This window comes from Phyllobacterium ifriqiyense (assembly GCF_030817885.1).
GTDB lineage: Bacteria > Pseudomonadota > Alphaproteobacteria > Rhizobiales > Rhizobiaceae > Phyllobacterium > Phyllobacterium ifriqiyense.
This window is the reverse complement of record NZ_JAUSZT010000001.1, coordinates 115,344-173,014: the sequence shown is the minus strand read 5'-3', so window position 1 is coordinate 173,014 and position 57,671 is coordinate 115,344. Positions and strand designations below refer to the sequence as shown.

General features: G+C 52.9%; 50 protein-coding genes and 2 pseudogenes (2 of these 52 cut by a window edge). 21 read left to right on the top strand and 31 right to left on the bottom strand.

The genetic code is table 11. The features are described 5' to 3' along the window. Nucleotides 1-1,058 carry the 3' portion of a Fe(3+)-hydroxamate ABC transporter permease FhuB gene (fhuB, locus tag QFZ34_RS00770; protein WP_307275546.1) on the top strand. The gene continues 925 nt to the left of window position 1, outside the view, so only the last 1,058 of its 1,983 coding nucleotides appear in the window; its start codon lies off the left edge, out of view; the stop codon is at nucleotides 1,056-1,058. Here fhuB and QFZ34_RS00765 read toward each other — a convergent pair whose 3' ends face one another. Genes QFZ34_RS00765 through QFZ34_RS00740 form a run of 6 tightly spaced genes read right to left on the bottom strand, consistent with a single transcriptional unit; the run spans nucleotide 1,059 to nucleotide 7,257 of the window. Further along, entirely contained in the window at nucleotides 1,059-2,651 is a 1,593-nt protein-coding gene (locus QFZ34_RS00765; protein ID WP_307275544.1) for a GMC family oxidoreductase, read from the bottom strand. It lies immediately after the preceding gene. A 2-nt stretch (nucleotides 2,652-2,653) separates the two neighbouring features. Continuing rightward, entirely contained in the window at nucleotides 2,654-3,634 is a 981-nt protein-coding gene (locus tag QFZ34_RS00760; RefSeq protein WP_115053378.1) for a branched-chain amino acid ABC transporter permease, read from the bottom strand. A 1-nt stretch (nucleotide 3,635) separates the two neighbouring features. Further along, nucleotides 3,636-4,523 (bottom strand): branched-chain amino acid ABC transporter permease, encoded by an 888-nt coding sequence (locus tag QFZ34_RS00755; RefSeq protein WP_115053379.1) that lies wholly within the window; start codon nucleotides 4,521-4,523, stop codon nucleotides 3,636-3,638. A 1-nt stretch (nucleotide 4,524) separates the two neighbouring features. Then, nucleotides 4,525-5,235 carry an ABC transporter ATP-binding protein gene (locus tag QFZ34_RS00750; protein ID WP_115053380.1) on the bottom strand — a complete coding sequence of 237 codons (711 nt, stop codon included), beginning with the start codon at nucleotides 5,233-5,235 and terminating at the stop codon, nucleotides 4,525-4,527. Next, nucleotides 5,228-6,046: an ABC transporter ATP-binding protein gene (locus tag QFZ34_RS00745; protein WP_307275531.1), complete on the bottom strand. Its 819-nt coding sequence runs from the start codon at nucleotides 6,044-6,046 to the stop codon at nucleotides 5,228-5,230. Before QFZ34_RS00745 ends, QFZ34_RS00750 begins: the two co-directional genes overlap by 8 nt. Nucleotides 6,047-6,051: 5 nt before the next feature. After that, nucleotides 6,052-7,257 carry an ABC transporter substrate-binding protein gene (locus QFZ34_RS00740; RefSeq protein ID WP_115053809.1) on the bottom strand — a complete coding sequence of 402 codons (1,206 nt, stop codon included), beginning with the start codon at nucleotides 7,255-7,257 and terminating at the stop codon, nucleotides 6,052-6,054. Between the two features lie 298 nt (nucleotides 7,258-7,555). Here QFZ34_RS00740 and QFZ34_RS00735 point away from each other — a divergent pair, with 298 nt between their 5' ends. Beyond that, nucleotides 7,556-8,473, top strand: coding sequence for a LysR family transcriptional regulator (locus QFZ34_RS00735; protein ID WP_115053382.1), 918 nt, complete (start codon nucleotides 7,556-7,558; stop codon nucleotides 8,471-8,473). On the opposite strand, the gene QFZ34_RS00730 is transcribed toward QFZ34_RS00735, so the two are convergent. Next, nucleotides 8,457-9,578 (bottom strand): NAD(P)/FAD-dependent oxidoreductase, encoded by a 1,122-nt coding sequence (locus QFZ34_RS00730; RefSeq protein WP_307275526.1) that lies wholly within the window; start codon nucleotides 9,576-9,578, stop codon nucleotides 8,457-8,459. The genes QFZ34_RS00735 and QFZ34_RS00730 overlap by 17 nt on opposite strands. 9 nt (nucleotides 9,579-9,587) lie before the next feature. After that, nucleotides 9,588-10,652 carry an agmatinase gene (gene speB, locus QFZ34_RS00725; protein WP_307275523.1) on the bottom strand — a complete coding sequence of 355 codons (1,065 nt, stop codon included), beginning with the start codon at nucleotides 10,650-10,652 and terminating at the stop codon, nucleotides 9,588-9,590. A 175-nt stretch (nucleotides 10,653-10,827) separates the two neighbouring features. Between speB and QFZ34_RS00720 the strand changes: the two genes are divergently transcribed. Then, a complete protein-coding gene (locus QFZ34_RS00720; RefSeq protein WP_307275979.1) occupies nucleotides 10,828-12,003 on the top strand; it encodes an aminotransferase in 1,176 nt (391 codons plus the stop codon). Here QFZ34_RS00720 and ggt read toward each other — a convergent pair. The 6 genes from ggt to QFZ34_RS00690 form a co-directional block, all read right to left on the bottom strand. Then, complete coding sequence (gene ggt, locus QFZ34_RS00715; RefSeq protein ID WP_307275976.1) at nucleotides 12,000-13,730, bottom strand: gamma-glutamyltransferase; 1,731 nt, start codon at nucleotides 13,728-13,730, stop codon at nucleotides 12,000-12,002. The genes QFZ34_RS00720 and ggt overlap by 4 nt on opposite strands. 107 nt (nucleotides 13,731-13,837) lie before the next feature. Further along, entirely contained in the window at nucleotides 13,838-14,569 is a 732-nt protein-coding gene (locus tag QFZ34_RS00710) for a glutathione S-transferase (protein WP_307275520.1), read from the bottom strand. A 59-nt stretch (nucleotides 14,570-14,628) separates the two neighbouring features. Continuing rightward, nucleotides 14,629-15,597, bottom strand: coding sequence for an ABC transporter permease (locus QFZ34_RS00705; protein ID WP_115053385.1), 969 nt, complete (start codon nucleotides 15,595-15,597; stop codon nucleotides 14,629-14,631). Nucleotides 15,598-15,599: 2 nt separating this feature from the next. After that, nucleotides 15,600-17,120, bottom strand: a complete 1,521-nt coding sequence (locus QFZ34_RS00700; RefSeq protein ID WP_307275972.1) for a sugar ABC transporter ATP-binding protein — start codon at nucleotides 17,118-17,120, stop codon at nucleotides 15,600-15,602. Nucleotides 17,121-17,213: 93 nt separating this feature from the next. Next, entirely contained in the window at nucleotides 17,214-18,143 is a 930-nt protein-coding gene (locus QFZ34_RS00695) for an ABC transporter substrate-binding protein (RefSeq protein WP_307275967.1), read from the bottom strand. A 142-nt stretch (nucleotides 18,144-18,285) separates the two neighbouring features. Then, nucleotides 18,286-19,272, bottom strand: coding sequence for an aldo/keto reductase (locus QFZ34_RS00690; protein WP_307275516.1), 987 nt, complete (start codon nucleotides 19,270-19,272; stop codon nucleotides 18,286-18,288). 122 nt (nucleotides 19,273-19,394) lie between these two features. On the opposite strand from QFZ34_RS00690, the gene QFZ34_RS00685 reads away from it, so the two are divergent. Beyond that, nucleotides 19,395-20,300 carry a GntR family transcriptional regulator gene (locus QFZ34_RS00685; protein WP_115053388.1) on the top strand — a complete coding sequence of 302 codons (906 nt, stop codon included), beginning with the start codon at nucleotides 19,395-19,397 and terminating at the stop codon, nucleotides 20,298-20,300. On the opposite strand, the gene QFZ34_RS00680 is transcribed toward QFZ34_RS00685, so the two are convergent. From QFZ34_RS00680 to QFZ34_RS00650, 7 genes and pseudogenes are all read right to left on the bottom strand, one after another. Continuing rightward, nucleotides 20,301-22,607, bottom strand: coding sequence for a Tex family protein (locus tag QFZ34_RS00680; RefSeq protein ID WP_307275513.1), 2,307 nt, complete (start codon nucleotides 22,605-22,607; stop codon nucleotides 20,301-20,303). A gap of 78 nt (nucleotides 22,608-22,685) precedes the next feature. Continuing rightward, a complete protein-coding gene (locus tag QFZ34_RS00675; RefSeq protein ID WP_307275510.1) occupies nucleotides 22,686-23,825 on the bottom strand; it encodes a Gfo/Idh/MocA family protein in 1,140 nt (379 codons plus the stop codon). Between the two features lie 31 nt (nucleotides 23,826-23,856). Further along, nucleotides 23,857-24,603, bottom strand: a complete 747-nt coding sequence (locus QFZ34_RS00670) for a sugar phosphate isomerase/epimerase family protein (RefSeq protein WP_307275507.1) — start codon at nucleotides 24,601-24,603, stop codon at nucleotides 23,857-23,859. Between the two features lie 45 nt (nucleotides 24,604-24,648). Next, nucleotides 24,649-25,747, bottom strand: a pseudogene (locus QFZ34_RS00665) (ABC transporter ATP-binding protein). Continuing rightward, nucleotides 25,744-26,646, bottom strand: a complete 903-nt coding sequence (locus QFZ34_RS00660; protein WP_115053392.1) for a carbohydrate ABC transporter permease — start codon at nucleotides 26,644-26,646, stop codon at nucleotides 25,744-25,746. The pseudogene QFZ34_RS00665 and the gene QFZ34_RS00660 overlap by 4 nt, the downstream one beginning before the upstream one ends. Next, entirely contained in the window at nucleotides 26,643-27,536 is an 894-nt protein-coding gene (locus QFZ34_RS00655) for a carbohydrate ABC transporter permease (RefSeq protein WP_307275504.1), read from the bottom strand. Before QFZ34_RS00655 ends, QFZ34_RS00660 begins: the two co-directional genes overlap by 4 nt. 70 nt (nucleotides 27,537-27,606) lie before the next feature. Continuing rightward, nucleotides 27,607-28,851 carry an ABC transporter substrate-binding protein gene (locus tag QFZ34_RS00650; protein ID WP_307275501.1) on the bottom strand — a complete coding sequence of 415 codons (1,245 nt, stop codon included), beginning with the start codon at nucleotides 28,849-28,851 and terminating at the stop codon, nucleotides 27,607-27,609. Nucleotides 28,852-29,144: 293 nt separating this feature from the next. On the opposite strand from QFZ34_RS00650, the gene QFZ34_RS00645 reads away from it, so the two are divergent. Continuing rightward, nucleotides 29,145-30,188 carry a LacI family transcriptional regulator gene (locus QFZ34_RS00645; RefSeq protein WP_307275499.1) on the top strand — a complete coding sequence of 348 codons (1,044 nt, stop codon included), beginning with the start codon at nucleotides 29,145-29,147 and terminating at the stop codon, nucleotides 30,186-30,188. 63 nt (nucleotides 30,189-30,251) lie between these two features. Here the strand turns inward: QFZ34_RS00645 and QFZ34_RS00640 are convergent, their stop codons facing one another. Both QFZ34_RS00640 and ftsZ read right to left on the bottom strand, forming a co-directional pair. After that, the gene (locus tag QFZ34_RS00640; protein ID WP_307275964.1) at nucleotides 30,252-32,564 is read right to left on the bottom strand and encodes a DNA translocase FtsK; all 2,313 of its coding nucleotides are present in this window, start codon (nucleotides 32,562-32,564) and stop codon (nucleotides 30,252-30,254) included. A 406-nt stretch (nucleotides 32,565-32,970) separates the two neighbouring features. Then, a pseudogene (ftsZ, locus tag QFZ34_RS00635) lies at nucleotides 32,971-33,936 on the bottom strand (cell division protein FtsZ); the annotation flags it as partial. Between the two features lie 325 nt (nucleotides 33,937-34,261). On the opposite strand from ftsZ, the gene QFZ34_RS00630 reads away from it, so the two are divergent. Both QFZ34_RS00630 and QFZ34_RS00625 read left to right on the top strand, forming a co-directional pair. Beyond that, the gene (locus tag QFZ34_RS00630) at nucleotides 34,262-36,250 is read left to right on the top strand and encodes a bifunctional 2',3'-cyclic-nucleotide 2'-phosphodiesterase/3'-nucleotidase (protein WP_307275497.1); all 1,989 of its coding nucleotides are present in this window, start codon (nucleotides 34,262-34,264) and stop codon (nucleotides 36,248-36,250) included. 83 nt (nucleotides 36,251-36,333) lie between these two features. Beyond that, a complete protein-coding gene (locus tag QFZ34_RS00625; RefSeq protein ID WP_115053397.1) occupies nucleotides 36,334-37,623 on the top strand; it encodes an MFS transporter in 1,290 nt (429 codons plus the stop codon). On the opposite strand, the gene QFZ34_RS00620 is transcribed toward QFZ34_RS00625, so the two are convergent. Continuing rightward, entirely contained in the window at nucleotides 37,620-38,105 is a 486-nt protein-coding gene (locus tag QFZ34_RS00620; protein ID WP_115053398.1) for a MarR family winged helix-turn-helix transcriptional regulator, read from the bottom strand. The genes QFZ34_RS00625 and QFZ34_RS00620 overlap by 4 nt on opposite strands. Nucleotides 38,106-38,181: 76 nt before the next feature. On the opposite strand from QFZ34_RS00620, the gene hmgA reads away from it, so the two are divergent. From hmgA to maiA, 3 genes are read left to right on the top strand one after another with little or no spacing between them, the layout of a single operon-like run. Next, a complete protein-coding gene (gene hmgA, locus QFZ34_RS00615; RefSeq protein WP_307275492.1) occupies nucleotides 38,182-39,498 on the top strand; it encodes a homogentisate 1,2-dioxygenase in 1,317 nt (438 codons plus the stop codon). Next, nucleotides 39,495-40,508 carry a fumarylacetoacetate hydrolase family protein gene (locus tag QFZ34_RS00610; protein WP_307275489.1) on the top strand — a complete coding sequence of 338 codons (1,014 nt, stop codon included), beginning with the start codon at nucleotides 39,495-39,497 and terminating at the stop codon, nucleotides 40,506-40,508. Before hmgA ends, QFZ34_RS00610 begins: the two co-directional genes overlap by 4 nt. Continuing rightward, nucleotides 40,498-41,136: a maleylacetoacetate isomerase gene (gene maiA, locus QFZ34_RS00605; RefSeq protein ID WP_307275486.1), complete on the top strand. Its 639-nt coding sequence runs from the start codon at nucleotides 40,498-40,500 to the stop codon at nucleotides 41,134-41,136. Before QFZ34_RS00610 ends, maiA begins: the two co-directional genes overlap by 11 nt. 6 nt (nucleotides 41,137-41,142) lie before the next feature. Here maiA and hppD read toward each other — a convergent pair whose 3' ends face one another. Beyond that, the gene (gene hppD / locus QFZ34_RS00600; RefSeq protein ID WP_307275484.1) at nucleotides 41,143-42,255 is read right to left on the bottom strand and encodes a 4-hydroxyphenylpyruvate dioxygenase; all 1,113 of its coding nucleotides are present in this window, start codon (nucleotides 42,253-42,255) and stop codon (nucleotides 41,143-41,145) included. 120 nt (nucleotides 42,256-42,375) lie between these two features. Between hppD and QFZ34_RS00595 the strand changes: the two genes are divergently transcribed. Together QFZ34_RS00595 and QFZ34_RS00590 are read left to right on the top strand one after the other, a co-directional pair. Beyond that, on the top strand, nucleotides 42,376-42,837 hold the full coding sequence (locus tag QFZ34_RS00595) for an Lrp/AsnC family transcriptional regulator (RefSeq protein WP_115053403.1): 462 nt from the start codon (nucleotides 42,376-42,378) through the stop codon (nucleotides 42,835-42,837). An 81-nt stretch (nucleotides 42,838-42,918) separates the two neighbouring features. Then, on the top strand, nucleotides 42,919-43,434 hold the full coding sequence (locus QFZ34_RS00590) for a cytochrome b (RefSeq protein ID WP_307275960.1): 516 nt from the start codon (nucleotides 42,919-42,921) through the stop codon (nucleotides 43,432-43,434). A 66-nt stretch (nucleotides 43,435-43,500) separates the two neighbouring features. Here the strand turns inward: QFZ34_RS00590 and QFZ34_RS00585 are convergent, their stop codons facing one another. From QFZ34_RS00585 to QFZ34_RS00570, 4 genes are read right to left on the bottom strand one after another with little or no spacing between them, the layout of a single operon-like run. Next, nucleotides 43,501-44,214: a methyltransferase domain-containing protein gene (locus QFZ34_RS00585; protein ID WP_307275479.1), complete on the bottom strand. Its 714-nt coding sequence runs from the start codon at nucleotides 44,212-44,214 to the stop codon at nucleotides 43,501-43,503. Continuing rightward, entirely contained in the window at nucleotides 44,201-45,256 is a 1,056-nt protein-coding gene (locus tag QFZ34_RS00580) for a glycosyltransferase family 4 protein (RefSeq protein ID WP_307275477.1), read from the bottom strand. Before QFZ34_RS00580 ends, QFZ34_RS00585 begins: the two co-directional genes overlap by 14 nt. Continuing rightward, nucleotides 45,253-45,651: a 6-pyruvoyl trahydropterin synthase family protein gene (locus QFZ34_RS00575; protein WP_115053407.1), complete on the bottom strand. Its 399-nt coding sequence runs from the start codon at nucleotides 45,649-45,651 to the stop codon at nucleotides 45,253-45,255. Before QFZ34_RS00575 ends, QFZ34_RS00580 begins: the two co-directional genes overlap by 4 nt. Nucleotides 45,652-45,670: 19 nt before the next feature. Beyond that, nucleotides 45,671-46,654: a zinc-dependent alcohol dehydrogenase gene (locus QFZ34_RS00570; RefSeq protein ID WP_307275471.1), complete on the bottom strand. Its 984-nt coding sequence runs from the start codon at nucleotides 46,652-46,654 to the stop codon at nucleotides 45,671-45,673. A 158-nt stretch (nucleotides 46,655-46,812) separates the two neighbouring features. Between QFZ34_RS00570 and QFZ34_RS00565 the strand changes: the two genes are divergently transcribed. Further along, nucleotides 46,813-47,562 (top strand): CDP-alcohol phosphatidyltransferase family protein, encoded by a 750-nt coding sequence (locus QFZ34_RS00565; RefSeq protein ID WP_307275468.1) that lies wholly within the window; start codon nucleotides 46,813-46,815, stop codon nucleotides 47,560-47,562. 68 nt (nucleotides 47,563-47,630) lie between these two features. Here the strand turns inward: QFZ34_RS00565 and QFZ34_RS00560 are convergent, their stop codons facing one another. Continuing rightward, the gene (locus tag QFZ34_RS00560) at nucleotides 47,631-48,557 is read right to left on the bottom strand and encodes a lysylphosphatidylglycerol synthase transmembrane domain-containing protein (RefSeq protein WP_307275466.1); all 927 of its coding nucleotides are present in this window, start codon (nucleotides 48,555-48,557) and stop codon (nucleotides 47,631-47,633) included. A 72-nt stretch (nucleotides 48,558-48,629) separates the two neighbouring features. Between QFZ34_RS00560 and QFZ34_RS00555 the strand changes: the two genes are divergently transcribed. From QFZ34_RS00555 to QFZ34_RS00520, 8 genes are all read left to right on the top strand, one after another. Then, nucleotides 48,630-50,243: a sulfatase-like hydrolase/transferase gene (locus QFZ34_RS00555; RefSeq protein WP_307275463.1), complete on the top strand. Its 1,614-nt coding sequence runs from the start codon at nucleotides 48,630-48,632 to the stop codon at nucleotides 50,241-50,243. Nucleotides 50,244-50,723: 480 nt separating this feature from the next. After that, nucleotides 50,724-51,638 carry a PfkB family carbohydrate kinase gene (locus tag QFZ34_RS00550; RefSeq protein WP_307275460.1) on the top strand — a complete coding sequence of 305 codons (915 nt, stop codon included), beginning with the start codon at nucleotides 50,724-50,726 and terminating at the stop codon, nucleotides 51,636-51,638. Nucleotides 51,639-51,734: 96 nt separating this feature from the next. Continuing rightward, complete coding sequence (locus tag QFZ34_RS00545; RefSeq protein ID WP_307275457.1) at nucleotides 51,735-52,625, top strand: dihydrodipicolinate synthase family protein; 891 nt, start codon at nucleotides 51,735-51,737, stop codon at nucleotides 52,623-52,625. A 16-nt stretch (nucleotides 52,626-52,641) separates the two neighbouring features. After that, nucleotides 52,642-53,301 carry a GntR family transcriptional regulator gene (locus tag QFZ34_RS00540; RefSeq protein WP_115053414.1) on the top strand — a complete coding sequence of 220 codons (660 nt, stop codon included), beginning with the start codon at nucleotides 52,642-52,644 and terminating at the stop codon, nucleotides 53,299-53,301. Nucleotides 53,302-53,361: 60 nt separating this feature from the next. Further along, nucleotides 53,362-54,684 carry an ABC transporter substrate-binding protein gene (locus QFZ34_RS00535; protein WP_370878664.1) on the top strand — a complete coding sequence of 441 codons (1,323 nt, stop codon included), beginning with the start codon at nucleotides 53,362-53,364 and terminating at the stop codon, nucleotides 54,682-54,684. Nucleotides 54,685-54,689: 5 nt separating this feature from the next. Next, the gene (locus QFZ34_RS00530; RefSeq protein WP_307275449.1) at nucleotides 54,690-55,604 is read left to right on the top strand and encodes a carbohydrate ABC transporter permease; all 915 of its coding nucleotides are present in this window, start codon (nucleotides 54,690-54,692) and stop codon (nucleotides 55,602-55,604) included. 9 nt (nucleotides 55,605-55,613) lie between these two features. Next, complete coding sequence (locus tag QFZ34_RS00525; RefSeq protein WP_115053416.1) at nucleotides 55,614-56,438, top strand: carbohydrate ABC transporter permease; 825 nt, start codon at nucleotides 55,614-55,616, stop codon at nucleotides 56,436-56,438. Between the two features lie 21 nt (nucleotides 56,439-56,459). Beyond that, nucleotides 56,460-57,530: an ABC transporter ATP-binding protein gene (locus QFZ34_RS00520; protein WP_307275444.1), complete on the top strand. Its 1,071-nt coding sequence runs from the start codon at nucleotides 56,460-56,462 to the stop codon at nucleotides 57,528-57,530. A 52-nt stretch (nucleotides 57,531-57,582) separates the two neighbouring features. Here QFZ34_RS00520 and QFZ34_RS00515 read toward each other — a convergent pair whose 3' ends face one another. Next, a protein-coding gene (locus QFZ34_RS00515; RefSeq protein WP_307275441.1) for an SLC13 family permease crosses the window boundary here: on the bottom strand, nucleotides 57,583-57,671 show its final stretch. Its footprint extends 1,264 nt past the window's final position; the window shows 89 of its 1,353 coding nt (coding positions 1,265-1,353); the start codon falls outside the window, past its right edge; its stop codon occupies nucleotides 57,583-57,585.

Below are 57,671 nucleotides of genomic sequence, written 5' to 3'. Positions count from 1 at the left end.
CGACAGCACTGCTTGGAGGTCCATTGCTTCTTTGGCTGCTGCCGCGATTGCGCATGTTTGAATGGCCTTCGCTCAATGCCAAACCTGCGCCATCCCCGCGCGCACGCAGGCCAGCATGGACGGTTGCCGTGCTTGTCATCCTCACGGGTTTAGCTGCCGGGATCGCACTTTTGCTGGGGCGCGGCCCGGAAGGCTGGGTAATCGCGCGCGGCGAACTCCTTGCCGATCTTTTGCCGTGGCGCTGGCCGCGGACGGTGATAGCTGCAGCATCGGGTGCGATGCTTGCCGCCGCAGGGCAGGTCATGCAGCGTGTTACCGCCAATCCTCTCGCCAGCCCCGAAATTTTGGGCGTTGGTACAGGCGCGGGCGTCGGGATCGCCGTGCCCCTTATGTTGCTTTCGGCCCCAAATCAGATTGTTCTATTGGCCGGCGCCATGGCGGGTTCAATTATCGTTTTAGCCTTCATGCTGGCAATGTCAGCGCGCAGCGGCTTTGGGCCTGAGCGCCTCTTACTTTCCGGCATAGCGATGGGTGCTTTGTGCAGCGCCATATTGACTGCAATTATTGCCACGGGAAGCCCGCAGGCTTTCATGCTGCTCGGATGGGTTAGCGGTTCATCCGCACAGTGCCTGCCGGAAGAAGTGTGGGTGGCGTTGGTTGCGCTTGTCCTTCTGGTGTTGCCGCTTGTTTTCACCACGCGCTGGCTTGATATGCTGCCATTGGGGCGGCCTGTCGGTTTGGAAACGGGGCTGCCTATTCGGATGAGCCGCGGCATATTGATCATATTATCGGCGTGCCTGACCGCAGTTGCATCGCTTTTCGTTGGCCCTTTGAGTTTTGTCGGTCTGATTGCACCGCATCTTGCGCGTCTGATCGGGCTGCATAGACCATTGACGGGCCTCATCGGAGCCATGCTGATCGGAGCTTGTCTCATGGTCTTATCGGATTGGCTTGCCCGCATGGTGGCATTCCCCTATCAGCTGCCGCTCGGGCTGTTCGCATCGCTGATTTCAGGACCATATTTGATATGGCTGCTAAGCAAAGGCGGTCGAAACTGATCAGCCGCGCATAATCATGTCGGCGGCTTTTTCGGCAATCATGATTGTCGGCGAGTTCGTGTTGCCGGAAACTATCGATGGCATGATCGAAGCATCGGCAATGCGAAGACCTTGAATGCCGCGCACCCGCAATTGCGGGTCCACAACGGAGTCCGTATCAGCCCCCATCCGGCATGTTCCTGCCGGGTGAAAAATTGTGGTCCCGATTGCACCGGCAGCCTCAAACAATTCGGCATCGGTCTGATATTGTGGCCCCGGTTTGAATTCTTCCGGCTTGAATTTTTGCAGCGGTTTTTGCGCGACTATGTTGCGCGTGATGCGAATAGAGTCAGCGGCGACTTGCCGGTCGCTTTCGGTGGTCAGGTAGTTCGGCCGTATAGCCGGATGGGCGCGATGATCAGGCGATTTGATATGGATCGTTCCCCGGCTGTCCGGGCGCAGATTACAGACACTCGCCGTAAAGGCTGGGAATGCATGGACATTTTCGCCGAATTTTTCCAAGGAGAGAGGCTGGACGTGATATTGCAGATTGGCAGTGGCGAATGACGGATCTGAACGGGTGAATACGCCAAGCTGACTGGGTGCCATCGACATGGGCCCTGATTGGCGCACAAGATATTCCAAAGCAATTGAAGCCTTCCCCATCAGCCGGTTGGCCTTTTCATTAAGCGTCGGAATACCCGTTACTTTGTAAGCACAGCGCAGTTGCAGATGATCCTGCAAATTCTCCCCTACGTTGCGGCGCTCCAACACCGTCTCAATACCGGCTGCCTGCAAAACGTCGCCTCGGCCTATGCCGGATAGTTCCAGGATTTGCGGCGATCCGACCGAGCCTGCGGAAAGAATGACTTCTCGCCGGCACTGCACCGTGCGCACCATGCCAGCCTGTTCGAACTCAATGCCTTTGACGCTCAAACCATCAAGAATGAGCTTGCGAACATGCGCACCGGTCTGGACCGTGAGATTGGAGCGGTTCTTAGCGGGGCGCAGGAATGCTTTCGAGGTATTCCAGCGAATGCCACGTTTCTGATTTACCTTGAAGTAAGAAGACCCTTCATTGTCGCCGCGGTTGAAATCGTCGGTTCGCGGTATTCCCGCCGCCTCCGCCGCGTCCCTGAAAGCATCCAGAATATCCCAGTGAAGCCGCGCTTCTTCCACGCGCCATTCGCCGCCTGCACCATGAAATTCATCTGCGCCGAGATAGTAATCTTCCGATTTTTTAAAATAGGGAAGCACATCATCCCAGCCCCATCCGGTGCATCCGTCCTGCCGCCAAAGGTCATAATCACGGGCCTGACCGCGCATATAGATCATGCCGTTGATGGATGAACATCCGCCAAGAACCTTGCCGCGAGGATAGGCGAGGGAACGCCCGTTCAATCCCGCTTCAGCCTCGGTTGAAAAGCACCAGTCGGTGCGCGGATTTGAGATACAATAGAGATAGCCCACGGGAATATGGATCCAGTGATAATTATCCCTGCCGCCTGCCTCCAGCAACAATACGGAGACATCTTTGTTTTCCGATAGACGGTTTGCAAGGGTACACCCCGCCGTGCCGGCACCGACAATGACGTAATCATAGAGGTCGCTCATGATCAGTTTTCCGACTTGCCTTCCAGCCTTTTGCCGAAACGCGAAGCATACAGCTCACCGATAATCCCGCGGCGGAACACGAGGACACATATCATGAAGATGATGCCGGTGATTACGGTGACTGGGAATTCGGAAGTTGCCAGATAGTTCTCAAGCGCCGAGATGAGGGCAGCACCAAATACCGGGCCGACCAAAGTACCTATCCCACCAAGCAGGGTCATGAGCACCACTTCACCCGACATTTGCCAGCTGACATCGGTCAGTGTTGCGAACTGAAAAACAATCGCCTTGATGCCGCCTGCCAGCCCCGTGAGCGCCGCTGACATGACAAAAGCTGCCAATTTATATCGAGCGACAGAATAACCAAGCGAGATGGCGCGAGGCTCATTCTCCCGGACTGATTTGAGGATCATGCCGAATGGTGAATTGATGATGCGCCAGATGATGAACATGCCCAATAAAAAGACGGCAAGCACGAAGAAATACATATTCAGCGACTGGTTCAAATCGATGAAGCCGAACAGATGGCCGCGCGGCACGCCCTGAATGCCGTCTTCGCCGTGTGTAAATGATGCCTGCAGACAGAAGAAGAAGAACATCTGCGAGAGGGCGAGGGTGATCATCGTGGAATAGATGCCCTGACGCCTGATGGCGAAAAAGCCGATAATCAAACCTAGAAACGCAGCCCCTGCAACGCCAACGAGAATACCCAGTTCGGGCGAAAATCCCCACTCCTTCACCGAATGGGCAGTGAAATAGGCAGCGCCGCCAAAGAAGGCGGCGTGGCCGAACGAAAGAATGCCGGTATAGCCAAGAAGGAGATTAAAAGCGCATGCAAACAGAGCAAAGCACAGCACCTTCATCAGGAAAACTGGATAGAAAAAGAAGGGCGCAAGCACGAGAAGCGCAATGCCTGCAACGATCAGCGTAACTTCCAACGACAGATTTTTTTGTCTTGGTGCGGTGAGGGCGGATTGTGTCATGTCATGCATCCTTTCCGAAAAGACCTGCGGGACGCACAAGCAGCACGATTGCCATGATCACGAAGATGACGATGTTGGAGGCTTCCGGGTAGAAGACCTTTGTCAGCCCCTCCAATATGCCGAGCATATAGCCGGTTATGATGGCGCCCAATATGGAGCCCATGCCGCCAACGACAACAACCGCGAACACGATGATGATCAGGTTTGATCCCATGAGCGGACTGACCTGATAGATTGGTGCCGCCAATATTCCGGCAAGACCGGCAAGTCCAGCGCCGAGGCCATAGGTAAAGGTGAGCAGCAAAGGAACGTTGATACCGAATGCGCGGACCAGCGTTGGATTTTCTGTCGCCGCCCGCAGCTGTGAGCCCAGTCGGGTCTTCTCAATGAGCAGCCACGTTCCAAGGCAAACCACCAAGGATGCCAGCACCACAAAGCCACGGTATTTCGGCAGGAACATGAAGCCGAGATTATAACCACCTGTCAGAGCGCTTGGAACGGCATAGGGCTGACCTGCTGCGCCATAATAATAGCGGAACATGCCTTCCAGAACGAGCGCGAGGCCGAAGGTGAACAGCAAGCCATAGAGGTGATCAAGATTATAAAGACGCGAGAGCGCGACGCGCTCGATGAATGCACCAGCGAACCCGACAATAATGGGAGCCAGTATCAAAGCTGGCCAATAACCAATGCCGAGTTCTGCAAGAAGCAGGTAACCAACAAATGCGCCGATCATATATTGCGCGCCGTGGGCAAAATTGATGACGCGCAGGAGGCCGAAAATGATCGCTAGTCCAAGGCTGAGCATTGCATAGAAGGAGCCGTTGATGAGGCCGATCAACAATTGCCCGAGAAAAGCCTGAAGGGGTACCCCAAAGATCATTGTCATTTCAAACTCCCAATGCTTCGTTGAGCATGGTCATGCGATCCGGCAATTCCTGAACCGGAAAATTGTCGATGATCTTTCCGTGATCAACAACGTAAAAACGATCAGCTACCTTGCTGGCAAAACGGAAGTTCTGCTCAACGAGCAAAACTGTCATTCCCCTCTGCTTCAAGGTAACGAGCACCTCGCCTATGCGTTGAATGATGACGGGCGCGAGGCCTTCGGTTGGTTCGTCAAGCAAGATCAGTTTTACACCGGTGCGCAGAATGCGCGCTATTGCCAGCATCTGCTGTTCGCCGCCGGAAAGCTTGGTGCCGGGGCTGTTGCGGCGCTCTTTAAGGTTTGGAAAGAGATCGTAAATCTCTTCGATCGACATCCCGCCATTGGCAACGACGGGCGGAAGACTCAAATTCTCGTCAACCGATAGCGTTGCGAAGATGCCGCGTTCTTCCGGCACAAAACCAATACCGGCATGCGCTGCGCGATGAAGCGGCACGCGCATCATGTCCTTGCCGTCGAAAGTAATCGTACCCGTGCGCTTGCGTATGATGCCCATGATTGAACGCAAGGTCGTCGTTTTGCCAACGCCGTTGCGTCCCAGCAGGGTTACGGTCTCGCCCTGATGAATATCGAGATCAATGCCATGCAACGCATGACCTTCACCGTACCAGGCATGAAGATTGCGGACTGTGAGAAGAGGTTTTTTGTCAGTCATGCTCGGTCCCCATATAGGCAACGCGCACGCGCTCATCCTGGCTGACAGTCTTGTAATCGCCTGAAGTCAGTATTTCGCCGCGCTGAAGCACGGTGACCTGATCGCAAAGATCCGCGACGACTTTCAAATTATGCTCAACCATAAGAATGGCGCGGTCCTTGGCGACCTCACGAATAATATCGGAAACGATGTGCACATCCTCATGGCCCATGCCCGCCATTGGCTCATCAAGCAGCAGCACTTTCGGGTCAAGCGCTAGTGTCGTTGCGATTTCAAGAACTCGTTTACGGCCATAGGAAAGATCTGCCGCAAGCCTGTTGCGCGCATCTGTCAGACCAACCGCATCGATAAGTTCGTTGGCGCGCTCATTCAATTTGTTCAGGGCGCTCATCGGAAGCCAGAATTGTGTCGATAGATGTCCTGGCCGCTGCAATGCGACACGAACATTATCCAATACGGTCAGATGCGGAAAGACGGCCGATATCTGAAAAGAACGCACCAATCCCATGCGCGCCACACGTGCCGGATCGGTTTTCGTTATATCATGATCAAGCAGCATGATGGTGCCGCTCGAGGGCTGCAAAAACTTTGTCAAAAGATTGAAGACCGTGGTTTTGCCAGCTCCGTTCGGTCCGATCAAGGCATGGACTTTGGCATGATGGACATCAAGGTCAACATTGTTGACAGCAATAAATCCACCGAAATCACGGCGCAGGCCACGGGCGGAAAGAACCACCCGTGACGTCTGATTATCGGGTGTGCCGGGAGAGGATTGTCCTCCCCCGAACGCAGTTGCGGCAGAACTGGTCATGCTTGCTACTTGACCAGATTGCAGCCGCTTTCGGCTGGTTTGATATAGGCTTCGTCGCCTGGTACCGTGGCCAGAACCTTGTAATAATCCCAAGGTGCCTTGCTTTCGTCCGGCTTCTTGACTTCCATCAAATACACATCGCTGATCAGGCGGCCATTCGCGCCGACCTTCGCGCCCCGTCCGAATACGTCATCGACCGGCATTTCATGCATCGCGGCAGCGACTTTTTCCGTATCGTCCGTCCCTGCCTTCTGGATGGCCTTGAGATATTGCGTTACGCCGGAATAGGTGGCGGCGTGAATCATATTGGGCATGCGGCCGGTGCGGTCGAAGAACTTCTTGCCGAAAGCACGCGATTCATCATCGCGGTCCCAATAGAAGCTTTCGGTCAGGGTCAGGCCCTGCGCCGCTTCGAGGCCGAGACCGTGAACTTCCGCCAGTGTAAACAGTAGGGCTGCGAGGCGCTGGCCGCCTGCAACAATGCCGAATTCAGCAGCTTGCTTGATGGCATTGGCAGTATCAAGACCGGCATTTGCGAGGCCGATGACTTTTGCGCCCGAGGACTGCGCCTGGAGAAGGAATGAGGAATAATCACTGGTTGCCAAAGGATGGCGGACCGAACCCACGACCTTGCCGCCCTTGGAGGTAACATATTTGCTCGTCTGTTCTTCCAGCGAATAGCCGAATGCATAGTCAGCTGTCAGGAAGAACCAGCTATCACCGCCAGCGCCCACGAGTGCGCCGCCAGTGCCAACGGCCAGCGCGTGCGTATCATAAGCCCAATGGAAGCCGTAAGGTGAGCATTGCTTGCCCGTCAGTTCTGCAGTTGCAGCACCGGTAACCAGATCGATCTTCTTTTTCTCTTTGGAGATGCCCTGAACGGCGAGAGCCACCGAGGAGGTTGTCAATTCCATAATGGAATCGACCTGCTCTGTATCGTACCACTGGCGGGCAATGTTAGAAGCAATATCGGCTTTGTTCTGGTGATCCGCTGAAATGATCTCAATTGGTGCATCAAGAACCTTGCCACCAAAATCTTCAGCCGCCATCTTCGCAGCTTCAAACGACCATTTGCCGCCGAAATCCGCATAGACGCCGGACTGATCATTCAAAATGCCGATCTTGACCTTGCCATCGGAAATTTCGGCGCTGGCTGCCGGAATCACTGTAGCTGCCATCAAAGCAGCGGTTACGACGGTTAAAAGCTTCATTCTTCTCTCCTCCCAAAGATTAATTGTCTGGCTGGGCATCAAATGATGATCGCCATTGGTGAACTGGATATAATTGTCATGTGCTGATCGCGAACCAGCGATTAGCTCGCCTTCGCTTGGTAGTTCCCTCCCTCGATCCAGCCCATTCTTGCTGAACATTCTTCTTCCCATGATTGCGCCGTTTCTCCCGACCGGCAACCATGTTGTTAAAAAAAGTCTAGCATTGACAAATAAGTACACAAACATCTAATTTTGCACATATTCCGTACAAAAATGTACATGAAGGCTTTGCACACAAATGCGACAGTTCACATGGGATGATCTCCAGTATTTTCTGGCTGTCGCCCGCACCGGCCAATTGACCACAGCAGCGCGGCGTCTGCGGACAAATCACGTGACCGTTTCGCGCCGGATCGAGCGATTGGAAGAGGCGCTGTCGGCCCGCCTGTTTGAGCGAAATCCGCGCGGCTATATTGTTACCGCGCTTGGGGAAAAACTGATTGAATCTGCGGAGGTCATGGAGCGCGAAGCAGAGCGTTTTCAGAATGAAGCATCGGGAGGAACTGTATCACTTAGCGGTGTGGTCCGGCTGAGCATCCTTGAGGGGTTCGCCAATTTCTTTCTGGCAGACCGTTTGCCGCTGATGACACAATCATACCCGGGGCTATCCGTGGAAATGGTGACAATTCAGCAGATCGTATCCTTGTCGCGGCGTGAAGCGGACCTATCAATAACGCTCAACGCCAGCCGGACAGGACGCTATCATCAAGAAAAGCTGATGCCATATCGGTTGTTCGTTTACGGTTCGGCAGACTACCTGGCGCGGCACGCAACAATCAAACGACAGGCGGATCTCTCAGAACACCGATTTATCGGTTATATTGAGGACATGATATTTACGCCCGGTCTCGATTATATGCGCGAGATACTTCCGGGTTTGCGTGCATCCTATCAAAGCTCCAGCATTTTCGCCCAGCTTAGCGCGGCGCGCACCGGTTTTGGCTTGTGTATTTTGCCTTATTACATTGCTTGCAACTATCCCGAACTCGTTCCGGTCCTTCCCAAGGAATTGCACCTCAATCGCGACTATTGGCTCATTTGTCATGAGGATATTGTAGGTACGCCGCGCATCAGAGTGTTGAGCAATTTCATTAAATCTGAACTCGAAAGCCAAGCCGCCGATTTTGCCGGTCAGCCGCTTATGGATGGCTCGTAAAACGAGCCGGCGACAGGCGTGAAAGCAGGGGTTCCACATTGGCGTCGGGAGCGCGTCCCCGGATCAAAGCTGCTGCAAGCGCCGACAAGGCTGGCGAAGTCTGGATACCGTAACCGCCTTGTCCTGCAAGCCAAAAGAAGTCATCCACCGTATCATCAAAACCCGCGACAGGAGTCCTGTCCGGCGCAAAGGTGCGTAGGCCTGCCCAGCTACGCTCGACCCGATTGACTGGAACGGTGACAGCCTGCTCGAAGCGATAGAGACCTTCGGCGAGGATCATATCGTCAACATAGGCATCATGCGGCTCGACGGGAATTTCGTCGGCGGGCGAGACAAACATGCGTCCGCCATCGGGCTTCAGATACCAGGCTTCGTTGACATCATCGACAAGCGGCCAATTGCGGGTGTCGTGACCATCGGGCGCTGGTAGAACTGCAATCGAGCGGCGCAGCGGCGTTAGCCCAAGAGGCTTGGCGCCAAATATTGCGGCTGTCAGATCTGCCCAGGCACCAGCGGCGTTGATAATGATCCGGGCGCTGAAAACCTTGTCGGATGCATTGACAATCCAGCCACCGGCAACGCGATTGGCGCTGGTGACTTCGGTATTGGTAAAAAGTCGGACGCCCAGCGCCGATGCCTTGCGCAACCAGCCCTGATGAAGAGCGTTGACGTCGATATCTTGTGCATCCTCTTGATAAGCGGCGGCTTTGACGTAGTCGCGACTGAGGATGGGTACCAGAGAAAGCGCTTTGTCGACAGAAATAGCTTCTACGCCAATGCCGTCTCGGACAAATTCTTCGCATGTCGCAACGCCATCTTCATCGGCGACCGTCAATGATCCCCGCGCTGTCAGCAATGGTTCGGGAAAAAGGCCCGTGTCTCGATGGTGAAACATCGGTGCACTGGCTCGGTTTAGCCCACGAATGACTTCATTGCCATAATTTGGAATGAAGATTGCCGCCGACCGTCCGGTAGAATGATATCCGGCCTGACCTTCGCGCTCTACGACAACAACACTGTGCGTGTCAGCCAAGGCGGCCGCGACACCAGCGCCAGCAATGCCTGCGCCGATGACAAGGACGTCGGTTTCAATAGTTTCACTCATCATTGTCTCTTACTTGTTTTGCTTTTGCACAAATGGACTGAAAACCATCAGACTTAGGATTTCGAACAGCACTTGTGCGCCCGCATGTGCAGTGTTGGTGGTAGCGTCATATTGCGGAGCGACCTCAACCACATCGCCTCCCACGAGATTAATGCCTTTAAACCCTCGAATGAGTTCGAGCACTTCCCGCGTCGTCAAACCACCAACTTCCGGCGTCCCGGTGCCCGGCGCAAAACTTGGATCAAGACTATCAATATCGAATGACAGATAGGTCGGGCCATCGCCGATTATGGATCTGGCTTTTTCGATGATTGCCGGGATGCCCAGTCCGGTGACTTCTTCCGCATGAATGACGGTCATGCCGGACTCATAGGAAAACTCCCACAAATACTCGGCAGAGCCACGAATGCCGATCTGGATCGTCCTTGTCGGGTCAAGAACTCCATCCAGAACCGCATTGCGGAATGGACCACCATGATGGAATTTGGTCTGGTCGAACGCGCCACCCGTATCACAATGCGCATCGATATGGATCATCCCGACAGGGCCATTCTTGCCGACGGCTTTCAGGATAGGGTGGCTGATCGAATGATCGCCGCCGACAGCCAGCGGCAGGACACCGGCATCAACAATCTGGTTGAAGCGCCGTTCAATATCATCATGGCTTTGCTCCAACCTGTAACGGCTGGCAAATGGCACATCGCCAATATCGGCGACGCGAAGGTCAAACACCGGTGCGCATTCCAGAACGTGATTATATGGGCCAATACGCTCGATCGTGCGAACAGCACGCGGGCCGAAACGCGAACCAGGACGATTGGTTACGCCAAGGTCCATCGGCACGCCGACAATGGCTACCTGGAGATTGCCAAAGTCAGGATTAACGGCGTCAACCGGCATGTAAGGTGCCGTGAGAAATGTCGGTATACCCGCATAGGGTGCAAGGCGAGTGCCGCTCTTGGAAAATATTTTGTCAGCTACTTTCCGGAATCGTTCATCAAACAACTCACCGCCATGGCTCTCGCCATATTTGGCGCGCAACTCGCTCAGTTTGTTTTCATCCCACGATGGCATAATGCTGGCTTCCCGAAATGTTCATGTCGTTGCAGAATGGTCAGCACACCCTAAAGTGGCAGGGAAATCAATCATCATTCTGTGAACAGGTCATGCGAAATGGTCACAGATGACTTCAATCCGATTGGCTATTAAGACCTTGCTGGACGTGGAAGAAGCGATACAGGAACGAATGATGACTGCTGCAATGCTCAATACCCTTGTAACCCGCCTATCGCCGCCGCCGATACCGGCAGTTCAAGCCTGGGGAAAGTCCTATGATGGCAGCCAGGGTTCGCTGATTGATTTATCGCAAGCTGTCCCGGGCTATCCGGCGCATGAGAAGATGCTGCAATGGCTTGGCGAAGCCGCATCCTCATTGGCTTACACCAATTACGGTCCCATCGAGGGCGAAACAATATTACGCGAGGCCTATGCCGCTCATGTGTCCGAGATCTATGACGCAAAAATCAGTGCCGACAATATTCATATCACGTCGGGCTGCAATCAGGCCTTTGTCTGTGCTTCCATGGTTGCCGCTTCTGCAGGCCATACCATTCTTGTGACCGATCCATTTTATTTCAATCACGAGACGACTTTGGCGATGCTTGGCATCAAAACAGGCAAAGTGAATTGCACTGCGTCGGAGGGTTTTGTTCCCACTATCGACGCCATCCAGATGGCGATGACGCCGGATGTTCGTGCACTTGCTCTTGTAACGCCGAACAATCCGACGGGAGCGATTTATCCTGCCGACAGGCTGCAGGTGATCTTTGATTTTTGCAGGGACGCTGGCATTTGGCTCATTCTTGACGAGACCTATCGGGATTTTTTGCCAGATGGCGCCGGTGCCCCGCATGGCTTGTTTGCTACAGCAGATTGGCAGGAAAATCTGATCGAGCTCTACAGTTTTTCCAAATCCTTTTGCATCCCCGGACATAGGCTGGGCGCAATAGTGGCAGGTGGGGCAGTGGTCGAGCAAATTGCCAAAATCATGGATAATTTACAGATATGTCCGCCCCGAGCCCCACAAGCTGCTCTCGCTCGCGCCTTGCCTGCATTGACGGAATGGCGCGCAGGAAACCGTCTGGAAATTGAAGTGCGGGCAAAAGCTCTTCGCGACGTGATGGCCGAGCTGGACGGATGGGCACTGGAATCGATAGGCGCCTATTTCGCATTTGTCAGGCACCCATTCGATGGCATGGCGTCAGAGATGGTGGCAGAACAATTGGCAAAACGTGCTGGAATCCTCGCCATTCCAGGAGAGTATTTTGGCGAAAGGCAAACCCCATTTCTGCGGTTTGCCTTCGCCAATGCCGATGCCCAAACCATCCGCGAGCTGCGGGGAAGGTTGGCTGGATTTGGGCTCTAGTAGCCGCGCGCTGAACCCGAACCGGAACGGCTGTCCATGGCCCCATTATATCGGGCGCCACCGCCCTTGGTAATTTCACCAAGGCTCTTGCCGCCGACAAGAATGCCTGCAGCCTGTCCCCAAATGGTCCAGTCCTGATCGATTCCGACATTATGACCCATTTCCGTCAGAATTTTCATCGTATCGCCGGAAAGCGCGTAGGGTTCCATATAGACACGATCAGGCAGCCACTGGTGATGAATGCGCGGTGCATCTATTGCCTCTTGTATGTCCATCCCGTGATCAATCACATTGATGATCGCTTCGAGCGTAATAGTGATAATGCGCGCGCCGCCGGGACTGCCAATGACCATAAAGGGCTTGCCATCCTTGGAGATGATTGTCGGACTCATTGAAGAAAGAGGCGTCTTCTTCGGTTGAATCGCATTGGCTTCGCCCTGCACCAACCCGTAAAGATTTGGAACGCCGGGCTTAGAGGTGAAATCGTCCATTTCATTGTTAAGCAATATGCCAGTGCCAGCAGCAACAACACCTGCGCCGAATGAACCGTTCAGGGTATAAGTCACGGCAACGGCGTTGCCCTCATCATCGACAATCGAATAATGCGTCGTCTCTGTGCTTTCGCCGAATCCCTTTGGTGTCAGCTCTTTCGACACGCCGGCTTTATAGGGGCTGATCTTGTCACGGATATCTTTGGCGTATTTTTTATCCAACAGTTTGGAGACGGGATTATCGACAAAATCAGGGTCACCAAGCGATGCGTTGCGATCCACATAGGCGTAGCGCATTGCTTCTATCATGGCATGAACCGTTTCGGCGGAACCGTAACCCAGATAACCAAGAGGGTAGTTTTCAAGGATATTCAGTATCTCGCAGATGATGACACCACCTGAACTCGGCGGCGGCGAAGAGACAATATCATAACCGCGATAATTGCATTTCACAGGTTCAAGCTCGCGAACCTTGTACTGTTCAAAATCAGCCTTGGCCAAAACGCCGCCACCGGCCCCGCTCGCTTTGACAATGGCATCTGCAATGGGACCTTTGTAGAATGCATCGGAGCCTTTATCGGAAATCGCTGCAAGCGTTGCGGCTAAATCAGCTTGAACCAATGTTTCGCCGATCGCATAAGGCTTCGCGTCCGCCTTCAGGAATATTGCAGCCGCGGCCGGATCGGTGGATAGTTTCTTGGTGCCATTTTGTAGCGATGCGATGTCACCTTGGTCGAGCACAAAGCCATCGCGAGCAAAGCGTATAGCTGGCCCGATAAGTTCCTCGCGCGATTTCGTACCATATTTCTCCCGGGCCATTTCAAAGCCGGCGACAGATCCGGGCACGCCCACAGCCAGATAGCCATTTGTGCTTCGACCTTTGACGATGTTGCCCTGATCGTCGAGATACATGGTCTTGGTTGCTGCAAGCGGAGCCCGTTCACGGAAGTCGAGGAAAGTGGTCTTCCCATCCTTCAGACGGATCGTCATAAAGCCACCGCCGCCAATATTACCGGCGGTTGGATAAACCACAGCCAGAGCATACCCGACTGCGACTGCGGCATCGACAGCGTTTCCGCCGCTCTTGAGGACTTCGACACCGACTTCGGATGCAAGGTGCTGAGCTGTGACCACCATTCCATGTTCTGCTGCAACAGGATCCGGCGATGCGGCATAAATCTGCGTCACAGGTGCAAGAGCCAGCCCGAGCGCTGTGACAAAGACTCCTGCCTTCATGAAACGAGTATCCATGACTTCCTCCTATGATTTGAGTGAAGTCAGTGGAGCCTCTTCAGCGGATCAAGTCCAGCGTAAATTGGAAGGCAATTATAAATATAGCGCCCTTATGCGCTCTGATCGAGCTCCGGGTAATGTCTGAAAATGCCGGATGTATTGAAGTCGAGGCGACGTTCCGAACGGAGATAAGCCTTGATATTGGGCCGATTGCCGACCGTGTCATGCAAAGCCTGTAAAGCCGGATAATCTTTGGCCAGATTTGCCGTGGCTCTGGGGAAAGCATAACGAAGTCCCTCGAAAATCTGGAACAGGGAAATATCGACATAGCTCAGTGATTTGCCGATCGTGTGAGCCTTGCCATCAGGATTCCGGTGCAGAACCCGCTCGAAGTAATCCAGGAATTTGGGCATGCGATGTTCGATAAAGTCTTTGGAGCGCAGTTTGGCTGCCTCTTTCTGATCTTCATAATATTGCGTTGTGGCGATGGGATGGTGCGTATCATGCACCTCCGCGACAAAGTCCGTTATGGTTAACTGCAATCCATTTGCGAATATACGCTGGTTTTCATCGCTGGGGGCGAGGTTGAGTTTAGGCCCGAGATAAAACAGGATATTCGCGACATGCGATATAATCATGTCGCCATCTTTCAGAAAAGGTGGCGCAAAGGGCAGGTGGCGTTCACTCTTGCTTTTGAGCACCTTCATCATCGCGTCAATGCCCCGCTCGGGACCATCCTCGCGCGCGATGTCGATATAATCGGCTCCCGCGTCCTCCAGCGCGAGCCGTATAAATTCACCTCGTCCTTGTAACCCGTCCCAATAATATAGCTCGTAGGGCATAAGCGTCTCCTGCTGCTTCCGTTTTTCCATTTGAGCATGGGAATGTGGCAGAGAGCGACTTATTTCCTCCGGCGGCGCAACTGGTCAAAATAGACGATCACTATGATCAGCACGCCTGTGATAACCCGTTGCCAGAACGAATTGACGTTGAGGAGATTGGCGCCGTTGTTAATGGTGGCAAGGATGAAGGCTCCAAGCAATGGACCTTGAACAGATCCTACAGCTCCAAAAAGACTCGTGCCGCCGATGACGGATGAGGCAATGGCTTGCAGCTCCCAGCCTTCCGCCTGCGTAGGGTTGCCAACTCCGATGCGCGTAGCAAGCAGAATGCCGACGAAGGAAGCGCAAACGGCTGACAGAGTATAAGCGAGGTAGATGGTGCGATTGACGTTTACGCCGGAGAGACGGGAAGCTTCGGCGTTTGACCCAACTGAAAAGAGATATCTGCCCCAACGCGTGTGCTGAAGCAGAATATAGGCAGGGATACCCACGAGGATAACCATCCAAAACAGGTTTGGAACTCCCAGAAAATCATTTCGCGAGAAGTTTGTGAACTCGTCATTATTGATGGAAATGGTTGCACCATTGGTAATCAAAAGACCGATTCCGCGAAGCGATGTGAGTGTTGCCAGAGTGATGATGAAGGGTGGCAATCCCATCTTTACAATACCGAAACCATGGAAGAGCCCGATGCCAAGACCAATGCCAAGGGTAATGAGCACGGCTGCCCAGATTGGAAATCCATTGGCCAGAAGCAATGCCACAATTGTGCTGGCAAAGCCCGCGATTGCGCCAACAGATAGATCTATCCCGCCGGTGATGATGACAAAGGTCTGACCCACTGCGAGGATCGCAATCATGGCGCCTTGGCGCAGCAAATTGGCAATGTTGTTTGTCGTCCAGAAGGTCGTGGTTGACAGGCCGAGGATGAGCCATAGAACAAGCAGGAGAGCGAGTAATGTCAGCCCGAAGAGGATGTTGTACCGCTTCTTGGGTGAAATAACTGGTTCCTTGGTATCAACACTCATGATCAGGACTCTCCGGATAAAATTGGGTTGGCCGGGGCCGAACCAAGCGCTTTTGTTAGAATATCTTCATGGCTGGCGGATTTGAATTGATGGGATGCAACCATCTCGCCGCGCCGGAAAACATGAAGTTTATCAGCCAGTTCATAGACTTCCGGCAAATATGAAGAAATCAGGATGATCCCGGCTCCTTGCGATAGCAACGCCGAGAAAAGGCGATAAATCTCAGCCTTGGTGCCGACATCGACACCGACCGTGGGTTCGTCAAAGATGAAGAGCTTTGCACCGTGATTAAGCCATTTGCCAATGACGATCTTTTGCTGATTGCCGCCTGAAAGGCTTGCAGCACTTGCACTGCGTGTCGATGTCTTGATGCGCAGGTCGGCGATTTGGCGATCCGCCTGGGCTGACTCCTTGCTCTTTGATATAATTCCGCCACGGCTAAGTTTCGGATAAACCGGCAGGTTGAGATTCAGGCTTACAGGAAGTGACAGGCAAAGCCCCTGATCCCTGCGGCTTTCCGGGGCGAGCGCGATGCCGAGCTTGATCGCATCCTTCTCGCGGCGAATATCGACCTCCTCGCCTTTCCACAAAATTGAGCCGGAGGACTTTGGATGCCGACCAAAGACAGTGGTGACAAACTCGCTGCGCCCCGCGCCGATCAATCCATAGAGACCGACAATTTCGCCTTCCCGAACAGTCAGCGATATATTTTCGAAGCCTTTGCCGGAGAGATTTCGGGTTTCCAGGATGGATTTGCCGAACTCGAAACTATCCTTGTGATAAATCTGCTCGATGGAGCGATTGATCATCATGGCAATCAGTTCGTTTTCATTGGTGTCGGCGATGTCTCGCGTACCTACCAAGGTTCCGTCCCGTAATACCGACACCCGGTCGGCAAGTTCAAAGACTTCTTCCATCCGGTGGCTGATATAAACAATGGTTACGCCATTTGCCTGCATGCGCCGGATGAGGGCAAAAAGCTGCATACCCTCTTTTCGTGTCAGATAGGCAGTAGGCTCATCAAATATGAGAAAACGCGCGCCCCTTGTCGCCGCACGTGCCGTTGCAATCAATTGCTGCTGACCGATTGTCAAATCACTGAGCGTGGCATGTGCGGGAAGGTCAAAGCCGAGATCGTCAAGAATCTTCTGTGCGTCCCGCACCATGTTTCGATGTCTAAGCAACCCGAAACGCAGATGTTCTTCACCCAGAAAAATATTGGCGGCAACGCTGAGATGCGGACAAAGAACAACTTCCTGGTGCACGGCATTAATGCCATGCTTGATAGCTTCGATAGGCGTGCCCAATGCCACGGGTTCGCCGCGCCAGTAAACATCGCCGCCCGTGCGCGGAATGACGCCGGTTAAAAGCTTTATGAGGGTTGATTTGCCTGCGCCATTTTCGCCAACAATGGCATGTATTTCACCGGCCTTAAAAGCTAGGTCGGTCGGTTTCAGGGCATGGGTACCAAAATACTGCTTTTCCAGCCCTTTAAGTTCAAGGATAGGTGAATCGGCCGCCATGATCGCAGCGGTTGCATGTGTTCCGTTGCCGGACTGTGATGCAAAGTTCTGAGTTTCCATGGCAGCCTCTTCGATTGGAGAGCAGAATTCCGATTAATCAAGCTTCGGATTCAGCAGCTCCTGCGCGCGTGGCTCGCTCATGTTCGCCTTGGTGATCAGATTGGCACCCGTGTCGACATTGGCTTCGACTTTCTCGCCCTTTGAAGCAGCGAGCGCAGTTTTTACGCCGTCATAACCCATGCGAAATGGATCCTGGACTACCAGAGCGTAAAGCACGCCATCGCTGAGGAATTTCACCAGCTTTTCGTCACTGTCAAAGGCGATGACCTTGATCTTGTCCTGGGCCTTGTTTTCGGCAATCGCCTGGCCTGCGCCCTGACCCATGATCAGGTTGGATGCAAAAATTCCACGTAGTTCAGGATTGGCGGTGATCAAGTCGGTTGTGATATTCAGGCCTGTTGTTGCCTGACCATCTGCAACCTTATCTGCTACCAGCTTGAGCCCTGGATATTTTGCCGCCAATTGCTCTTTAAAGCCCTTGGCCCGTTGATCCAGCGAACCAACGCCGGGAAGCGCGGTGATGATTGCAACATCGCCTTCTGCCTTGCCGTATTTTTCAGTGATTGCAGCAGCCAGACCATCTGCAGCGACACGGCCACCTTCAACATTGTCAGTCGTCAGGAACGATGTGAAAGCCTTGGAGTCCGCAGCAGAGTCGATCCCGATGATCTTTACCGATTTTGCTGCCTCGTCAATCGGCTTGCCAAGTGCTTTAAACTCTGTTGGCGAAATCACAATTGCTGCCGGTGAGCCGGAAACTGCATTCTCCAAAATGGATATCTGGCCATTAATATCCGACTCAGCCTGCGCTCCGAGTTCTGGAACTTTAACGCCGAGATCTTTGCCAGCTTTGCGTGCTCCGGCCAGAACGATCTGCCAATAAAAGGACGTCGTGTCTTTAACGATGATAGGAATGGTGACGTCCTGCGCCCGCACAGGTGCTACACCCATCATGCCCGCCATGATCGCAACGCTGGTTACGCCAAGCACGGTTCTACGATTTATGCTTTTTCCAAAAAGTATCATTTCAGGTTCCTCTCCAAGCGCCTTTCTTGTTTAATTGTCGTTAGGGCTGTGGCGCACTCAACCCCGCTTTGTAGCCATTCTACTTGATTGTGAACTGTTCCACTTCAGCAAAAAATGCTTCGGGTATCGTCACATTCAAAAGATCCATGTTTCTGGTCAGACTAGCAGCTTTGGCGGTTCCGATAAGAACATTCGCAACGACAGTCTCACGCAGAGGAAATTGCATCGCGGCAGCAGCGAGCGGGATGGAATGAGATTTGGCAACGGCCTCCATGGACCGGACACGACTCAAAATATCTTCCGACGCTGGCCCATAATCAAAATTGGCTCCCGGCACCGGCCCTGTTGCCAATATGCCGGAATTGAACACGCCCCCAATGACCAGGGAAATCTTCTTCTTGCGGCATTCTTCCAGCAATCCACGTTCCGCCGAACGATCCAGAAGCGAGTAGCGTCCGGCCAAAAGGATGCAGTCTATATCGCTTTGTGCGATCACATCCATGCACACCTCAACCTCATTTACCCCAAGGCCGTAAGCGGAAATTGCGCCTGACGATTTCAGCTCTTGCAATGCCCTCATGCCGCCATCCAGAAGTTGCTTCTGATAGACCGCATTCTTTTCAGGACCGTGGGTATATGCGCCGATGTCATGCACATAGAGAATATCTATGCGGTTCAGCCCAAGACGGGCAAAGCTGAACTCGAAAGACCGCATGATACCGTCATAGCTATAATCATAGTCGACGGCGAAGGGCAGGGGATTTACGTAGGAATGGTCCGGGATTTGGTTGTCGGGCACTGGCCTGAGCAAACGTCCAACTTTCGTTGAAAGCACATAGCTTTCGCGTGGTTTCGAGCGCAGGAAATCACCCGTGCGGCGCTCCGAAAGACCAAAGCCGTAAAATGGTGCGGTATCGAAGTAGCGCATACCCGCATCCCATGCCGTTTGCAGTGCTGCAATGGCATCGTCGCGGGGGCATTCTCTATACAAGCCACCTATCGCCGCGCCCCCAAATCCAAATTGGGTTAAGGCCAGCGGCGTTGCACCTATTGTACGAATTTCCAAGCGTTCCTCCCAGACACGCAAAGTCTATATTGTCTTTTATCGACAAAAAACCTTTGCAGTCAATCGTTCTTGTGCCTAAATAATTTAGGGAACGCTTGTTTTGGCAAGCGGGGAGGGGCGGGATGTCAAAACAGAATACGGTTTTCAAGGAAGGCTACAATAGATGTCTTCATCTGTTGCGCGATGTGGAAACTGTGCCATCCGAATCCGAGCTTGGCGCAAAACTGGGCATAAGTCGAACAACCGTGCGGGCTATCCTTAAAAAGCTGGCGGAGTCCGGCCTGGTTGAAATGGAAAAGCCGGGCAAGGCCGTGCTGCGTAAACCCAGGCCCAAAGATTACTTCCCCGAGGATCAAACGGATTCCCTTTCCGAAATTATCGAACGTAGTTTCATGAAAAGGATTCTTGCCGGTGGCGCGCAGCCGGGCATGCAAATTAATGAACTCGAGCTTGCACGTGACATTGGGGTAGGCACATCGAGCGTTCGCGAGTTTCTCATACGCTTCAGTCGATTTGGGCTGATCGAAAAACGCAAGAACAGCCATTGGATATTGAAAGGCTTTACGCGGGCCTTTGCGCTGGAACTATTTGAAGTTCGTGAAGTGTTCGAGCTCAGGTCGGCAGTTGCATTTACCAAGCTGCCAGATGATCATCCGGCGCGAGGAAAACTTGATGATCTGGAACTTGAGCACCGAACGCTTCTAAGCGAAATTGATAGCCGGTATACCGAATTTTCCGAACTCGATGAGCGTTTTCACAGGTTGATCCATTCGGCTTCTCACAACCGCTTTGTGGATGATTTCTACGATATTATCGCGATTGTTTTCCACTACCATTATCAGTGGAACAAATTGCACGCGCAGCAGCGCAACACCCGCGCTCTTGAAGAACATTTAGATTATATTGATGCTCTTCGCTCCCGAGACCAGTCCAGGGTCAACAAAGCGTGCCGCGCCCATTTGAAGTCCGCGCGCGACACATTGCTTCAATCCATAATGCCGAAGGAAAGGGAGCAGGAGCCGGGATAATTATTTTTTGCGCATAGCATCTGCCAATGCCGCACCGAAAGCGCCCTGCGATGCAGGGATTTGCGGCTTGGGCGATGGTTTGCGGAGCTGAGAAGCATTGTCCGATGAATGTGGCTTTCTGGGACCTTCATTGCCGCCGCCATCTTTGCGCATCGTCAGGCTGATGCGATTGCGTTTGGGATCGACATCGACAACGCGGACTTTGACCACATCCCCCGCTTTGACGATCTCGTGGGCATCCTTGACAAACCTATCGGCCAATTGGGAAAGGTGCACGAGGCCGTCCTGATGGACGCCAATATCGACAAAAGCGCCGAATGCGGCGACGTTGGTCACTGTCCCTTCGAGCAACATGCCGGGCTTCAAGTCTTTGATGTTGTCAATGCCATCAGCAAAAGCAGCCGTCTTGAACTCCGGTCGGGGATCGCGACCGGGTTTTTCCAGCTCAGCAATAATATCGCGAATGGTGGGCAGACCAAAGCGCTCATCAACGAAGACCCGCGGATCAAGCGCTTTCAAAGCGGTACTGTCATTCATCAATGAGCGCACATCCCTCCCGCAGGCGCTGACGATTTTCTTTGCTACTCCATAAGCTTCCGGATGAACGGCAGATGCATCAAGCGGCTCGCTGCCGTCGCTGATACGCAAAAATCCGGCGCATTGCTCAAAAGCCCGGGGTCCGAGCCGCGCAACTTTTAGAAGTTCGCGGCGGGTTTTAAACGGACCGGTTTGATCGCGGTGAGCGATAATAGCTTCCGCGAGCGACGCGCCCAAACCGGAAATACGCGCCAGCAATGATGCTGATGCAGTATTGAGATCGACACCGACAGCATTGACGGCATCTTCGACGACGCCTTCGAGCGACCGCGCGAGGCGATATTGGTCAACATCGTGTTGATACTGTCCAACACCAATGGATTTCGGCTCGATCTTGACCAGTTCGGCGAGTGGATCTTGCAGGCGCCGGGCGATGGATACGGCGCCGCGTAACGAAACGTCCAGCGTGGGAAACTCGGCAGCGGCGGTGGCGGAGGCTGAATAAACGGAAGCGCCAGCCTCGCTGACAATGACCTTCAACGGCTTTGGTGCAGGCATGTCACCGAGCATATCGGCGACGAGTTTTTCGGTTTCGCGACTGCCTGTTCCATTGCCAATGGCGATGAGTTCGACCTTGTGCTTCGTGACCAGTCTCGCCAGTTCGGCTTGCGTGCCTCTCACATCATTGCGCGGCGGAAACGGGTAGACGGTCGTCGTATCGAGAAGCTTCCCCGTGCCATCAATGACTGCAACCTTTACGCCCGTGCGAATGCCAGGGTCGAGACCCATTGTTGCCCGCGACCCTGCCGGCGCTGCCAGCAGCAGATCCTTGAGGTTTCGGGCAAATACGCGAATTGCTTCTTCTTCGGAACGCTCGCGCAAGGCCGTCATCAGATCGACGGAGAGGTTGAGAGAAAGCCTGATGCGCCATGTCCAGCGCACGACATCCATCAGCCATGTGTCTGCTGCACCATTTCCTGAAATCGAATAGGCTTCGGCAATCATCCGCTCCACGGGCTTGATTGCTGACGTATCATCGGCATCAATCTCGATATCGAGGGAAAGCACCTCTTCATTGCGACCGCGCAACATGGCAAGTGCGCGATGGCTGGGCGTGGTTGCCCAACGTTCGAAATGATTGAAGTAGTCAGAAAACTTTGCGCCAGCCTCTTGCTTGCCGTCCACAACCTTCGCACGCAGTACTGCTCTATCTTTCATGTAATTGCGCAAGCGACCGATAAGGTCGGCATTTTCGGAAAACTTCTCGACAAGAATATCGCGTGCGCCATCAAGAGCGGCTTTAACATCAGCAACGTCCGAGGTGAGGAAGTTCTTCGCGATTTCCAGCGGAATTGTCCGTCGATCAGATATGATGGCTTCCGCCAAAGGCCCAAGACCTCTCTCGCGGGCAATCTCTGCCTTTGTTCGCCGCTTGGGCTTATATGGCAGATAGATATCTTCCAGTTCGGCTTTGGTGATCGCTGCGGTGATCTTGCCTTCCAGCTCCGGTGTAAGCTTTCCCTGACTTTGGATTTCGTTGATGATCGTGTCACGACGCGCTTCCAGTTCGCGCAGGTAGATCAACCGCTCGTCGAGGGTACGCAACTGTGTATCGTCAAGTCCGCCGGTCACTTCCTTACGATAGCGTGCAATGAAAGGAACCGTAGCTCCGCCGTCCAGCAGCTCTATCGCGGCATTTACCTGATCAGGACGCGCATTGATTTCGGCCGCGATAAGACGGGGGATGCTGGCAGTATTGGTAACAGTCACGTTGTATCCATAAAATCATGATCGGGCGACCAACATAGTGGCGCCCGACCATGACCGCAATCGCTTGGGAGCGATGGTTTATTGCTTTTTCAACAGCGATTTGGCTTCCTTGATGCCCAATGCTTCAGGACGCGAACAGCTTGTTTTGATATCGATAAATTTCTTTTCCTCACCCGATCTGAGGATCGAAACCATGACGTCGACACCATGCAGTGCGCGCTCCAGCGAACAGCGGATGTCCCGGTCTTCGAGGATTGCCACGGCCATATCGGCAAGACCTGCGGTGCGATAATTCGCCATCATTCCTTGGGAGTGTTTCTGATTGGGCGTACCCAGAGGATGAGCCCAAGCCTTGACCGCCTTGGCTTTCTTGCCCGGCTTTGCAAGTTTTACCTCGCCGCCGAAGAAGTTCGGATCTGGGAGGAACAACGACCCATCCGTGCCATAAAGTTCCATATTGGGGTGGTTATGCGCCCAAACATCCCAGCTTGCCGACAAGGTAATGGATGCGCCGCTTTCGAATTCAAGCAATGCCTGAATTGTCGTCGGTGTTGTTACGTCGATTTTTTCGCCAGCGCGCGGTGCGCTTGAGATCGTGCGCGTCGGACTGGCCATTGACGTGAGTGCAGCAACACGACGTACCGGTCCTATAAGATTGATGAGGTTGGCGATGTAGTATGGACCCAGATCGAGAATCGGCCCGCCACCCGGGCGGAAGAAAAAGTCGGGGTTTGGATGCCAATGCTCCATTCCATGACTCATGACATGGGCCGTCCCGGAAGTTATCGTGCCCACTTGTCCGTCGTCCACCAGTTTACGCGCAAGCTGATGCGCGCCGCCGAGAAACGTATCGGGAGCGCACCCGGCTTTGAGGTTTTTCCTGGCGGCAAGTTTTTGAAGCTCCAATCCGTCGTTCAATGAAAGCGTCAAAGGTTTCTCTGAATAGAGATGCTTGCCTGCCGACAATATTTGCTTGGATACGTCAAAATGCGCGTCGGGAATGGTCAGGTTTACGACGAGATCAATATCTTCGCTTTCAAGCAATCCATCGATGCTCCGTGCCTCGACGCCAAATTCGGAAGCCCGGGCCGTTGCTGCTGCTTCGTTGATGTCGGCAACAGCGCGAATTTCGATGCCTTTGAACAGGGGGGCCAATTTGAGATATGCCGCAGAAATATTCCCCGAACCGATAATGCCGACGCCTAGTGTTTTGGCCATTTTCTTGGTCTTTCTTCCTGGTGCCTAAACTTTAAAGTGCTTTAACAGTGGCGATAGACCGACGGGCAAATCGCTCATCATCCGCCGGCTTGTCGTGTTCCATCACGAAATATTTGACGGGCGTTGCCTTCAACGCGGCTATCAAAGCTTTCCAGTCAACAGTCCCGTGGCCGACATCGGACCAGCCATCCTCGCTTGTATTTTCTCCGGCTGGTGCGATGTCCTTGACATGCACGGCACCGATGCGAGAGCCATAATTCTTGATCCATTCAAAGGGATCACCGCCGCCACGTATGATCCAGGCGATATCTGCCTCCCAGCCTATGCTCGGCGCAGCATCAAAGATCAGCTTCTGGGGAATGGAGCCATCAGCAAGGGCAACGAATTCGAAATCGTGATTGTGCCAACCGAAGGTAAAGCCAGCCTTGCTATAAACACTATGGGCGGCTTCAAGCCGCTGCCCGAACGCCGACCAGCCGGCAGCATCCACAGGTCGCTGTTCTACAGCCAGATACGGACAATAGATCGCTTTGATGCCAAGCGTCTCAGCGATGTCGATCACCTGTTGCGGATCGCTTTCAAGCAAATCAATGCTGAAATGTCCGGTTGGCATTGAGAGGCCATTTGCATCCAGCGCCGCCTTGGTAGCCTCCACGTCGGTATAGACGCCACCATAGCCTTCAACCTGCGCATACCCAAGGCGCTTCAACATTTCCAACGTCTTTTCAAGTGGCGGAAACTCGCGGGAACTGTAGAGCTGGTAAGAAAAATCGGTCATTATATTCTCCGTAATTTATGTCGTCTTGGGATTAGGGTCAGGGCCCTAGACACGGTTTTCGGTCGTGGCATCGAACAGCGAAGCCATAGCGGGATTGAAGTTGAGGTGGACCTTTTCGCCCGGCAGATAGCGCCGGCTGGAATCAACGCGCACGGATATCGGCTTGCCGGCAACTGTCAGCCAAACTAAGCTGTCGGCCCCCATTGGTTCGTCGAGATCAACCGTCGCTTCACAGGACAATCCTGCCGGGCCGGGTTTGTCATTGATCGTGATATGCTCTGGCCGGAAACCAAAAATAACGTCCCGCTCATTTGTCAGCGGTTCCTGCGCATCGTATGTGGCCAGCGAGACTGTGAGATCGGCTGCCGTGAAGGCTTTATCTTGGTTCGCCCCGGTAATTTTACCTCTTAGAAAGTTCATCGCAGGCGAACCGATGAAACTTGCAACAAAGAGATTGCGCGGCTTGTTGTAGATGGTCAGCGGCTCATCGAGCTGCTGGATCAATCCGCCTTTCATGACCGCAATGCGATCGGCAAGGGTCAATGCCTCGATCTGATCATGGGTTACATAGATCATCGTGTTGGCAAGCTTGTGGTGCAGGCGTTTGATCTCCACACGCAGCTCGGAGCGCAGCTTGGCGTCAAGATTGGAGAGCGGCTCATCGAACAGGAACACATCGACATCGCGTACAAGCGCACGTCCTATGGCTACGCGTTGGCGCTGCCCGCCGGAAAGGGCGGCAGGCTTTCGTTGCAATAGTGGTTCCAATTGCAAAATATCGGCTGCATTGGCGATGCGCTGCTGGATTTGGGCCTTTGGCAGCCCGGCGACACGCAAACCGAAGGAAAGATTTTTCTCGACAGTCATTTGGGGATAAAGCGCATAGGACTGAAACACCATGCCGATGCCACGGTCCTCTCGGCTCCTCCCACGTTACGTTCTTGCCTTTAATGAATATTTGCCCTTCCGAGATATCGAGCAAACCCGCAATGCAATTGAGCAGGGTTGATTTTCCGCATCCGGACGGGCCGAGCAATACGAGGAATTCGCCATCGGCCACCTCAATATTGAGGTCCTTCAGAACATTGACCGAGCCGAAGCTGACAGACAGATCCTTGATTGAAACACTGTGCACGGTAATCACCCTTTAACAGCGCCAGCGGCTATGCCCCTGACGAAGTATTTGCCTGAGAAAAAGTAGACCAGGAGCGGAACGGCGCCGGTCAAAATGGTGGCCGCCATGTTGACGTTGTATTCCTTCACGCCCTGCGTCGAGTTGACGATGTTGTTCAGCTGCACGGTCATGGGAATGTTCTTGGAGCCTGCAAAAATGACTCCGAGGAGGAAGTCATTCCAGATACCGGTGACCTGTATGATGACCGCAACAATGAAAATCGGAGCTGAGAGCGGCACCATGATCTGGAAGAAAATACGCCAGAAACCGGCGCCGTCGACACGTGCGGCCTTGAACAGTTCGGTGGGGAGAGAAGCGAAGTAATTGCGGAATAGGAGCGTTAGAATCGGCATGCCGAAAATGGTGTGGATCACGATGATGCCGGTCAATGTCCCGAAGATTCGCAGCTCACGCGTAATAATAACGAGCGGATAGAGCATTACCTGATAGGGTATGAAGGCCCCGAAGAGCAGGACGCTGAAGAATATTTCAGACCCTTTGAAACGCCAATTCGCCAGCGCATAGCCGTTTACGGACGCAATCAGAATTGAAATGATCACGCTCGGGATAAGGATCTGGACCGAATTCCAGAACCCGACTTTCAGACCTTCGCAGTAGAGGCCGGTGCAGGCGCTCGTCCATGCTGTGCTCCAGGGCTGGAACGTGATTTCAACGGGCGGCGAGAAAATATTGCCAAGCCGAATTTCGGGCATGCCTTTCAGCGAAGTGACGATCATTACGTAGAGCGGCAGCACGTAATACAGCGCGGCGACCGCCAGGACTCCGTAGATCATGATCTTCGCTGGAGTGAATGTTCGTGTCGGCCGCCTGCCGTGCGGTTCGGTAGATATGGTATTGATCGCGGTCATTTGCGTTTTCCTCCGCGATATTCCATCAGAGCCCAGGGAATGATGATGATGAGAACGGTGGTCAGCATGATCGTAGAGGCAGCCAGACCCTGTCCGAGATTGGCGCGCCGGAACATGAACTCGTAGACATATTTGGCCGGCACCTCACTGGCGTTGCCGGGTCCCCCGCCTGTCAGAGCGACGACGAGATCATAGACGCGTACAATTCCGGTTGAGACCAACACTATGGTGGTGATGAAAACAGGACGCATCATGGGAATGACAATGAAAAGATATGTCTTCCAGATGGGGATGCCGTCCACGCGTGAGGCTTTCCAGATATCCTCGTCAATCCCTCGCAGACCCGCCAGCATAAGCGCCATAACGAGGCCCGTACCATGCCAGAGACCGGCAATAACGACGGCGTAGATGGCAAAGCGCTGATCATTGAGAATTGAGAAAGTGAAGGTTTCAAATCCCAGATCGCGAACCACGCGCTGTATGCCGAATGTGGGTGTGAGAATCCACTGCCAGACAAGGCCCGTGACAATGAATGACAGGGCGTAGGGATAAAGGAAAACAGTTCGAAAGGCCCCCTCAAAGCGGATTTTCTGATCCATGAGGGCAGCAAGAATGAAGCCGATCACAGTCGAGAACACGAGGGTAAACACGCCAAATATGCCGAGGTTTATAGCCGAAACATTCCAGCGAGGCGTGTTGAAGAGCCGCGTATACTGATCAAATCCAACGAATGTGAGCTCGGGAAGAGATCGCGAGGACGTGAACGACAGCACGACCGTCCACAAAGTGCAACCAATGAAGACAATAAGAACCGTCGCAATCATTGGCACGGCTGCGACCTTGGCATTCAAGTTCTTGAAAAGAGTGTTGGGGCGCGCTGCGTGACTCATTATTTTCTCCGTCAGGCCGGGCCGCTCACTGCCATTTGTTTTGAGCAAATGGCAGTTTGGGCGGGAATGACTATTGGGCCTGTTCGATGATGCTCACGAAGCGGGCCTGCGCGTCCTCGACTGTCATGCTGGCATCGGCAAAGAACTCTTTGGACAGGTCTTCAACTTCCAGCTTTGTGTCTGGCGAAAGCAGCTGATTGACAGATGGCACTACATTGTCGAGTTTGTTGAGAACCTCGACGCCTTTCTTCATGCAGGCATTTGCTGCGGCCAGATCGACATCGCCGCGGATCGGAAGCGATCCCTTGGCAAGATTGAATGCCACCTGCGTTTGCTTGGAAACCATCATGCTGGCGAGCTTAAGCTGCGCTTTGGTCACTTCCGGGTTTTCATTCTTCGGGAAGTAGAAAGCGTCACCGCCAGTATTGAGGACAGGATTATTACCGAGGCCAAGCAGGCAATCATAATCTGTACCGGCTACCTTTCCAGCGACGCCAAATTCGCCTTGCGCCCAATCGCCCATAATCTGAGCGCTGGCTTTCCCGCTTATGACGAGACTTGTAGCCTCATTCCAGGAACGTCCGACATAGCCGGGGTCGGCTAACTCACGGGCTTGGGCATAGGCCTCAAAAACCGCCTTCATTTCCGGGCTGGCCGCTGCCACGGCATCCTTGTCACGATATACTTTGAGAAAAAGCTCCTTGCCGCCGATGGAAGAAACCATATCGTTGAAAATGAGGTTGACCTGCCATGCATCGCCGGTCGCCAAGGGAATGATGTCTTTTTCTTTGAGTTTTGGCCCAGCCGCAACAAACTCTTGCCAATTGGCCGGGACGGATACGCCGCCCGCTTTGAACGCAGCCGGATTTACCCACATCCATTGTTCCGTATGAATATTGACGGGGACGCAGTAAATCTTGCCCTCATATTTGCAGGCATCGAAGAGTTTTGATGGCCGGATAAAATCTGCCCAACCTTCCTTGGTAGCAATCTCGGTAAGGTCGGTCATAAGCCCGGCTTTTACGAGGTCTTCGGCGTCCCGGCCCGTATTGAGCTGCGTCGCACCCATTGGATTGCCGCCAAGAATGCGGCTGACAATGATCGGGGTGGCTGTGCTGCCGCTTCCGGCAATGGCTCCATCGACCCATTTATCACCGCCCAGCTTATTGAAGGATTCCGCAAGCACCTTTGCGGCAGCGGCTTCACCGCCTGCGGTCCACCAATGGGTGACCTCAAGGTCTGCGGCTTTGGTATTATTGATCGTAAGCAGGAATGTTGAAGTGGCTAATACGGCAAGAGTTGTACTGTAACGCATCTTTTCCTCCCAAATCTGAAACGTTACAGGTAGGCTAGACTAAACTTTGCGTGGGCGCAATTCCCCGCGTTTATTTTTCTTGTGCAGGCGTCTCTGTGTTGAAAACCAAGCAATTTTAGAGGGTTTTCTCATTTTTCATGCAAGTTTTTGTCGTTGCAACGCACGCTTACACCAGTTTAAGTTGTGCAATAGAATGTCAGGGAGCTATACTGCAGCAACAAGGAAACGTAATGTTTCTGAAACGATACAGAAGCGCTGCATGGTGAAGGATGGCCTTGACGGGCCAGCAAGATATGAACGCAAAAGATTTGAGACGTGGTTTGAGCAGCGAAGCAGTGGAGCTTCCCGAAGGAGAGCGTCCAACTTTAAAGACGATAGCCTTCATGGCTGGGCTGGGTGTGACAACTGTTTCTCGCGCATTGAAAGACGCGCCAGAAATTGGCCGCGCAACCAAAAACCGCGTGCAACTCATCGCAAAACAGATTGGCTACCGGCCCAACCGTGCTGGCGTAAGGCTGCGAACCGGCAAGACGAATGTTATTAGTCTTGTGCTCAATGCGCAGTCGGAAATTATGGGCCTGACGTCAAACATGGTCTATGGCATTTCCGAGATATTATCGCAGACGCCGTATCATCTGACCGTTACGCCCTATTCGGCTGAAAATGATCCCATGCAGCCCATTCGCTACATCGTGGAAACAGGTTCTGCCGATGGCATTATCATGTCACGTACGGAGCCTGACGATGCGCGCGTACGTTATCTTACCGAGCACGGCATCCCATTTGCTACCCATGGGCGGACAGAAATGGGGATCGAGCATCCATTCCATGATTTCGACAATGAAGCATTTGCCTATAAATCCGCGAGAAGCCTGCTGATCAAAGGACGCAAGAAAATTGCGATGATGGCCGGCCCCACCTCTGCGGTAACCTACCATAGGCATCTGGAGCGGGGGTTCTCCCGGGCAATCGAGGAGGGCGGTGCGCAGGCTATTCTGGTTCCTGATATTGACGTGGACACATCGCTTGGGCGCATTCGTGATCGAACGGAAGAAATAATGTCCGGCCAAAATCGCCCGGATGGAATTGTCTGTTGTAGCGGGAGCGCAGCCATTGCTTTGGTTGCAGGAATTGAAGCGGCTGGCCTCAAAATTGGCAGGGATGTTGATCTCGTATCGAAACAATCGAGCGACGTGCTGAAATGGTTCCGACCGGAAATAATCGTGTTTAACGAAGATGTTCGCCACGCCGGGCGGGAACTGGCACGCGCCGTGTTACGCCGCATCGAAGGCGTGGATGCGCGGGAGTTGCAGAGCCTGAGTTATCCGGATGAATAGTGGTGGGGTGCCCATCGGCAAATGGGTGGTGGGTGTCAAAGCACGCACCACATTCATGCCTGATCAGTTATTCTCGTTCAGGATTTCACGCTTGCCGACATGATTTGCTGGCCCAACCAGTCCTTCTTTTTCCATGCGCTCCACAAGGGAAGCGGCGCGGTTATAGCCAATTTGAAGGCGGCGCTGGATATAGGATGTTGAGCATTTTTTATCGCGCAACATGATTTTTACCGCTTGATCATAAAGCTCGTTTCCGTCTTCGGAAGCCATATTGCCTTTGTCGAAAACTGCGCTGTCCTCGTTTTCGACTTCTTCTTCCTCGGCCTCGTCGGCAGTGACCGTATCGAGATAATCCGGCTGACCTTGCGCCTTCAGGTGTGTAACGATCTGTTCCACTTCTTCATCAGAGACGAAGGGGCCGTGAACGCGGGCGATCCGGCCGCCGCCGATCATATGCAGCATGTCGCCTTGGCCCAAGAGCTGTTCGGCACCCTGCTCGCCCAAAATGGTGCGGCTGTCGATTTTCGATGTTACTTGAAACGAAATACGCGTCGGGAAGTTGGCCTTGATGGTGCCGGTAATGACGTCGACGGAAGGACGCTGCGTTGCCATGATCAGGTGAATGCCAGCCGCACGTGCCATTTGCGCCAAACGCTGTATCGCGCCTTCGATATCCTTGCCGGCCACCATCATCAGGTCGGCCATCTCGTCGACGATGATGACAATGTACGGCATTGCCGTCAGATCCATTTCTTCCTGTTCATATTCAGGTGTGCCCGTGCCCTTATCGAAGCCCGTTTGAACCGTGCACATCACGGTTTCGCCTTTTTCCCGGGCGCTGGCAACGCGAGCATTGAAACCATCAATATTGCGGACGCCGAGTTTCGACATTTTGCGATATCGATCTTCCATTTCGCGAACCGCCCATTTCAATGCCATGACGGCTTTCTTGGGATCGGTAACAACAGGGGTAAGCAGATGCGGAATGCCATCATAGATCGACAGTTCCAGCATCTTCGGATCGACCATGATCAAGCGGCACTCGTCGGGGGTGAGCCGGTAGAGCAGGGACAGGATCATCGTATTTATCGCAACGGATTTACCAGAACCCGTGGTACCAGCCACCAGAAGATGGGGCATCTTGGCGAGCTCAGCGATCACCGGTTCGCCGCCGATGGTCTTTCCAAGGCAGAGCGCCAGTTTGAACTTTGTCTTGTCGAAGCTGTCAGATTCGATCATTTCCCGCAGGAACACGGTCTCGCGTGTCGTGTTGGGCAGTTCAATACCAATAACATTGCGCCCTGGAACCACTGCAACGCGTGCTGACAATGCAGACATGGAACGCGCAATATCGTCAGCAAGGCCAATGACGCGCGAAGATTTTACGCCCGGGGCAGGTTCGAACTCATATAATGTGACCACCGGTCCTGGACGAACATGAATGATCTCGCCGCGAATGCCGAAATCTTCCAGGACACTCTCAAGCAAACCAGCATTCTGCTCCAGCGTTTCCTGCGAAATGGTGATCGTATCCTGCGCAGTATGTTCCTGTAACAAGTCGACCGGCGGCTTCTCGTATCCGACGTGGGTTGGCGGCGCCATGCGCGTCTCGATGCCACCGACAATGGCAAGCCGTCTTTGCGGTGCAAGCGTTTGCGCAGGCGCAGGTGCTGGCTGTGGAGCAATCTCACGCCGCTGCACGACAACTTGCTGTTGGACGATAGGAGCCGGAGACTCCTCCACCGAGGCCTCGACGACCGTCTCTATCGTGTCATTCCCGGTGAATGCGGCGCTTAGCTGATCTTCTGACTTTTCGGGCGCAGAAGGGGCCAAAAGCTGCGGGTCGATAGCTTCCGCAGCAAGAGCCTTTTTATACTCCACGATACGAAAACGGGCGGTGATCTCATCAGGGCTGTATTGTATCTTTTTTGGGCGCACATAAGCGCTGGTGACCGGAGCTACATCAGCGATCACGCCCATGCTGTCCCAGAATGCGAAGTCTGACACATAGGCATAAGCCGAGCTGGCTGCCTCTTTGGCCGGGGACGATGCCGCGACTGTATTTTCGTGTTTCTCTTCGATGGAGACGGTCGGAACCTTGCCCGCTAAAACCGGTGAACGTTCTGGTTGCGCAGGGGCTGCCTGCACGACGGGCGGGCGCGGCGGAGCCACAGGTGCCTTGAACCCGACAGGGGCGGCTTTTTGCGCCGTGGAAACCTGTACAGGTGTTGGAGCTGGCTGCTCTTTGCCCTTTTGCAATTCACTGTCTGGTGTCCGTGTGAAACGGACATTCTCAGACAAGGAGAACATGCGCTTTGAAATTGGTGCCGTCGCAGCATCCGGCAACACATAGCCCGCGCTTTGCAGCCGCTCCATGGGATGCGCAGAGGCTTGCGCGACAGGCGGCGCCGAACGGCGAACGTTTACAGGTGCATAGGCCGGAGCCGGGGTTGGATTGGGGGCGGGGGCACTTGCAGGAGGTGTCTGATTTGCCTCTGTTGTCTCGTAGTCATCTGATTTTATTGGGAAATTTGTTCTGGAAATATGCATGATGCCTGCGAACGAAACGGGATGAGGTGACCGGATTTGTGCTGCTCTAGGAATAGAAAATGAAGGTTAACAACTCTCTACCGAGCATCACTTTCTCACCGTTCCATACGCAAAAAAATATCCCGGGATTTGGCCCCGGGATGATAATAATTATAAATATATGTTGCGGGCGATGGGCCGATTGTCAGGCTTGGCGTTGCAGCAATGCCCCAGATGCGTGGGTTGAGTTGTTGACGCCATCAATACCAGTCGCAACGACGGAAACGCGGAAAACACCTTCCAGAGCATCGTCAAATGTAGCGCCGAGAATGATATTCGCCTGATCGTCAACTTCCTCCCGAATGCGGGTGGCGGCTTCGTCAACTTCAAACAGTGTCATGTCGCGGCCACCGGAGATGGAAACGAGAACGCCTTTGGCACCCTTCATCGATTCCACATCAAGCAGCGGATTGGCGATTGCTGCTTCCGCGGCGGCCTGAGCGCGCCCTTGGCCCGTGCCTTCGCCGGTACCCATCATGGCCCGGCCCATATCCCTCATCACGGATCGCACATCGGCAAAATCCAGATTGATGAGGCCTTCGCGCACCATCAAATCGGTGATGCATGCGACGCCTGAATAAAGAACCCGGTCAGCGATGGCGAAGGCATCGGCGAATGTTGTGTTGGCGCTGGCGACGCGGAAAAGGTTCTGGTTGGGAATGACGATCAAAGTATCGGCGCTCTCGCGCAGTGCTTCAAGGCCTTCTTCAGCCATCCGCATGCGGCGGGTTCCCTCGAAGGAAAACGGTTTTGTGACGACGCCAACGGTAAGGATGCCAGCGGAGCGGGCTGCGCGTGCAATCACCGGGGCTGCACCTGTTCCGGTGCCGCCGCCCATGCCAGCTGTAACGAAACACATATGTGTTCCTGTCAGATGGTCCATGATTTCGTCGATGCTTTCCTCAGCAGCAGCGCGGCCGATTTCCGGATGCGATCCGGCACCCAGGCCCTGCGTGACATTCGCGCCCAGCTGTATAAGCCTGGTCGCCTTGGACATCGACAGGGCCTGCGCATCTGTGTTTGCAACGATGAATTGCGTTCCTTGCAGGTTTTCGCGGATCATATTGTTGACCGCATTACCGCCGCCACCTCCAACACCGAACACGGTAATATTCGGCTTCATCTCGGAAATTTCCGGTTTTTGAAGGTTGATCGACATGGTGCAATCCTTGTTCCGCGCCGCTCACTATCATCGGCGTACAGGTCTAAATCTCAAAATATCGCGTCCGTGAGAATCAAAACTGAAAATATCCCGGAGCGGCGGCAAAGAATCAGAAGGAGGTTTGCGGCGCAAGCCCTGAAATGGTCACTTATCGTATCGCTTACGTTTTTCTTTGCATTCCAACAGAGTGGGGCTCCCTAGCATTGCGCCCGAAAAGCGCAGTCAACAGACGTTCATGTTGATCCTTTACGGATGCATTTCTCACTGAACCATTCTAGTCTTTTTTGGATTCGGCCACATAGAGTTTATAAGGAATTTTTCCATGTCTGATATTTCTGCCATGCATCCGATTTCGCGCCGTTCTCTTTTGAGTGGCATGGCCGCAACATCGGCGCTCTTATTGCTACATCCTTTTTCCGCGCGCGCGGCATCCAACCAGGCTCATTTGCGGCTGATGGAAACGACCGACATCCATGTGAATGTTTTTCCCTATGATTATTACGCCGATAAGCCAAACGACACGATGGGGCTGGCCCGCACAGCGACGATCATGGATACAATTCGCGCTGAAGCCACCAACTCGCTCCTCATCGACAATGGCGACTTTCTCCAGGGCAATCCCATGGGAGATTACATGGCTTATCAGCGTGGAATGAAAGAAGGCGATGTCCACCCTGTTATCAAAGCCATGAATGTCTTGGGCTATGATGTGGGGACGCTCGGCAATCACGAGTTCAATTACGGTCTTGACTATATGTTCAATGTGGTCGGTGGGTCGAATTTTCCTTATGTCTGTGCAAATCTGACCAAAGGAAACCTGGCCAGCGATCCCAAGCAGGATGAGCTCTTCTTCAAGCCCTATGTCATCATTGAAAAGATTATCAAGGACGGTTCTGGCGCAGAAACTCCGATAAAGATCGGATTTATCGGTTTTGTGCCTCCTCAAATCATGTTGTGGGATGTCAAAAACCTCGAAGGAAAGGCTCAAACGCGCGATATCGTTGAAGCCGCAAAAGCTTGGGTGCCCGCGATGAAGGAAGAGGGTGCCGATATTATCGTTGCTTTATCTCACTCCGGCATCGATGGGGCACCTCTCGCCGATCGCATGGAAAATGCCTCACTCCACCTCGCGGGCGTGGAAGGCATCGACGCAATTTTTACCGGGCACCAGCATCTGGTTTTTCCGGGCCCGAAAAGCTGGGACGGTATTGCGGGTGTTGATCCAATCAAGGGAACATTGTCTGGAAAACCGGCTGCAATGGCGGGTTTCTGGGGTTCGCATCTTGGGCTGATCGATCTGCTGCTTGAAAAGGACGGCCAACGCTGGCGGATTGTTGATTTTACTGCGGAGGCTCGTCCAATTTACCATCGCGATGAGGCGAAGAAGGTTGTGGCGGATGTTGCCGATAAGGCCGAAGTTATTGACGCAGCCAAAGCAGAACATGAAGCAACGCTGAATTACGTTCGCACCCCGGTGGGTAAAACCTCCGCTCCGCTCTATTCCTATTTTGCCTTGGTTGCCGATGATCCTTCGGTTCAAGTCGTATCTCAGGCGCAGACCTGGTACATAAAGCAGATGCTCAAGGAAACGGAGTATAAAGACCTGCCCGTTTTATCAGCCGCCGCCCCATTCAAGGCAGGCGGGCGTGGTGGTGCAGATTACTATACCGATGTTCCTGCCGGAGATATCGCGATCAAGAATGTCGCTGATCTCTATCTTTATCCCAACACGGTGCAGGCGGTGGCAATCACTGGCGAGCAAGTCAAAAACTGGTTGGAAATGTCGGCGGGCATGTTCAATCACATACCGGCAGGATCGAAGGATGCGGCCCTGCTCAATGCGAACTTTCCGTCTTACAACTTCGATATTATCGACGGCGTTACTTATGAAATCGATTTGTCGCAGGAACGCAAGTTTGACAATGATGGCTTGCCGGTCAATCCGCAAGCCAACCGTATCGAGAACCTTCAATTTGACGGCAAGCCAATTGATCCGGCGCAGAAATTTGTTGTTGTCACGAATAATTATCGCGCAGGCGGAGGCGGAAAGTTCCCCGAGATTGCTGCAGATAAGGTGATCTTTGTAGCCCCGGACACAAACCGCGATGTCATTGTGCGTTATATCGTTGAAGAGGGGACGATCAATCCGTCAGCGGATGCCAATTGGACATTCAAAGCGCTTCCCGGCACCACTGTCACCTTCGAAAGCGGCCCCAAGGCGAAACAATTCCTTGGCGATCTGAAAAGCGTCAAGATCGAGGATGCCGGAGATGGTGCCGAGGGATTTGCCAAGTTTCGGCTTATTTTATGAGTGTATTCACAGATGCAGTTGCGTTGATGGTTACAAAATGAGCCGTTAGAACCCTCCCGCTTTAACGCTATCGGGAGGGTAGAATGCACCAAAATAATTTCGGAAAACGGGCGCGGCTTCTGTTTGCCAGTTCTGTAGGCACCATTATTGAATGGTACGATTTCTTTATCTTTGCCACCTGCGCGGTGCTGGTTTTTGACAAGGCATTCTTTCCGACAGCTGACCCAATGATAGGGGTTTTGCTCGGCCTCAGCACTTTTGCCATAGGTTTTATCGCCCGCCCGCTGGGTGGCATAATCTTCGGAGTTCTTGGGGATCGCATAGGACGCAAAAACGCGCTGGTTGTAAGTCTTGCCATGATGGGCGGAGCAACTTTCGCCATGGGTCTTCTGCCGACCTATGCGTCAGTTGGCGTTCTGGCGCCGGTCTTGCTGGTTGCGCTGCGTATCGTGCAAGGTGTCGCAGTGGGTGGCGAGGCAACGGGTGCCTTGTTGATCGTTGCTGAATCGATGCCCGGCAAACAGCGCGGGTTCTGGACAAGCTTTCCCATGGTTGGTGGTCCTGCTGCCAATGTGCTGGCGGCAGCCACGATAAGCTTCCTCACGATACGTTTTGGCGAACAGGCTTTTATCGATTGGGCATGGCGGCTGCCCTTCCTCTTCTCGATCGTGCTGGTCATTCTGGGTTTCTGGATGCGCCGCCGAGTCGAAGAATCTCCTGCTTTCATCGAACTCGTCGAAAAGCGAAAGACGATACCGGCTGCGCCTTTTTCCGAAGCATTCAAGCACTTTAGCAAACCAATGGGACAGGTCTTTCTGGTCAAGACGGCCGAGAACACATTGTTTTACCTGTTCACGACATTCTTCCTGGTGCTGACGGTTCAGTTTCTTGGTTTAGCGCGATCAGTTGGCGTTGGAGCCCTGTTCTGGGGATCTGTTGCTGAAGTCATCGTGATTATGGTCGCGGCATATGCGTCGGATTTGTTTGGACGCAAGCCCTTGATGTTTATCGGCCTACTGGGCGGCCTGGCTGCGGGCGCTTATCTTTTCAGTCTGCCGCATGGTGCCGATCCGCAAACAGTATTGATGGCAACGCTGCTAACGCTCACATTCCACGGGATTATAGTTGGAAGCATGGCTCCGTTTTTTACCGAGTTGTTTCCGACGCATGTTCGCTACTCAGCCATGTCGATCAGTTATCAGGTCGCCTCGGTTGTCGGTGGCTCTGTTGCGCCCTTGATTGCAACCCTCTTGCTTAACGCAACAGGATCGCCGCATGCAGTCATTATCTATGCAGCAGTGATGGTAATTCCCGGCATTATTTGCGTGCTTTTGTCACGCGAGACGCGAGGGGTGGACCTGACGACGCTTTAGTCATCATCGGTCGAAGTCACTGCCGCATATTGCCCGTAATATGTTTCGAGCGCGGTGAGCCCGGCTTTCAAGTCGCGCGTTCCGTGCTCGCCCAGTCTGGCAAACAAGTCGGCCTCAAAATCGTAAGCGAGCTTGGCCAAATGCTCATAGGCTTTGAGGCCGGCAGCGGTGAGTTCCAGATGTTCGGTTCGCCGATCGGCCTCATCCCGGCGACGCTTCAGCCAACGGCGTTGCTCAAGAGAGAAAACCGCGCGACTGACTTTTGTTTTATGCATTGAAGAATGCAGCCCGATAGCAGTGGCAGTTTGAGCCCCAAATTGGCCAAGTGTCGCCAATGTGCGCCATTCAGGGCGCGTTAGGCCATATTGTTCACGGTACTGGCTGGAGAAACGTCTGCTGATCGTCTCTGCGGCCTTATTCAGCCTGTACGGTGTAAACTCCTCCAGAATGAGGGGAATGCGGTCCACTACTTTATTCGTCATGAGCAAAAAGCCTCTTTGTGATTGATAGTTACAAAAAATATCGTCACAAATGCAACTAAATTGATGGAGGTTCAACATGACCCTTAGTTACATGCCCGGCTTCGGAAATGATTTTGAAACAGAATCGCTTGCCGGGGCACTGCCTCAAGGACAAAACTCACCGCAACGTTGCGCTTATGGTCTTTATGCAGAGCAATTGTCCGGTTCTCCATTCACTGCGCCGAGGGGCATCAATGAGCGCTCCTGGCTTTATCGCATTCGCCCCTCGGTCAAGCATAGTGGCCGGTTCACACCCGTAAAGCGCGAGCATTGGAAGACAGCTCCCAACCTTGATGATCATGAACTGCCGATCGGCCAATTGCGTTGGAACCCGACACCGATGCCGGAAAGCGCTGTAAACTTTATCGATAGCATTCGCACCATGACGACGGCGGGCGATGTTCATGGGCAGGCGGGTATGGCCGCACATGTCTACGCCGTCAATCAAGACATGGTGGATGACTATTTTTTCAATGCCGATGGAGAATTATTGCTCGTACCCGAGCAGGGAATGCTGAGCATCTTTACGGAAATGGGTATTATAGAAATAGAACCGAGCGAAATCTGCATCATTCCCCGCGGTATGATGTTCAAGGTTGCCGCACTCAACGGTGAAGCGCGCGGCTATATTTGCGAAAATTATGGCGCAAAGTTTTCACTGCCGGATCGCGGACCTATCGGCGCCAATTGTCTCGCCAATCCACGGGATTTTAAAACACCGATTGCCGCTTTCGAAGAGAAAGAAACACCGTGCCGCCTGCATGTAAAATGGTGCGGCAAATTCTACGAAACATTGCTTGGTCATTCTCCGCTGGATGTCGTAGCGTGGCACGGAAACTACGCGCCATATAAGTATGATCTGCGCACCTTTTCGCCCGTTGGTGCAATTCTATTTGATCACCCGGACCCATCCATCTTTACTGTGCTGACAGCGCCTTCCGGTGAAGAGGGAACGGCGAATGTTGATTTTGTAATATTCCCCCCACGTTGGCTTGTCGCGGAACATAGTTTCCGTCCCCCTTGGTACCATCGGAATATAATGTCGGAATTCATGGGGCTTATTTATGGGCAATATGATGCGAAGGAAGAGGGGTTTGTAGCGGGTGGCATGAGCTTGCATAATATGATGTTGGCGCATGGGCCGGACGCCATGGGCTTTAACAAGGCATCCACCGTCGAGTTGAAACCGCAGCGGTTGGAGAACACCATGGCGTTCATGTTCGAAACTCGGTTCCCGCAGCATCTCACGCGTTTTGCCGCAGAATTGGAAACGCTGCAGGATAATTATGCTGATTGCTGGTCGGGGCTTAAAAAGCGCTTCAACGGGACACCTGAAGGGGATTGGTCGGAATGAAATTGGCATCAATCAATAATGGCACGCGGGATGGCAAACTCGTTCTCGTGTCAAAGGATTTGGCGTATTATACTGACGCTTCCTTTCTCGCTCCGACATTGCAAGCGGCACTGGATGATTGGGCGCGAATTGCCCCGCATCTGCAAGCGCTCGCTACAAGTCTGGATCATGGCGCAGTGCCAACGATAAGATTCCATGAGCATGAGGCATTATCCCCGCTGCCTCGTGCCTATCAATGGGCGGATGGCTCAGCCTACGTCAATCATGTTGAACTGGTCAGGAAGGCTCGCTCTGCAGAAATGCCGGAAAGTTTTTGGACCGATCCGCTCATGTATCAAGGCGGATCGGACAGCTTTCTCAGCCCTCGGGATCCAATTCGCATGGCGGATGAGGCCTATGGTATCGACATGGAGGGTGAGGTTGCAGTCATCGTTGATGACGTGCCCATGGGTGCAACCATTGATGAAGCGCGTGATGCAATTCGCCTTTTGATGCTGGTCAATGACGTCAGTTTGCGGGGTCTGATACCGGCTGAACTGGGCAAAGGATTTGGCTTCTTTCAATCAAAGCCCTCTTCTGCCTTTTCTCCTGTAGCGGTGACGCCGGATGAATTGGGCGATGCCTGGGATGGAGGCAAAGTGCATCTGCCGCTGAGCGTTGATCTTAACGGCAAGCCCTTTGGCCGCGCAAATGCCGGGATCGACATGACATTCGATTTTCCAAAATTGATTGCTCATGCCGCAAAGACGAGACCATTATCTGCCGGCGCAATCATTGGTTCGGGTACCGTATCAAACAAGCTCGACGGCGGTCCGGGGAAATCGGTCGATGAAGGTGGTGCCGGATATTCATGCATCGCAGAGGTCCGCATGATTGAAACCATCAATAGCGGAACGCCACAAACGCCGTTCATGCGATTTGGCGATATTGTCCGCATCGAAATGCGCGATAGTCATGGGCACTCCATTTTTGGGGCAATCGAGCAAAAGGTCGAAAAGTATGAGCACTGAGGCAACGCTTTACGATTATTGGCGCTCATCGGCCAGTTACCGTGTTCGCATTGCCCTCAACAGCCTCGGAATTCCTTACACAAGAATTTCGGTTGATTTGCTTCAGGCTGAACATAAGAGCCCTGAAAACCTGAGCCGGAACCCTCAAGGACTGGTGCCCACATTGGTCCTGGACGGTCACACGTTTACCCAATCGCTGGCAATCATCGAATATTTGAACGAGATTTTCCCGGAAGCCGGGTTTCTCCCTGCCAATGCGTTGGGGCGGCAGCGCGTTCGCGCCTTGTCTTACGCAATTGCCATGGAAATCCATCCGGTTTGTAACATGAACGTCGCTGCGCACATTGTGTCTTTAACCGGCGGGGGTGACGACGCACGTACAAGCTGGATGCGAAAGTTTATTTCCGAGGGGCTGACCTCGTTTGAGCGGATGCTGAACCATTCGGAAACTGGCATGTTCTGCCATGGTGACAAACCCGGAATGGCTGATTTCTGCCTTGTGCCCCAGGTTTATAATGCAAAACGCTGGGGAGCAGATATAGGCAATCTCGTACGCATTAACGAGATTGCCGGACGCTGCGGTGCATTACCGGCTTTTGCTGGCGCGCATCCTGATCAGGTGGAATAGGCGCGGCTATTCGGCGGCGTCCATCTTGATGACGCCGCGCCGGATCTGGTCCTCCTCGATCGATTCGAAAAGCGCCCGGAAATTGCCTTCGCCAAAACCTTCATCACCCTTGCGCTGGATGAACTCGAAGAAGATCGGACCGATCACTGTTTTAGAGAATATTTGCAGCAATATCTTTGTCATGCCGCCATCGACAACGCCTTCGCCGTCGATGAGGATGCCGTGCTTTCTCATCCGGTCCAATGGTTCATCATGGCCGTTCACGCGTTCATGCGATTTTTCGTAGTAAGTATCCGGTGGGCCCGGCATGAACTTCAAGCCATTCTGGTCGAGCCGGTCCGTAGCGTCATAAATTGCTTCCGTGCCAACAGCGATATGCTGGATGCCTTCGCCCTTATATTTGCGTAAGTATTCCTCAATCTGGCTTTTGTCGTCGGTTGATTCATTCAATGGAATACGGATTTTACCGCAAGGTGACGTGATCGCCCGCGAGACAAGGCCGGTAAACTTACCGGCTATGTCGAAAAAATGAATTTGTTTGAAGCCGAAAAGCTCGCGATAGAACGCCCACCACTTATCCATATTGCCGCGATAGACATTATGGGTCAGGTGATCGAGATAATAAAAACCAACGCCTTCCGGTTTTGGATCGCGCTCATCCAGCCAGTTAAACTCCGCATCGTAGACCGAGCCGCTTTCCCCATAAGTGTCGACAAAATAGAGCATCGAACCGCCAATGCCGACAATGGCTGGCACGTCAATTGTCTTGTCGTCTCCTTCATAAGGAGTAGCGCCCTTCGCGACCGCATGATCAAAGGCGTGCTGTGCATTGACCACGCGCCAAGCCATGGAGGGCGCGCAGGGGCCATGTTCTTCGACAAATTTCATGGCGTGTGATCCGGGCTCTGCATTCAGCAGATAGTTGATATCGCCCTGACGCCAGACGGTGATGTTCTTGGTTTTATGCCGGGCAACAGGCATATAGCCCATGCGTGTGAACAGCTCTTCGAGCTTTTCAGGTTCCGGATGTGCAAACTCCACAAACTCAAACCCGTCTGTTCCTGCCGGGTTTTCATTGCTGATTGTTGCCTTTGGCGCATCGTGCGGAAACGGACCCATTTTATCCTCCATTTGTTGCGAGGATTATCGCGCAAATCACCCGCAATGTGTTTGCATTTTTGCGCTTGAATAGGCTATGATATGCAAGATATGTGCATAATAACTAAAAATGGTGCATGATTGGAACATATTGATACTGCAGACCGCAAAATACTCTCCTGCCTTCAGGAGGACGGGAGACTCACGAATAATGAATTGTCGGAGAGAATTAATCTGTCTCCCTCGCAATGTTCACGCCGACGAACGCGGCTGGAGGAGGAAGGATTTATTCGTGGGTATCGCGCTGAAATTGATCGTGAAAAACTTGGGCTTGGGATCGTCAACATAATTTCAGTTACGCTTGCCACGCATAATCGTGACAATGCCCGGCGCTTCTCCGATCTTATTTCCAGGCTGCCGCAAGTGATGGAAGCTCACGCGCTGACCGGTGAGATGGATTATTTCATTAAGGTCGTCACGCCGGATTTGCGGGCATTGTCAGCATTCGTCAATGAAGTATTGCTGCCTCATGAATCGGTGCAGAATGTAAAGACGGCGATCGTTCTGGAAACGCTTAAGGAAGACGGGCGTCTACCCATATAGGCTTATCGGCTGATTGCAGTCGTCATCAGTTTGCTGCATCATCCTTATGACGGATCATAACGTTAAGGACGGGAACATCACCTGACAGAATCGCAAGGTTTTAGCGCATCATTTCGTATTCTTCATTGGCTTATTGCGATGCTGGTCTTCGCAGTATGGCCTCTCGGTCTGCTGCTCAAATATTTCAAGGATGATGTAAAACTCGACTTCTACCTTCTGCATGAATCCTTCGGGTTTCTGGTGCTTTGGCTCATGCTGCTGCGGTTGGGAATACGGTTGATCCAGGGCCGACCCGCGCACGAGACAGATTGGGCGGGCACAGTATCAGCAATTGTTCATTGGTTATTGTACTTTGCGCTGATCCTCATGCCCATCAGTGGTTTTCTTGCCACCAATGCGCACGGCTTTCCGCTCCGTTGGTTTGGGTTTCTTCCGGTGTGGAGTCCAATCGGCCGCGAGCCGCAGATCGCCCCTGTTTTTAGTGTGATCCATGCGGCGACCGCGTGGTTAATTCTCGTACTCGTCGCCCTTCATATTGCGGGCGCGCTTTTCCATCGAATGATCCGCAAAGACGATGTTTTTCAGCGCATGCTTTGAGGCAGCGCAAGCACATCGGAATGCCCGACACGACATTTTGCCGTCGTCGTTTGTGCGACACGAAATTCACGCCATTGGTTGATTTTTGGTCAGGCCTACCATGCCGGTCTCGGCGACTGCAGAGGCCATTCCATCGACGAATAGTCGGTGTAGTTCGATGGCAGTTTTGTCGATAAGCCAATCGCTTTGTGCAATTTCAACCCTGTAGCCCGACCTGCTGAGCGCCGCTGCAAGAGCGTGTGTCGAGCGAGGACCGAGGGCAGGGCCAAATCCCTTGTCTGAATTTTGGTGATGATTGAATGACCGGACCATCAGTTCGTCATCGGTATGAGAAATGCTGAACGAAATCTCTCCCGTGTAATTCAACGCAGCATATAGTCCGCTTCTCAATTTGACGAGGCGGTCAGCCAGATCGTCTACGAATTCTTGTGAACATAGATCAAAGAGCGCTGACGCACTGACAAGATCGGCTTTATCAAGTGACAGCGATGCCAGATCGTTCAGGTTGCTATGCTGATACGCAACGTTGTTGTCTTGTGCGTGACGCCGGGCGGCTTCCTGCAATAATTTTTCGTCAAGATCGATCAAGCGCCATTGGGCGTCAGGTGCGTATGGCGCCATGGCACGAAAGGTCGATCCTGTCCCGCTGCCAAGGTCCAGTATTGTTCGCCGCTGTGCACTTTGAACAAATCTCGCGGCCTTTTCCAGCAAGGTTTGATCACGAGCCTGTTGGTCCAAAGGCTCGCGCAGATCGAGCCAGTTGAGATCAAATCCGCTCATCCGCCGCCTTTATCAGTGCTGCCGAGATCAATTTTGCGGTGTCGGCCCATTCGGGCAGTGTTTTGCCATGGCCGTATGCAGCCTCTGCCATTTGATCTGACAGTTCCTTATCTTTGAGCACCAGCCTCAAAGCATCAGCAAATGCGTCAGGATCGTCTGCAGGCACGAGTATACCAGCATCGCTGGGCACAACCTCCGGTACAGAACCGGCATGGCAGGCAATGATGGGAAGGCCATGCGACAAAGCCTCGGCAAAGACCATGCCGTAGCCTTCATAGCGGCTTGCCAGCGCGAAAATATCAGCACGTGCCAGTTCGCTGCGCGTGTCATCGACCTGTCCGGCCAAGATAATTCGATCAGTAAGCTGGTTGTCAATTATCTGCTGTTGAAGCGCCGCGTCATAGACAACATCCATGGTCCGGCTGCCAATAATTTTGCATTCCCAAGCAAGGTCCGCAATTTTCGCCAGTGCGCCTATAAGCACGTCATGGCCTTTGCGCGGTATCAGGGAACCGACACTCAAAATTTGCGGAACTTCGGAGTTTCGTTTCGCACGAATGCCCCGTTCTGTGCCGGGAATAGCGACCACGATACGATCGAGCGGAACGTCGTAATCGCTGACAAGTTGCTGTCGCGTCGCCGAGGACGTTACCACTACGCTTTTCGCATAAGCTAAAGCGTCTCGCTCAGATTTCATGAGTGAGATCTGTTTTTGCGGCGGCATATTGCCTTCGGACGCAAGCGGGTGATGGACGAGCGCCACTAGATTGAGTTTCGTTGCCAGTCGCGAGGCAATCCGGTCGAAAGTGCCATAGGCCAAACCATCGATCATCACGAGCGCGTCTTTTGCCAATGCGCCGAGGGTCTCTTCAGCCTGCCGAAGCGTTTCATTACTCGGAAAAGGAAAGCTGTCCCCAAGTGGAACGGGGTTGACCTGCCATCCAAGCTTTTGCAATTGCGAAATTATCTGGCGATCATAGCCGTAGCCGCCGGTCTTTGCCTCAAGATCGCCTGGATAGGCAAAATGGACCGAACGGGTCAAAGCTCTGCCTCATACCATCCGCGAGCGACATGCGACTCATTGAGAAGCACTCGAATCTTGCAGATACGAGCACTTCCTTTGCCGAATTCTCCCGATTGAACTGCCACTGAAAGCTGGTCGAATATATGTTTTGCGAGAACCTCGGTCGTTGTAATCTTGCCGGAAAAGACCTCCATTTCGTCAAGGTTCTGATAGTTGAGAGGCTTCAAAATCTTTGACAATACCGACGTGGCCAATCCGATATCGACTGCCAGACCATCCTCATCCAGTTCCTTGGTAAAAAATGCAGCATCAACAACGAATGTTGCACCATGCATTGCTTGAGCCGGGCCGAAAACCGGTCGCGGCAGACTATGAGCAATCATAATGTGATCGCGAACTTCAATGGCAAACATGGATATTCCTTCTGAAAGTTCAGTAGACGATGCGATGACAAAGGGTGGAAGGCGAGGCGATAATTTCGGCATAATTTCGATCAAGCGCATCGAACGCAGTTTCTCCTGAGAACAACGCGTCGAATCTGTGATCTGTTAGCAGCGACATTGCAGCATTGAGACGCCTTGCAAAGGTCCAGCGCGATCGCCGTGCATTGCTGATGCCACCAACTTGCGAGCTGGTAATGGAAAGGCGCTTGGAGTGGAACTGCCTTCCGAGATTGATCTCGACTTTTTTGTCGCCATACCAGCTGGCTTCTACAATTCGCCCTTCATATCCAGCACATTCAAGTGCTTGGTTAAGAGCGGCAGAAGAGGCAGAAGCGTTGATCACGACATCGCAATCGCGGGGCGCGGCATCGGGGGAAGCGAAAGTTATTCCAAGGTTCGTAGCGACCGTCTTTCGCTTGGGATTTATGTCGAGGAGCGTGGTTTCAGTTCCAATAATTCCAGTGGCAAGATAAGCAGCAAGCATGCCAACGACACCGCCGCCAAATATGGCGACGCGATCTCCCGGCAAAATTCCGGCATCCCAGATTATGTTGAGAGCAGTTTCCATATTGGCTGCGAGCACAGCCCGTTCGGCAGGTACAGTGTTCGGAATAACATGTATGTCCGCTGACTTTGCCAAAAAATGCGTTTGGTGTGGGTGGAGACAAAACACCGTACGACCGAGCAATTCCTTTGGCCCATCTTGAACATCGCCAACGATGGAATATCCATATTTTATGGGAAAGGCGAACGACCCTTCCTGGTGCGGGCAGGTCATATTCTGATATTCACTTGTCGGCACCTGACCATTGAACACAAGCGACTCCGTACCACGGCTTATCGCGCCAAAACGCGCTTGTACGAGCACTTCGTCGCTCTTCATCGGTGGCAATATTTCGGTTCGAAATGCGCAAATGCCCTGTCGTTCAATCCATAAAGCACGGGACGTTCCGTGTGGGCAGTCTTGCTTCATGGTGCTTGTCCATCCCTCTGTGTCCGCTCAAATTAGTCATTCGCAGTGCCGGATAAAAGGCTGTAACCGCCAGATCGTCACTTTTTATTGAAGGTTTTAAATTTGCCCTGATGTTGCAGATTAATCGTAGTCAGCTAATGCTGAGTGCGGAGCGTATAATGACAATCTTATCGGAAGACAGTTTTCAGAAGACCTATCACGGAAACGACAAGCTTCCCAAGACATTAGGCGTGGCACACAGCGTCAACCCTGCGCAATTTCCGCAACTTCTGAGAAGCACGATTATCACCCTGATGCTCGTTGGAAGCTTCGTGGCTGGAACCTCCATCTGGTTAGTGTTCAACAGTGATCTCGACTGGACTTTTTGTCTGTTTGCCATTGCTGCTTATGTCTTTTCCGGCACGCTTGTACTGACCAAATTGAAAACTCACCCTTACGCGCATTTTGGTGCGGCCAATGCCATAACCACCATAAGAGCAGGGATAAGCTGTTTGATAGGCGGGGCTTTGTTTGAAGCGGAGTGGCTGATGGAATCAAGGATGATCCTAGCATTGCTTGGCATTGCCGCTGTCGCATTATGTCTCGATGGAATTGACGGCTACATTGCTCGCCGCTCCCGCATGAACTCCGAATTCGGCGCGCGCTACGATATGGAAGTCGATGCGGCGCTGATCCTTTGCCTGTCAATCCTGGCATTCTTGTTCGGCAAGGCAGGCTGGTGGGTCATGATAATTGGCGGCATGCGCTATGTGTTTGTTGCGGCACAATATTTGGATGGCCGGCTTCGGGGAGCGCTGATGCCTTCGCTGAGAAGGCAGGCAATTTGCGTGTTACAGATAGTTTCTCTTGGCATAATTCTTTTTGCCGGCCATTCAACCGCCCATTTCAACGGCAATTGCAGCGCTTAGCCTTGCAGCGTTGAGCTACTCTTTCGGTTGCGATGTTTTGCATCTATTCCTGCAGGCGCAAGCGCACTCTACCTTCGTCGAGAGGTCGACCAGATGAACAATGCCAGACCGGGCAAAGTTCCCAATGTTACGATTGCACCATATAAAACACTTGCAGCAATGCCTTGATCGCCAGTCAATCCGAGTAGTGGCCATAGGACAGCTGCGGCTGCCTCCCGTGTTCCCCAGCCACCGACCGTTATAGGAAAAACCATGGTTAAAAGGCACAGCGGGATTGCTGTAATCAAACCGATAAGCGGTAGTGGAGCGCCGATAGCGACAGATGCCATGGCAAAGACTGCAATATAGCTGATGACGATCGTCAGGCTGAGAACACCCTGAACCAGCCACGCATAGGGAAGACCATAGCAGACGGTGATACTTCGGCCGATTTTGCGAATGAAATTGCGCCACCACAATGATCCGGAAAGCCATATCAGCAACGAAACGGCGGCTATGACAATCAAAACGCCAATAGCCGCAAGCACCAATGCCAACGCCTCGGACGGTCTCAACTCGGCATCAAGGAAAGGCCATAGGATGAAACCTAATCCGCCTACGAAAAACAACGCGATTTGTCCCGCAAATCGTTCCAGCAGAACCGCCAGAACCGGGATGCTCCATTTCCTGTCTGCCGAACGGCTGCGTGCGGCGCGCATCATGTCGCCCACAACGCCGCCGGGCAGCACCATATTCAGGAATGATCCAAGGTAATAGTCAGCGATGGCGCTGGCTGGTGGAAGCGGATGATCCAATTGAGCCGCCGTATAGCACCAACGAAGCGCAGACAATATTATCTGGATTTGTATGAGGCAGAGTCCGAGAAAAACGAGTTCCAGCCTTGCATTGCCAAGGCTGGCAAGGATTGCATCCGTGTTAGATACGGAAAACACCGTCACCAACAATATTATGCCAAATATCGGTGTGAAAAAATTTCTATATTTGCCGGACGTCATGAGCCAGTATCGCCCTCAATCAAGATGGTCGTGGCCGGACACCTGCATAAGAGGAAGGCTCGTATTGAATTTATGAAGTATCGCACGATTATCGGGTTCATGTACAAAGCTGCGGAACGGCTCCGGATGGTGTTTGCAATTGCCGGCCTCCTGCTCATATTAAACTTGCCCGACAATCCCGCAGATTTGGGCGTGGAGCACTTCATCAAACTGCCAATCGAATTGTTGGGCGTTGTCCTTTTATTGACCGCCACGCGAGGCAAATATTTCCAGTCTGCCCGGTTGGCGGTTACAATGATTTTGGCATCGGTGCTGGTGCTTAAACTCGCAGACATGGCAACTTATACGGCTTTTTCGCGCCAATTTAACCCGTTGTTTGATGCAAAACTATTATTTGACGGCTGGATTGTGCTTAACGCAACATTGGGAGCGATTCAGGCTTTTTTCCTGGTGTCTGCAACTTTGCTCTGCCTGATATTGACCATCGCTCTTGTTTATTGGTCATTAGGTGCGTTCCAATCAGCAGGTGGCCGCCGCCCGCTGGCGCTCGTATCAGGCCTATGTCTGCTGGTGATTCCCGCTATTGCCTCATATCATCCGAACAATAAGTTCATCGAAACACGAACGATAAAGCTGATCGTAGATCGTGTCGCGCTTGTCGAAAAATCTTGGAGGGACAGGCACGAATTTGCAGCTTTGCTCGGCAGCGATCCCATAGCGGATATTCCGCAAAATGGGCGCTTTGAGGCATTGAAAGGCAAGGACGTAGTTGTAATCTTCATTGAGTCCTATGGTGAAAGCGTAATACGCGATCCGAATTACTCGAAGCTGACAGAAAAGCGATTGGCGCAGGTTGAGCAGCAGATTTCGGCTGCGGGATTGACGTCGAGGAGCAGTTGGCTGGTGTCACCAACATCGGGTGGGTTGAGCTGGCTCGCCCACGGAACGTTGCTGTCCGGTGTTTGGGTCGACAGCCAGCAACGTTATGACCAACTGATCGCCAGTGAACGGCCAAGTTTGAATTTGCTCTTTAAGCAGGCAGGTTGGCGCAGTGTCGCCGTGATGCCAGCCATTACGATGGATTGGCCGGAAAGCGATTATTTCCGCTATGACAAGGTCTATGCTGCAAATAATCTCGGCTATCATGGCAAGCCATTCAATTGGGTGACCATGCCGGATCAATACACACTTTCAGCCTTTCAGAAATTTGAGCGTGCCGGTCCACACAGCCCTGTCATGGCTGAGATCGCGCTTATTTCCAGTCATGCACCTTGGACCCCGATCCCAAAATTGATTGATTGGTCTGCAATCGGCGATGGGTTGATCTTCAATGAACAGGCGGTTGTGGGCGATGCGCCGGAAGTTGTCTGGCAGGATCAGGAGCGGGTTCGGACGCAATATGCGAGTTCGATCGACTATACGCTCGAAACATTGGGGTCTTACATGGCGAAGTATGGAAGCAATACAGTTTTCATATTGCTTGGCGATCATCAACCGGCGCCGATTATCACGGGAAATGGTGCTTCTCGCGCGGTGCCTGTTCACATCGTTTCCGATGATCCAGCTTTACTGGAAAGGCTCGATCCGAAAAAATGGAATCCGGGCATGACCCCGGGAAATCAGCAGGCGGAGCCTATGGATGGGTTTCGTCAGGAGTTGCTCCGCGAATTCTGCAATCCAGCTTAACGTGTATCAGAATGTACTGCAGAGATTAGCCAGCAATACTGCAAGGGCGACACCCACACCCAAGACTGTCAGATATCTGATTGGACATGAGTTGCATGACCAAGCGGATTCATCATCCTCGTTCAGGTCTTCATATTCCGAGATATTGCTCGTTTTTTCCATTCTGCGTTCCCCGTGCAGTTCTGGCTTGGCTCTACCTTAACTGCACAACAGGTTTATGACGAGAGCTGTTGTTTCATTTTTTTGTGGGAAGTAGATTTGGATTCTGATCCGTTGCTGCAAAGCAACGTTGAACCAATTCTGCCTAAGGAGCCGCCTTGATCGCCCACTTATCAATAATAACAGCTGCAAAGCCGGGTTAGACAGGTTTTCTTATCCAAAAATAGCATTGAGCGCGAAACAATCCCATTGCTGGCTTGACGAAGGCGTCTTTTCCTTTGCACGTCACTCAGCGTAAGCAATTAATGTGGTGATGAAGAAATGCCTCGAATACTCTGCGTCGGCGCTCTGACTTTGGATACGATTTTTCAGCTTGAGCAATTGCCTCCTGGACCGGGCAAATTCATTCCTGTCCAAGCGGTTGAAGTTGCTGCCGGGATGGCCTCAAGCGCTGCTGCGAGCATTGCCCGGCTTGGCGGAAACGTCTCGCTCTGGGCATCAGCGGGGCAAGACGCTGTTGGTGATCGCATTGTCGCTGAGCTTGAATCAGAAGGGGTGGATTGCACCCACGTGCGCCGGATTGCGGGCGCTCGCTCAGCCTTTTCATCAATTTTTGTGGATCAGGATGGGGAGAGAATGATCGTACCGTTTTACGATCCGGCTTTGCTGGCAACGCCAGATGTTTTGCCGCCTCTTTCCCGTGAGACCTTCGATGTCGTCATGACAGATGTTCGTTGGCCCTTGGGTGCTGCACTGGCGTTAAAAACTGCGCAATCTGCTGGTGTTCACGCCGTGCTGGATGCCGATACTGCACCCCTTGAAACGCTGGAAATGCTCCTTCCGCTCGCCACCCATATCGTTGCTTCGGAACCGGCAGCAGAGCTGGTTACGGGTGAAAGCGATCTGGAAAGCGCAGTCATAGCGCTGGCTGCGCGCTATGGTCGAGCGGGTGCTTTCATCGCAGTTACCGGCGGAAACAAAGGTTCTTTCTGGTTTGATAGTGCAAGCGGGACCGTTCGTAGCCAGCAGGCGTTCAAAGTGCCGGTTGTTGATACATTGGCCGCTGGCGACGTTTTCCATGGCGCTTTCGCCTGGGGGCTCGCGCAAGGCTGGCAAATCGAAGCGGTTATGCAATTTGCAAGCGCCGCAGCCGCAATCAAATGCACCCGATTCGGCGGGCGGCAAGGTGCTCCAACCCGTGCGGAAGTTCAGACCTTTCTATCTCAGACCACATGAATCAGCTTGCATGACCTCTCATGTTGATAGTGATTACTGGTTGACTATCAACTAACATGTTAGTATGTGTCTACCCCTGTTCTGGGGAGAAGGTACTTGGCTAAACTCGAGAGATTTGGACTTTCAGCTGCATTGGCAACGCCTTTTGATGCCGACATGCGCATTGATATTGATGCGGCGATCAACCATGCCAGGAACTGTCTGGTAAATGGATGCAGCAGCGTTACACTATTCGGCACGACGGGCGAGGGATCGTCGATCAGCAATGAAGAAAGATCGGCAATGCTCGGCGCTTTTCTCAAGTCCGATATAGCGCCGGAACAAATTGTTGTCGGCGTTATGGCAAATTCCTACATAGACGCAGCGCTGCAATCACTTGAAGCGCTGGACGCAGGTTGCCGCAATGTTTTGCTGGCGCCCCCGTCTTACTTCAAAAATATAAGCGATGATGGATTGTTCAATTGGTTCTCCGCAGTTTTTGCCGAAATCGGCAGTTCTGCACGGGGCGTCATCCTTTACAATATTCCGTCCGTAACGGCAGTTGAGATCTCGGTTGATCTGGTTTCGCGTTTGCGCGAGGCTTTCCCGGGCGTGATTGCTGGCGTCAAAGATTCATCGGGAAATTGGCCATTTACCGAATCCCTGCTGGCAAAGCACAATGATCTGGCCATCTTGATTGGTGATGAGCGGGGATTGGCTGCGGGCGTTCGGATGGGCGGGCAGGGGGCGATATCCGGTCTTGCCAATATTTATGCCCACCGGCTCTTGCCCATGGTGTTTGAGGGGCGAGATGATGCCGATGTGGTTGAGGCTGTAAACCAGATTGTGGCATTTCCGGTCATTCCGGCCGTAAAGGCCCTTATTGCTCACCAGAGTGGCGATGAAAATTGGCGCAGGGCGCGGGCTCCGCTTCGTAGTTTGTCCGACTCAGACTATGGACGTTTGATCTCAACCTTGGATCGATTGTTTAAATCTGCGGCAGCATAATAAAGGGGTAGTCCAGATGGATGATGGCGACGAGCCGGTAAGATTGCGGGAGAAAGCTTATGTCAGCTTTACGGAGCATCTGCTGGCGCGCGACATCAGCCCGGGGCAATTCGTTTCACAACGGCAGCTCGTTGCAATGACCGGCATGCCCTTGGGCGCTATCAGGGAGCTCGTTCCTCGCCTTGAGGCGGAAGGCTTGGTCAAGACCATCCCGCAGCGCGGCATTCAGATCGCACATATTGATCTTAATTTGATCCGGGAAGCATTCCAGTTTCGTCTTTTTATGGAAAAGGAAGCGGTTGCCATTTTCGCGGTCACCGCATCGGATGAGCTTTTGGCGCGGCTGAGGAAAGAGCACGAGGATACGCTTGAGGAAGCGCTGCAAGGGCAGGAAACACCCGAGCTGGAATTGCGTGCGCAAGCCATCGACTGGAATCTGCATGAGACGATCATCGACTCGCTCGGCAATGGCATTATCGGGCGGGCCTACCGGATCAACGCTATCAAGATGCGGCTGATCAATCAGGAGCGTTTCCGCATCACAGGGCGCGTCATACCGGTCATGCGGGAGCATCTCGCAGTTCTGGCGGCCATTGAGACACGCGATCCGCAAACGGCAATGGATGCAATTGCGGTTCATATCAATAATGCGAGAAATCTGGCTCTTAAAATCTAAAACCGGCTTCGCAATGGGAGTTGCAATGCCGGAAACACAAAAGGGAGGAAAACCATGAGCATGAATTTTGTCAAACCGACGCGTCGGCAGTTTCTGGCGGGTACGGCAGCGCTGGGCGCTGCGAGTTTCGCCGGGCTCAAGCCCGCTTTTGCCAATGTGGACTGGAAAAAGTTCGCTGGAACGACGCTTGAAGTTAACCTGATCAAGAGCCCACGTGGCGATATCCTGCAAAAATATCAGAAAGAATTTGAAGAATTGACCGGCATCAAGGTCAATTCGGAACAGACGCCAGAACAGCAGCAGCGCCAGAAAGCCGTTATCGAACTGACGTCAGGCAAGCCAAGCTTTGACGTCATCCATATCAGCTACCATGTTCAAAAACGACAATTCGAAAAGGGTGGCTGGCTTGCCGATCTTACGCCATTCCTGAAAGATCCAAGCCTCACCGAGCCTTCCCTTACCGAAAGCGATTTTGCGGAAGCTGGTCTTGCATTCGCCAAGGATAAGAATGGCCGCTTTGGTGGGCTTCCCTTCTCGGTGGATTACTGGATGATCTACTGGAACAAGGAGCTTTTCGCCGCCAAGGGTGTCGAATATCCAACAACATTCGAAGAGTTGGTTGCAGCAGCTGAAAAGCTCACCGACCGCGATAATGGCGTATATGGTTTTGTCGCGCGCGGAATGAAAAACGCCAATACGCCTGTCTGGGCCAGCCTCATGCTTGGCTATGGCAAAAGCACGGTTGAAGACGGCAAGCTGGAAACAGCGACAAAGGAATCGATCGAGGCGGCAACGCTTTATCAGCGCTTGATGACCAAATCGGCACCTCCCGGTGTCACCGGGTTTAACTGGGCAGAGTGCCAGTCGAGCTTCCTTCAGGGCAAGGTTGCCATGTGGCTGGACGGCATTGGTTTTGCTCCGCCACTGGAAGATCCGAAAAAGTCGCGCGTTGTTGGCAAAGTCGGTTACGGCCTGATGCCGAAGGGGCCAGCTGCCCAGGCTGCACCAACCTTTGGTGACGGTATCGGCGTAACAGAGGGTTCGGCGAACAAGGAAGCCGCCTATCTTTATTGCCAGTGGGCTATATCGAAAGAAATGGGTGCTCGATTGTTACAGTCCGGATCGGGCGTTCCTTTCCGTAATTCCATTGTCAATGATCCTGAAGTTCTAAAGGGCGTTACCATGCCTCAGGAATGGGCAAAGGTCCTGTCTGAGTCGGCCAAAGTCAGCCAATTATGTCTCCCGGTTATCGTTCCCGTGACGGAGTTCCGTGACGTGATGGGGGTCGGATTGACCAACATTATTGGCGGCGCTGATCCGGCGACCGAAATGAAGCGGGCGACGGAAGAATTCGCGCCTATCCTCGCACGTAGCGAAGGCTGAGTATTATGACTGCGACCGTCCCGATAACCGACATAGCAAAGCCGAAGGCCGGCAAAAGCCGGCTCACGCCCAGTTATTGGCCATTCGTCATTCCGGCATTGGTCATTGTTGGGGCGGTCATCATATTCCCCTGGGCGTTCACATTGTGGATGAGCGTCAATGAATGGCATCTTGGCGGCGAGCAAAGCTTTGTCGGCATGGCAAATTTTGTCCGTCTCGCCGGTGATACCAGATTCTGGCAATCCATGAGCAACACTGTGCTCTACACGGTTTTGTCGGTTGTCGCGCCGCTCATCCTGGGTACGATTGCCGCCCTGGTTTTCGATAGCAAGCTTCCCATGCGCGGCCTGCTGCGCGGTATTTTCGTCATGCCGATGATGGCGACGCCAGTGGCAGTCGCTCTGGTCTGGACAATGATGTACCATCCGCAACTTGGCGTTTTGAACTATCTCCTGTCTCTTGTCGGAATAGGCCCGCAGGAATGGATCTTCAACCAGAACACGGTGATACCGTCACTCGTGCTGGTCGAAACCTGGCAGTGGACGCCTCTGGTTATGCTCATTGTTCTGGGCGGTCTTGCGGCGATGCCACGCGATCCGTTTGAGAGTGCGGAGATTGATGGCGCAAATGGCTGGCAGAAGTTTCGCTATATTACGCTGCCGATGATCCTGCCATTCATGATGGTCGCCGTGATCATCCGCTCCATTGATGCTTTGAAAAGCTTCGACATCATTTTCGCCATGACGCAGGGCGGTCCGGGGACAGCCTCGGAGACCATCAACATCTATCTCTATAATGTTGCCTTTGCCTATTACGACATTGGCTATGGCTCTGCGATAGCCGTCGTTTTCTTCATTGTAATCATCACCATGTCTCTCGCGCTGCTCTATCTGCGCCAGCGAACAAAGTGGAATAGTTGAGGAACGAAAATGGCACGTCGCAATCCTTTGAAAATTCTTGGCACGGCTTTTATCGTCTTCGTGATCGTATCGCCGGCAATCTTCTTCTTCCTGTGGATGCTGTCCCTGTCGCTGAAATATGAAATCGACAATGGAGCCTATCCGCCGATCTTCATTCCGGAGCAATTTGCCTGGTCGAATTATAGCGATATTTTCGCCACCAATGATTTCCTCCATTACTTCTGGAACAGCCTATTGGTAACGGGAACGGCGACCTTGCTTGCGCTGCTTGTCGGTGTGCCTGCTGGCTATGGGATTGCACGGTTGCGTGCCGACAAATCGGCAATCGTCATCATGATTGCACGCATGACACCGGGGCTATCATACCTCATTCCGCTGTTTCTTCTGTTCCAGACACTGGGTCTGCTTGGCACCTTATGGCCGCAGATCATCATCCATCTTGTGGTGACAGTTCCGATCGTTATCTGGATCATGATCGGCTATTTCGAGACAACGCCGATGGAGCTTGAAGAGGCTGCCATGATTGATGGGGCAACCTCATGGCAGGTGTTCCGCATGGTCGCTTTGCCGATTGCCAAGCCCGGAGTGGTCGTCGCATTGATTTTGGCAGTCATCTTCTCATGGAACAATTTCGTCTTCGGCATTGTGCTGGCGAGCCGTGAAACAAGAACCTTGCCGGTGGCGGTCTATAACATGTTGTCTTTCGAGCAGGTCAGTTGGGGTCCGCTGGCGGCCGCTGCTTTTGTTGTGACGCTGCCTGTTTTGTTGCTGACAGTTTTTGCGCAACGTCAAATTATTGCCGGTTTGACTGCCGGTGCCGTCAAGGGCGGCTAACACATGCGAACGGAGTATTAAATGGCCACGGTTTCGATCAGGGACGTTAAAAAAACCTATGGCAGCGTCGACGTTATGCACGGCGTTTCCGTTGATATTGATGATGGCGAATTCGTCATTCTGGTCGGCCCGTCAGGATGCGGTAAATCGACATTGCTGCGGATGATTGCAGGACTGGAAGAAATCACCAGTGGTGAGATTTCCATAGGCTCGCGTGTGGTCAATGATCTGCCTGCAAAAGAGCGAGATATCGCAATGGTCTTTCAGAATTATGCGCTTTATCCGCATATGACCGTTGCTGATAATATGGGCTTCGCGCTGATGCTGAAAAAGGCCCCTAAAGAAGAGAAAGCCAGCCGCGTTGGTCGTGCGGCCGAAATCCTGGGTCTTGAAAAGCTGCTTGACCGCTTTCCACGTCAGCTTTCCGGTGGTCAGCGCCAGCGTGTTGCCATGGGCCGCGCTATTGTACGCGATCCTCAGGTATTCCTTTTCGACGAACCCCTGTCCAATCTCGATGCAAAGCTGCGTGTCCAGATGCGCAGTGAAATCAAGGGCCTGCATCAACGTTTGGGCACGACGATTGTCTATGTGACACATGATCAGATCGAAGCCATGACAATGGCTGACAAGATTGTCGTGATGAAGGATGGGCTGGTCGAGCAGGTAGGAACACCGCTGGATCTTTACGACTATCCGGCCAATCTGTTCGTTGCCGGTTTCATAGGTTCTCCTGCCATGAACTTTATCAAGGGCAACGTGAAAGCCGGTATTTTCGTCACTCCGGATGGTATCGAATTGCCTTTGCCGGGCGGCATTTCACCCACCACCGAAAATTCGGCAATCTATGGTATCCGGCCAGAACATATGAAGATTGCTGAGAAGGGCATAAAGATCGACGTCGAGGTGGTCGAGCCAACGGGTTCGGAGATTATGGTCGTTGGCAAACTTGGCGATCAGGAAATTTCCTGTCTCTTCCGGGATCGTTTGTCGATAAAGCCGGGCGACACTATTCAAGTGGCAATTGATCCGAAAACCAGCCATTTGTTTGATGCGGCGAACGGCAAGAGAATGGACAATAGTCGGAAAAACTAAAGGTTATAACTCTATCAGGCCGTTGCGGCCTGATAGAGCATTATATTACGCGTTACACAGCGCCAGGAACGACGAGAACGAGCCAGGCGATGACAGGGCCGATAATGGCAATGAGCGCGCTGTAGATCAGAAGTTTACGCA

Coding starts and splice junctions, on each gene's coding strand:
- QFZ34_RS00670 (WP_307275507.1), bottom strand. CDS start 24,603: ATGACCGATTTTTCTTACCAGCTCTACAGTTCCCGCGAGTTTCCGCCA.
- QFZ34_RS00520 (WP_307275444.1), top strand. CDS start 56,460: ATGGCCACGGTTTCGATCAGGGACGTTAAAAAAACCTATGGCAGCGTC.
- maiA (WP_307275486.1), top strand. CDS start 40,498: ATGAGCACTGAGGCAACGCTTTACGATTATTGGCGCTCATCGGCCAGT.
- QFZ34_RS00730 (WP_307275526.1), bottom strand. CDS start 9,578: ATGAGTGAAACTATTGAAACCGACGTCCTTGTCATCGGCGCAGGCATT.
- QFZ34_RS00645 (WP_307275499.1), top strand. CDS start 29,145: ATGAACGCAAAAGATTTGAGACGTGGTTTGAGCAGCGAAGCAGTGGAG.
- QFZ34_RS00610 (WP_307275489.1), top strand. CDS start 39,495: ATGAAATTGGCATCAATCAATAATGGCACGCGGGATGGCAAACTCGTT.
- QFZ34_RS00650 (WP_307275501.1), bottom strand. CDS start 28,851: ATGCGTTACAGTACAACTCTTGCCGTATTAGCCACTTCAACATTCCTG.
- QFZ34_RS00565 (WP_307275468.1), top strand. CDS start 46,813: ATGACAATCTTATCGGAAGACAGTTTTCAGAAGACCTATCACGGAAAC.
- QFZ34_RS00585 (WP_307275479.1), bottom strand. CDS start 44,214: ATGAGCGGATTTGATCTCAACTGGCTCGATCTGCGCGAGCCTTTGGAC.
- QFZ34_RS00695 (WP_307275967.1), bottom strand. CDS start 18,143: ATGGCGGGCATGATGGGTGTAGCACCTGTGCGGGCGCAGGACGTCACC.
- QFZ34_RS00660 (WP_115053392.1), bottom strand. CDS start 26,646: ATGACCGCGATCAATACCATATCTACCGAACCGCACGGCAGGCGGCCG.
- QFZ34_RS00760 (WP_115053378.1), bottom strand. CDS start 3,634: ATGACACAATCCGCCCTCACCGCACCAAGACAAAAAAATCTGTCGTTG.
- QFZ34_RS00755 (WP_115053379.1), bottom strand. CDS start 4,523: ATGACAATGATCTTTGGGGTACCCCTTCAGGCTTTTCTCGGGCAATTG.
- QFZ34_RS00700 (WP_307275972.1), bottom strand. CDS start 17,120: ATGGCGGCCGATTCACCTATCCTTGAACTTAAAGGGCTGGAAAAGCAG.
- QFZ34_RS00750 (WP_115053380.1), bottom strand. CDS start 5,235: ATGACTGACAAAAAACCTCTTCTCACAGTCCGCAATCTTCATGCCTGG.
- QFZ34_RS00540 (WP_115053414.1), top strand. CDS start 52,642: ATGGATGATGGCGACGAGCCGGTAAGATTGCGGGAGAAAGCTTATGTC.
- QFZ34_RS00685 (WP_115053388.1), top strand. CDS start 19,395: ATGTCAAAACAGAATACGGTTTTCAAGGAAGGCTACAATAGATGTCTT.
- QFZ34_RS00550 (WP_307275460.1), top strand. CDS start 50,724: ATGCCTCGAATACTCTGCGTCGGCGCTCTGACTTTGGATACGATTTTT.
- ggt (WP_307275976.1), bottom strand. CDS start 13,730: ATGAAGGCAGGAGTCTTTGTCACAGCGCTCGGGCTGGCTCTTGCACCT.
- QFZ34_RS00655 (WP_307275504.1), bottom strand. CDS start 27,536: ATGAGTCACGCAGCGCGCCCCAACACTCTTTTCAAGAACTTGAATGCC.
- QFZ34_RS00570 (WP_307275471.1), bottom strand. CDS start 46,654: ATGAAGCAAGACTGCCCACACGGAACGTCCCGTGCTTTATGGATTGAA.
- QFZ34_RS00530 (WP_307275449.1), top strand. CDS start 54,690: ATGACTGCGACCGTCCCGATAACCGACATAGCAAAGCCGAAGGCCGGC.
- QFZ34_RS00720 (WP_307275979.1), top strand. CDS start 10,828: ATGACTGCTGCAATGCTCAATACCCTTGTAACCCGCCTATCGCCGCCG.
- QFZ34_RS00765 (WP_307275544.1), bottom strand. CDS start 2,651: ATGAGCGACCTCTATGATTACGTCATTGTCGGTGCCGGCACGGCGGGG.
- QFZ34_RS00735 (WP_115053382.1), top strand. CDS start 7,556: ATGCGACAGTTCACATGGGATGATCTCCAGTATTTTCTGGCTGTCGCC.
- QFZ34_RS00525 (WP_115053416.1), top strand. CDS start 55,614: ATGGCACGTCGCAATCCTTTGAAAATTCTTGGCACGGCTTTTATCGTC.
- QFZ34_RS00630 (WP_307275497.1), top strand. CDS start 34,262: ATGTCTGATATTTCTGCCATGCATCCGATTTCGCGCCGTTCTCTTTTG.
- QFZ34_RS00740 (WP_115053809.1), bottom strand. CDS start 7,257: ATGAAGCTTTTAACCGTCGTAACCGCTGCTTTGATGGCAGCTACAGTG.
- QFZ34_RS00555 (WP_307275463.1), top strand. CDS start 48,630: ATGAAGTATCGCACGATTATCGGGTTCATGTACAAAGCTGCGGAACGG.
- hppD (WP_307275484.1), bottom strand. CDS start 42,255: ATGGGTCCGTTTCCGCACGATGCGCCAAAGGCAACAATCAGCAATGAA.
- QFZ34_RS00575 (WP_115053407.1), bottom strand. CDS start 45,651: ATGTTTGCCATTGAAGTTCGCGATCACATTATGATTGCTCATAGTCTG.
- QFZ34_RS00710 (WP_307275520.1), bottom strand. CDS start 14,569: ATGCCCTACGAGCTATATTATTGGGACGGGTTACAAGGACGAGGTGAA.
- QFZ34_RS00675 (WP_307275510.1), bottom strand. CDS start 23,825: ATGGCCAAAACACTAGGCGTCGGCATTATCGGTTCGGGGAATATTTCT.
- QFZ34_RS00640 (WP_307275964.1), bottom strand. CDS start 32,564: ATGGAGCGGCTGCAAAGCGCGGGCTATGTGTTGCCGGATGCTGCGACG.
- QFZ34_RS00620 (WP_115053398.1), bottom strand. CDS start 38,105: ATGACGAATAAAGTAGTGGACCGCATTCCCCTCATTCTGGAGGAGTTT.
- hmgA (WP_307275492.1), top strand. CDS start 38,182: ATGACCCTTAGTTACATGCCCGGCTTCGGAAATGATTTTGAAACAGAA.
- speB (WP_307275523.1), bottom strand. CDS start 10,652: ATGCCATCGTGGGATGAAAACAAACTGAGCGAGTTGCGCGCCAAATAT.
- QFZ34_RS00705 (WP_115053385.1), bottom strand. CDS start 15,597: ATGAGTGTTGATACCAAGGAACCAGTTATTTCACCCAAGAAGCGGTAC.
- QFZ34_RS00625 (WP_115053397.1), top strand. CDS start 36,334: ATGCACCAAAATAATTTCGGAAAACGGGCGCGGCTTCTGTTTGCCAGT.
- QFZ34_RS00745 (WP_307275531.1), bottom strand. CDS start 6,046: ATGACCAGTTCTGCCGCAACTGCGTTCGGGGGAGGACAATCCTCTCCC.
- QFZ34_RS00535 (WP_370878664.1), top strand. CDS start 53,362: ATGAATTTTGTCAAACCGACGCGTCGGCAGTTTCTGGCGGGTACGGCA.
- QFZ34_RS00560 (WP_307275466.1), bottom strand. CDS start 48,557: ATGACGTCCGGCAAATATAGAAATTTTTTCACACCGATATTTGGCATA.